This window comes from Shinella daejeonensis (assembly GCF_024281235.1).
GTDB classification, from domain to species: domain Bacteria; phylum Pseudomonadota; class Alphaproteobacteria; order Rhizobiales; family Rhizobiaceae; genus Shinella; species Shinella daejeonensis.
In genome coordinates this window covers 226,383-278,276 of sequence record NZ_JAHWXY010000004.1, presented here as the reverse complement: position 1 = coordinate 278,276, position 51,894 = coordinate 226,383, and the positions used below count along the sequence as shown (strand labels likewise).

General features: G+C 64.4%; 50 protein-coding genes, 1 tRNA gene and 1 pseudogene (1 of these 52 cut by a window edge). 39 read left to right on the top strand and 13 right to left on the bottom strand.

All coding sequences use genetic code 11. The features are described 5' to 3' along the window. Together KYK29_RS14055 and KYK29_RS14050 are read left to right on the top strand one after the other, a co-directional pair. A partial coding sequence (locus tag KYK29_RS14055) for a type IV secretory system conjugative DNA transfer family protein (protein ID WP_254691531.1) occupies window positions 1–1,029 on the top strand: 1,029 nt, incomplete at its 5' end. A gap of 10 nt (window positions 1,030–1,039) precedes the next feature. Further along, a complete protein-coding gene (locus KYK29_RS14050; protein ID WP_254691530.1) occupies window positions 1,040–1,507 on the top strand; it encodes a CopG family transcriptional regulator in 468 nt (155 codons plus the stop codon). 17 nt (window positions 1,508–1,524) lie between these two features. Here the strand turns inward: KYK29_RS14050 and KYK29_RS14045 are convergent, their stop codons facing one another. Then, complete coding sequence (locus KYK29_RS14045) at window positions 1,525–2,307, bottom strand: aminoglycoside adenylyltransferase domain-containing protein (RefSeq protein WP_254691529.1); 783 nt, start codon at window positions 2,305–2,307, stop codon at window positions 1,525–1,527. Between the two features lie 204 nt (window positions 2,308–2,511). Here KYK29_RS14045 and trbB point away from each other — a divergent pair, with 204 nt between their 5' ends. Genes trbB through KYK29_RS13990 form a run of 11 tightly spaced genes read left to right on the top strand, consistent with a single transcriptional unit; the run spans window position 2,512 to window position 12,078 of the window. Further along, a complete protein-coding gene (trbB, locus tag KYK29_RS14040; RefSeq protein ID WP_254691528.1) occupies window positions 2,512–3,495 on the top strand; it encodes a P-type conjugative transfer ATPase TrbB in 984 nt (327 codons plus the stop codon). Further along, on the top strand, window positions 3,492–3,824 hold the full coding sequence (locus KYK29_RS14035) for a TrbC/VirB2 family type IV secretion system protein (protein WP_254691527.1): 333 nt from the start codon (window positions 3,492–3,494) through the stop codon (window positions 3,822–3,824). Before trbB ends, KYK29_RS14035 begins: the two co-directional genes overlap by 4 nt. After that, window positions 3,824–4,105 carry a VirB3 family type IV secretion system protein gene (locus tag KYK29_RS14030; RefSeq protein ID WP_018426317.1) on the top strand — a complete coding sequence of 94 codons (282 nt, stop codon included), beginning with the start codon at window positions 3,824–3,826 and terminating at the stop codon, window positions 4,103–4,105. The genes KYK29_RS14035 and KYK29_RS14030 overlap by 1 nt, the downstream gene beginning before the upstream one ends. Before the next feature lie 10 nt (window positions 4,106–4,115). After that, window positions 4,116–6,608 (top strand): conjugal transfer protein TrbE, encoded by a 2,493-nt coding sequence (trbE, locus tag KYK29_RS14025; protein ID WP_254691526.1) that lies wholly within the window; start codon window positions 4,116–4,118, stop codon window positions 6,606–6,608. After that, entirely contained in the window at window positions 6,605–7,381 is a 777-nt protein-coding gene (gene trbJ, locus KYK29_RS14020) for a P-type conjugative transfer protein TrbJ (protein WP_254691525.1), read from the top strand. The genes trbE and trbJ overlap by 4 nt, the downstream gene beginning before the upstream one ends. Before the next feature lie 13 nt (window positions 7,382–7,394). Continuing rightward, complete coding sequence (gene trbK-alt / locus KYK29_RS14015) at window positions 7,395–7,661, top strand: putative entry exclusion protein TrbK-alt (RefSeq protein ID WP_254691524.1); 267 nt, start codon at window positions 7,395–7,397, stop codon at window positions 7,659–7,661. 2 nt (window positions 7,662–7,663) lie between these two features. Next, a complete protein-coding gene (trbL, locus tag KYK29_RS14010; protein WP_254691523.1) occupies window positions 7,664–9,049 on the top strand; it encodes a P-type conjugative transfer protein TrbL in 1,386 nt (461 codons plus the stop codon). Beyond that, window positions 9,046–9,735 carry a conjugal transfer protein TrbF gene (trbF, locus tag KYK29_RS14005; protein WP_254691522.1) on the top strand — a complete coding sequence of 230 codons (690 nt, stop codon included), beginning with the start codon at window positions 9,046–9,048 and terminating at the stop codon, window positions 9,733–9,735. The genes trbL and trbF overlap by 4 nt, the downstream gene beginning before the upstream one ends. Next, the gene (gene trbG, locus KYK29_RS14000; RefSeq protein WP_254691521.1) at window positions 9,732–10,730 is read left to right on the top strand and encodes a P-type conjugative transfer protein TrbG; all 999 of its coding nucleotides are present in this window, start codon (window positions 9,732–9,734) and stop codon (window positions 10,728–10,730) included. Before trbF ends, trbG begins: the two co-directional genes overlap by 4 nt. Then, window positions 10,727–11,854, top strand: coding sequence for a TraB/TrbI/VirB10 family type IV secretion system protein (locus tag KYK29_RS13995; protein WP_254691520.1), 1,128 nt, complete (start codon window positions 10,727–10,729; stop codon window positions 11,852–11,854). Before trbG ends, KYK29_RS13995 begins: the two co-directional genes overlap by 4 nt. A gap of 2 nt (window positions 11,855–11,856) precedes the next feature. Then, the gene (locus KYK29_RS13990) at window positions 11,857–12,078 is read left to right on the top strand and encodes a DUF2274 domain-containing protein (protein WP_254691519.1); all 222 of its coding nucleotides are present in this window, start codon (window positions 11,857–11,859) and stop codon (window positions 12,076–12,078) included. A gap of 559 nt (window positions 12,079–12,637) precedes the next feature. Here the strand turns inward: KYK29_RS13990 and KYK29_RS13985 are convergent. Together KYK29_RS13985 and KYK29_RS13980 are read right to left on the bottom strand one after the other, a co-directional pair. After that, on the bottom strand, window positions 12,638–14,473 hold the full coding sequence (locus KYK29_RS13985) for a UvrD-helicase domain-containing protein (protein ID WP_254691518.1): 1,836 nt from the start codon (window positions 14,471–14,473) through the stop codon (window positions 12,638–12,640). 1 nt (window position 14,474) lies between these two features. Continuing rightward, window positions 14,475–16,622, bottom strand: a complete 2,148-nt coding sequence (locus KYK29_RS13980; protein WP_254691517.1) for an ATP-dependent nuclease — start codon at window positions 16,620–16,622, stop codon at window positions 14,475–14,477. 460 nt (window positions 16,623–17,082) lie between these two features. On the opposite strand from KYK29_RS13980, the gene KYK29_RS13975 reads away from it, so the two are divergent. The 3 genes and pseudogenes from KYK29_RS13975 to KYK29_RS13965 form a co-directional block, all read left to right on the top strand. Beyond that, a complete protein-coding gene (locus tag KYK29_RS13975; protein ID WP_254691516.1) occupies window positions 17,083–17,397 on the top strand; it encodes a hypothetical protein in 315 nt (104 codons plus the stop codon). 20 nt (window positions 17,398–17,417) lie between these two features. Next, entirely contained in the window at window positions 17,418–17,807 is a 390-nt protein-coding gene (locus KYK29_RS13970; RefSeq protein ID WP_254691515.1) for an HVO_A0114 family putative DNA-binding protein, read from the top strand. Beyond that, window positions 17,804–19,453: pseudogene (locus KYK29_RS13965) on the top strand (recombinase family protein); the annotation flags it as partial. The gene KYK29_RS13970 and the pseudogene KYK29_RS13965, both read left to right, overlap by 4 nt. Here KYK29_RS13965 and KYK29_RS13955 read toward each other — a convergent pair. Then, window positions 19,424–19,513 (bottom strand) — tRNA-Ser (locus KYK29_RS13955). The pseudogene KYK29_RS13965 and the gene KYK29_RS13955 sit on opposite strands and share 30 nt — an antisense overlap. Window positions 19,514–19,831: 318 nt before the next feature. On the opposite strand from KYK29_RS13955, the gene rplU reads away from it, so the two are divergent. The 10 genes from rplU (at window position 19,832) to purU (ending at window position 29,432) form a co-directional block, all read left to right on the top strand. Then, complete coding sequence (rplU, locus tag KYK29_RS13950) at window positions 19,832–20,203, top strand: 50S ribosomal protein L21 (protein ID WP_254691513.1); 372 nt, start codon at window positions 19,832–19,834, stop codon at window positions 20,201–20,203. Window positions 20,204–20,230: 27 nt separating this feature from the next. Next, window positions 20,231–20,500 (top strand): 50S ribosomal protein L27, encoded by a 270-nt coding sequence (gene rpmA, locus KYK29_RS13945; RefSeq protein WP_254691512.1) that lies wholly within the window; start codon window positions 20,231–20,233, stop codon window positions 20,498–20,500. A 128-nt stretch (window positions 20,501–20,628) separates the two neighbouring features. Further along, window positions 20,629–21,261 carry a GNAT family N-acetyltransferase gene (locus tag KYK29_RS13940; RefSeq protein ID WP_254691511.1) on the top strand — a complete coding sequence of 211 codons (633 nt, stop codon included), beginning with the start codon at window positions 20,629–20,631 and terminating at the stop codon, window positions 21,259–21,261. A 384-nt stretch (window positions 21,262–21,645) separates the two neighbouring features. Next, window positions 21,646–22,671 carry a sulfate ABC transporter substrate-binding protein gene (locus KYK29_RS13935; RefSeq protein WP_254691510.1) on the top strand — a complete coding sequence of 342 codons (1,026 nt, stop codon included), beginning with the start codon at window positions 21,646–21,648 and terminating at the stop codon, window positions 22,669–22,671. Window positions 22,672–22,675: 4 nt separating this feature from the next. Further along, window positions 22,676–23,539 carry a sulfate ABC transporter permease subunit CysT gene (gene cysT / locus KYK29_RS13930; protein ID WP_254691509.1) on the top strand — a complete coding sequence of 288 codons (864 nt, stop codon included), beginning with the start codon at window positions 22,676–22,678 and terminating at the stop codon, window positions 23,537–23,539. After that, window positions 23,529–24,395 (top strand): sulfate ABC transporter permease subunit CysW, encoded by an 867-nt coding sequence (cysW, locus tag KYK29_RS13925; RefSeq protein WP_254691508.1) that lies wholly within the window; start codon window positions 23,529–23,531, stop codon window positions 24,393–24,395. The genes cysT and cysW overlap by 11 nt, the downstream gene beginning before the upstream one ends. A 10-nt stretch (window positions 24,396–24,405) precedes the next feature. Continuing rightward, window positions 24,406–25,455, top strand: coding sequence for a sulfate/molybdate ABC transporter ATP-binding protein (locus tag KYK29_RS13920; RefSeq protein WP_254691507.1), 1,050 nt, complete (start codon window positions 24,406–24,408; stop codon window positions 25,453–25,455). A gap of 90 nt (window positions 25,456–25,545) precedes the next feature. Continuing rightward, window positions 25,546–26,772 carry a TIGR03862 family flavoprotein gene (locus KYK29_RS13915; RefSeq protein ID WP_254691506.1) on the top strand — a complete coding sequence of 409 codons (1,227 nt, stop codon included), beginning with the start codon at window positions 25,546–25,548 and terminating at the stop codon, window positions 26,770–26,772. 136 nt (window positions 26,773–26,908) lie between these two features. Beyond that, entirely contained in the window at window positions 26,909–28,219 is a 1,311-nt protein-coding gene (locus KYK29_RS13910; RefSeq protein ID WP_254691505.1) for an alanine racemase, read from the top strand. 328 nt (window positions 28,220–28,547) lie between these two features. Next, window positions 28,548–29,432, top strand: a complete 885-nt coding sequence (purU, locus tag KYK29_RS13905) for a formyltetrahydrofolate deformylase (RefSeq protein ID WP_254691504.1) — start codon at window positions 28,548–28,550, stop codon at window positions 29,430–29,432. A gap of 51 nt (window positions 29,433–29,483) precedes the next feature. On the opposite strand, the gene KYK29_RS13900 is transcribed toward purU, so the two are convergent. Then, window positions 29,484–30,791 (bottom strand): NAD(P)/FAD-dependent oxidoreductase, encoded by a 1,308-nt coding sequence (locus tag KYK29_RS13900; RefSeq protein ID WP_254691503.1) that lies wholly within the window; start codon window positions 30,789–30,791, stop codon window positions 29,484–29,486. Further along, the gene (locus KYK29_RS13895) at window positions 30,791–32,140 is read right to left on the bottom strand and encodes a glutamine synthetase family protein (protein WP_254691502.1); all 1,350 of its coding nucleotides are present in this window, start codon (window positions 32,138–32,140) and stop codon (window positions 30,791–30,793) included. The genes KYK29_RS13900 and KYK29_RS13895 overlap by 1 nt, the downstream gene beginning before the upstream one ends. 132 nt (window positions 32,141–32,272) lie before the next feature. Between KYK29_RS13895 and KYK29_RS13890 the strand changes: the two genes are divergently transcribed. Both KYK29_RS13890 and KYK29_RS13885 read left to right on the top strand, forming a co-directional pair. Beyond that, the gene (locus KYK29_RS13890; protein ID WP_254691501.1) at window positions 32,273–32,968 is read left to right on the top strand and encodes a GntR family transcriptional regulator; all 696 of its coding nucleotides are present in this window, start codon (window positions 32,273–32,275) and stop codon (window positions 32,966–32,968) included. Window positions 32,969–33,038: 70 nt separating this feature from the next. Beyond that, window positions 33,039–34,688, top strand: coding sequence for an AMP-binding protein (locus KYK29_RS13885; protein WP_254691500.1), 1,650 nt, complete (start codon window positions 33,039–33,041; stop codon window positions 34,686–34,688). A 14-nt stretch (window positions 34,689–34,702) separates the two neighbouring features. On the opposite strand, the gene KYK29_RS13880 is transcribed toward KYK29_RS13885, so the two are convergent. The 3 genes from KYK29_RS13880 to secA form a co-directional block, all read right to left on the bottom strand. Further along, window positions 34,703–35,977, bottom strand: a complete 1,275-nt coding sequence (locus KYK29_RS13880; RefSeq protein WP_254691499.1) for a GNAT family N-acetyltransferase — start codon at window positions 35,975–35,977, stop codon at window positions 34,703–34,705. Next, entirely contained in the window at window positions 35,974–37,368 is a 1,395-nt protein-coding gene (locus KYK29_RS13875) for a lipopolysaccharide biosynthesis protein (protein WP_254691498.1), read from the bottom strand. The genes KYK29_RS13880 and KYK29_RS13875 overlap by 4 nt, the downstream gene beginning before the upstream one ends. 169 nt (window positions 37,369–37,537) lie before the next feature. Further along, complete coding sequence (gene secA, locus KYK29_RS13870; protein WP_254691497.1) at window positions 37,538–40,228, bottom strand: preprotein translocase subunit SecA; 2,691 nt, start codon at window positions 40,226–40,228, stop codon at window positions 37,538–37,540. 235 nt (window positions 40,229–40,463) lie between these two features. Here secA and KYK29_RS13865 point away from each other — a divergent pair, with 235 nt between their 5' ends. The 6 genes from KYK29_RS13865 (at window position 40,464) to KYK29_RS13840 (ending at window position 44,537) form a co-directional block, all read left to right on the top strand. Continuing rightward, window positions 40,464–41,363, top strand: coding sequence for a peptidylprolyl isomerase (locus KYK29_RS13865; RefSeq protein ID WP_254691496.1), 900 nt, complete (start codon window positions 40,464–40,466; stop codon window positions 41,361–41,363). 88 nt (window positions 41,364–41,451) lie between these two features. Beyond that, the gene (argJ, locus tag KYK29_RS13860; RefSeq protein ID WP_254691495.1) at window positions 41,452–42,696 is read left to right on the top strand and encodes a bifunctional glutamate N-acetyltransferase/amino-acid acetyltransferase ArgJ; all 1,245 of its coding nucleotides are present in this window, start codon (window positions 41,452–41,454) and stop codon (window positions 42,694–42,696) included. 39 nt (window positions 42,697–42,735) lie between these two features. Further along, on the top strand, window positions 42,736–43,494 hold the full coding sequence (locus KYK29_RS13855) for a GNAT family N-acetyltransferase (protein ID WP_254691494.1): 759 nt from the start codon (window positions 42,736–42,738) through the stop codon (window positions 43,492–43,494). Next, a complete protein-coding gene (locus KYK29_RS13850; RefSeq protein ID WP_254691493.1) occupies window positions 43,491–43,913 on the top strand; it encodes a (deoxy)nucleoside triphosphate pyrophosphohydrolase in 423 nt (140 codons plus the stop codon). Before KYK29_RS13855 ends, KYK29_RS13850 begins: the two co-directional genes overlap by 4 nt. A 96-nt stretch (window positions 43,914–44,009) precedes the next feature. Further along, window positions 44,010–44,327, top strand: a complete 318-nt coding sequence (locus KYK29_RS13845) for a hypothetical protein (RefSeq protein WP_254691492.1) — start codon at window positions 44,010–44,012, stop codon at window positions 44,325–44,327. 42 nt (window positions 44,328–44,369) lie between these two features. After that, complete coding sequence (locus KYK29_RS13840) at window positions 44,370–44,537, top strand: Flp family type IVb pilin (protein WP_254691491.1); 168 nt, start codon at window positions 44,370–44,372, stop codon at window positions 44,535–44,537. Window positions 44,538–44,554: 17 nt separating this feature from the next. Here the strand turns inward: KYK29_RS13840 and KYK29_RS13835 are convergent, their stop codons facing one another. Further along, on the bottom strand, window positions 44,555–45,424 hold the full coding sequence (locus tag KYK29_RS13835) for a class I SAM-dependent methyltransferase (protein WP_254691490.1): 870 nt from the start codon (window positions 45,422–45,424) through the stop codon (window positions 44,555–44,557). Between the two features lie 75 nt (window positions 45,425–45,499). Between KYK29_RS13835 and KYK29_RS13830 the strand changes: the two genes are divergently transcribed. The 4 genes from KYK29_RS13830 to KYK29_RS13815 are packed head-to-tail and all read left to right on the top strand — an operon-like array spanning window position 45,500 to window position 47,872. Beyond that, a complete protein-coding gene (locus KYK29_RS13830; protein WP_254691489.1) occupies window positions 45,500–46,291 on the top strand; it encodes a ComF family protein in 792 nt (263 codons plus the stop codon). 37 nt (window positions 46,292–46,328) lie between these two features. Continuing rightward, window positions 46,329–46,586 carry a glutaredoxin 3 gene (gene grxC / locus KYK29_RS13825; protein WP_254691488.1) on the top strand — a complete coding sequence of 86 codons (258 nt, stop codon included), beginning with the start codon at window positions 46,329–46,331 and terminating at the stop codon, window positions 46,584–46,586. Window positions 46,587–46,601: 15 nt separating this feature from the next. Further along, entirely contained in the window at window positions 46,602–47,459 is an 858-nt protein-coding gene (locus KYK29_RS13820) for a carbon-nitrogen hydrolase family protein (RefSeq protein WP_254691487.1), read from the top strand. Beyond that, window positions 47,456–47,872: a DUF1178 family protein gene (locus tag KYK29_RS13815; RefSeq protein ID WP_254691486.1), complete on the top strand. Its 417-nt coding sequence runs from the start codon at window positions 47,456–47,458 to the stop codon at window positions 47,870–47,872. Before KYK29_RS13820 ends, KYK29_RS13815 begins: the two co-directional genes overlap by 4 nt. 61 nt (window positions 47,873–47,933) lie before the next feature. On the opposite strand, the gene KYK29_RS13810 is transcribed toward KYK29_RS13815, so the two are convergent. Continuing rightward, window positions 47,934–48,386, bottom strand: coding sequence for an Lrp/AsnC family transcriptional regulator (locus KYK29_RS13810; protein ID WP_254691541.1), 453 nt, complete (start codon window positions 48,384–48,386; stop codon window positions 47,934–47,936). A gap of 96 nt (window positions 48,387–48,482) precedes the next feature. Between KYK29_RS13810 and KYK29_RS13805 the strand changes: the two genes are divergently transcribed. Then, entirely contained in the window at window positions 48,483–49,583 is a 1,101-nt protein-coding gene (locus tag KYK29_RS13805) for a saccharopine dehydrogenase family protein (protein WP_254691485.1), read from the top strand. Between the two features lie 260 nt (window positions 49,584–49,843). Here KYK29_RS13805 and KYK29_RS13800 read toward each other — a convergent pair whose 3' ends face one another. Both KYK29_RS13800 and amaB read right to left on the bottom strand, forming a co-directional pair. After that, a complete protein-coding gene (locus KYK29_RS13800) occupies window positions 49,844–51,076 on the bottom strand; it encodes a pyridoxal phosphate-dependent aminotransferase (protein ID WP_254691484.1) in 1,233 nt (410 codons plus the stop codon). Window positions 51,077–51,082: 6 nt separating this feature from the next. Then, window positions 51,083–51,894, bottom strand: partial view of an L-piperidine-6-carboxylate dehydrogenase gene (gene amaB / locus KYK29_RS13795; RefSeq protein WP_254691483.1) — the 3' portion only. The gene runs 712 nt beyond the window's last position; the window shows 812 of its 1,524 coding nt (coding positions 713–1,524); its start codon lies off the right edge, out of view; the stop codon is at window positions 51,083–51,085.

The following is a 51,894-nucleotide window of genomic DNA, read 5'->3' as shown; positions in this document are numbered from 1 at the left end:
TCGGGCGTGCTCTCCACCGCCATGTCGTTTCTCGGCCTCTACCGCGATCCCGTGGTGGCGCGGGTGACGGCACGCTGCGATTGGCGCATTGCCGATCTGGTCGGCAGCCGCCAGCCCGTCACGCTCTATCTGGTCGTGCCGCCATCCGACATCAACCGCACCAAACCGCTCATCCGCCTGATCCTCAACCAGATCGGCAGGCGGTTGACCGAGGACTTGACCAACTCCGGCAAGCGCCATCGCTTGCTGTTGATGCTCGACGAGTTTCCGGCATTGGGCAGGTTGGATTTTTTCGAGTCCGCCTTGGCCTTCATGGCGGGCTACGGCCTCAAGAGCTTTTTGATCGCGCAGAGCCTCAACCAGATCGAGCGTGCCTATGGGCCAAACAACGCGATCCTCGACAACTGCCATGTGCGCGTCAGCTTCGCCACCAACGACGAGCGCACCGCCAAGCGGGTGAGCGATGCGCTCGGCACCGCAACCGAGCTGCGCGATTCCACCAACTATGCCGGGCACAGACTGGCTCCATGGCTCGGGCATTTGATGGTTTCCCGGCAGGAGACGGCCCGGCCACTGCTCACGCCGGGCGAAATCATGCAGCTTCCGCCTACCGAGGAAATCGTGATGGTTGCGGGCACGCCGCCGATCCGCGCGACCAAGGCGCGCTATTTCGAAGATGCTCGGTTTCAGGAGCGCATCCTGACCCCGCCCGATCTGGTCGCCGCTCCGCTGGCGCCCAGCCCATCCGCCGATGATTGGTCCGGCCGCGTGGTCGCGGCGGAAAGCCGTTCCGCGACCGACGCGGCAGACGGGACCGAGGGCGATCCGGCCAATGCCGGCATCCGCCGCGAGCCGGAATTGCCAAGCCAAGAGGAAATCGTCGCCTCGCCGCCGTCGCCCGAACAGGAGTTCGAGTTTCTGGATGACGAGCCAGACGTTGACGCAGCCAAAGCCCGTGCCATGCGCCAGCGCATGAGGATGGTGGCGCGGCAGGTGGCGATGAACCCCGATGATGGAATCGAGCTTTGAGGATACGCCCATGGCAACCAGAACCCGCCTGAATCTCTATTTCGACCCCGCGCTCATTCCGCAGATCGAGGCGATAGCGCTGCGTCGCTCGGTGGCGTTGCGCCGCAATGTCTCGAAATCCGCCATCGTGGAGGCGGCGGTCATGTCCTACCTGTCCGGCGATGCCGACGACCAGCTCGAAGCTGCCATGTCGCGCCGCTTGGATAAGCTCGGCCGCCAGATCGACACGCTCGACCTGGACCTCGCCGTCCTCGGCGAGACGGTCGCGCAGTTCATCCATTTCTGGATGACCATCACGCCGCCGCTTACGGGAGCCGCACAATCCGCTGCCCGCGCCAAAGGCGCGGAGCGCTTCGAGGGTTTCATGCAAACCCTCGGCCGGCGTCTGGCGACAGGCGACAGGTTTCTCAAGGAGCTGTCGCGGGACATACCTGGCGAGCCAACACAGGATGGACCGATTGAACAGAATACGGCCTGAATTATCGGCGTTTAGTCCTAGGTTGCCATAGCCTCGGTAACATTCAGCGCCAGTTGTTCGGCTAGCCGCTTGGCTGCATCTCGGCGGTTCTGCCAGTCATTGTCTTGGACTTCGCCAAGGTATGCTTGTCTCGCATAATCCAGTGTCGAAGCGTCCTGCTCGTTGAGTTTAGGGAGCGCCCAGATCGCGGCCTCATTCTTACTAACGAATGCTCCGCTGCTAGCGGTGCGCCACATCCTTGCAAGCGTCAGCAAGACATTCCGGGTGTCCTCATTCAAGGCAGCCAGCAACGTTGGGAGCAAGTCGCGAATAGCCTCGCGGACGAGCTGTTCTGGAACGTCGGGCAAAAATTCATTCGCGTGCGGCCCGAACAGGGGACTGGCTTCTTGCCTAGCTTGTGCAAGGACCAACGTAAACTCGGGGTCATGTTGAGGCATCGGTGTTTCACCTGCTTCGAATGCGTCACGCAGCCACTCGCCGAAAACGAACTCGGCCCGAGCCGGGTACAGGCGGCGGGCAAGATCGAACCGGGAAAACACCATCACCTCTAGACAACGTGGTCCGTTCGGAACCGCCGGATGGCGACCTGAAAGTGGAAGCAACGATGCGAGAAGCACGGCCCGCTCATCCTCAGTCATGCCACGATCCACGACTGCAAGGAGGTCGATATCGCTTTGCGGTCGGAGTTCGCCTGAAACCCCTGAGCCATGAAGATAAACAGCGATCAGGCTATTTCCAAAAATGTTGCGTAGCGCTGCTACCACTGTTGATATCTGTTCTTGGTTCTTCTCTGCTTGCATATCATCACACTTCAGGATTCGCAGTTACCATCGACATGGTAGCGTGTAGCGCAATCCAGTTGCGCGCACCCATCCTATTTACCGCCGATAGCCGCCGATCACCGCACACAGTTAGATACTTGTTGAACCGGCCGCATTTCGGTCTCTCTTAATCGACCCCGTCCGGGGACCGCCTGTTGCGCCCCGCCAGAAGCCGGGGCCGACATGACCACCAACCACCAAAGACCGGAAGCCATTGCGCGCGGCGCGCGCATGTTGCGCACCGCGCTCGGCCCCGCAATCGCCCGGCTGCTCGAAGACTCGGCCGTGGTCGAGGTGATGTTGAACCCGGACGGCCGCCTTTGGGTGGATCGGCTGTCTGAAGGGCTTTCCGACACGGGCGAACGGCTGTCGGCCGCCGATGGTGAACGCATCGTGCGGCTGGTCGCGCATCATGTCGGCGCAGAGGTTCATGCCCGCAGCCCGCGCGTTTCGGCCGAGCTGCCCGAGAGCGGAGAACGGTTCGAGGGCCTTTTGCCGCCCGTGGTCGCCGCGCCCACCTTCGCCATCCGCAAACCCGCCGTCGCGGTGTTCACGCTCGACGACTATGTGGCAGCCGGCATCATGTCCGCCGATCAGGCGGAAACGCTGCGTGAAGCCGTCGCAACCCGCGCCAACATCCTCGTGGCGGGCGGCACCTCGACCGGCAAAACCACCCTGACCAACGCGCTGCTCGCCGAGGTGGCGAAGACGGCGGATCGCGTCGTCATCATCGAGGACACGCGCGAACTGCAATGCGCCGCGCCCAACCTTGTCGCCATGCGGACGAAAGACGGCGTGGCGACGCTTTCCGATCTGGTGCGGTCCTCGCTTCGCCTGCGCCCCGACCGCGTCCCCATCGGCGAGGTGCGCGGCGCGGAAGCTCTCGACCTTCTGAAAGCGTGGGGCACGGGGCACCCCGGCGGCATCGGCACCATCCATGCCGGCACCGGCATCGGCTCGCTGCGCCGTCTCGAACAGCTCATTCAGGAGGCTGTCGTCACCGTCCCCCGCGCACTGATCGCGGAGACCATCGACCTTGTTGCTGTCCTTTCCGGGCGCGGTTCCGCGCGCCGGCTGGCCGAACTCGCCCGCGTCGAGGGGCTGGGGCCGGACGGCGACTACCGCATCACCCCCGCAATTCAAACCAGCACAGGAGAACCCCAATGATCCGCACGCCTTCGCGCGGCTATCGCCGCATGGCGACCGCCGCATCCGCCCTTGCCATCAGTCTCATGCTCGCCCCGGCCGCCCATGCGTCTGGTTCGTCGATGCCATGGGAACAGCCCTTGCAGCAAATCCTCCAGTCCATCGAGGGGCCGGTCGCCAAGATCATCGCCGTCATCATCATCATCGTGACCGGCCTCACCCTCGCGTTCGGCGACACCAGCGGCGGCTTCCGTCGCCTGATCCAGATCGTATTCGGCCTGTCCATCGCCTTCGCGGCCAGCTCGTTCTTCTTGAGCTTTTTCAGCTTCGGCGGCGGGGCGCTCGTTTGATGGCGGGCGGCCTCGAACAGCTCGACGCGGTGCCGGGCTTCACGATCCCCGTCCATCGGGCGCTGACCGAGCATATCCTGCTCGGCGGCGCTCCCCGCGCCATCGCCATCATGAACGGCACGCTGGCCGGGGCCGTGGGCCTCGGCCTGCGCCTCTGGCTTGTCGGCATCGCCATCTGGGCCATCGGGCATTTCGCGGCCGTGTGGGCGGCGAAACGCGATCCCCAATTCGTCGAGGTCGGGCGGCAGCATATCCGCATCCCGGCTTTTCTGTCGGTGTGAGGGCGCGGCCATGATGAACCTTGCAGAATACCGCCGCACCGCCACCCGGCTCGCCGATTATCTGCCATGGGCCGCATTGGTCGGCTCCGGCGTCGTCTTGAACAAGGATGGGAGTTTTCAGAGGACGGCGAAGTTTCGCGGTCCCGATCTGGATTCCGCCGTGGCGGCCGAACTGGTCGCCGTCGCCGGCCGCATCAACAACGCCGTGCGCCGCCTCGGCTCCGGCTGGAGCATCTTCGTGGAGGCGCAGCGCAGCGAGGCGGCGACCTATCCCGACAGCACCTTTCCCGATCCCGCGTCGGCGCTGGTCGATGCGGAGCGGAAAGCCGGTTTCGAGGAAGCGGGCGCGCATTTCGTGTCTGGCTACTTCCTGACCTTCCTTTATCTGCCTCCGTCCGAGGAAGCCGCCCGCGCGGAAACATGGCTCTACGAGGGCCGCGAGAAAACGGGCGTGGACCCGTGGGGGTTGCTGCGCGGCTTCATCGACCGCACCGACCGCGTGCTGGCCTTGCTCGACGGCTTCATGCCGGAGTGCCGTTGGTTGGATGACGGCGCGACGCTGACCTATCTCCATTCCACCATCTCGACCAACCGGCATCGTGTGCGCGTGCCCGAGGTGCCGATGCACCTCGACGCGCTGCTCGCCGACCAACCGTTGACCGGCGGGCTGGAGCCGCGCCTTGGCGACGCGCATCTGCGCGTGCTGACCATCGTGGGATTCCCGACCGCGACGACGCCGGGCCTGCTCGACGAAATGAACCGGCTGCCGTTCCCCTACAGGTGGAGCACGCGCGCGATCCTACTCGACAAGACCGATGCGACCCGGCTGCTGACCCGCATCCGTCGCCAATGGTTCGCCAAGCGCAAGAGCGTCGCCGCGATCTTGAAAGAGGTCATGACGAACGAGGCGTCCGCGCTTGTGGACACCGACGCCGCCAACAAGGCGCTCGACGCCGACATGGCGTTGCAGGAGCTTGGGGCGGACGTGGCGGGCATGGCCTACGTCACGGCGACCGTCACCGTTTGGGATGCCGACCCGCGCCTTGCCGACGAGAAGCTGCGCCTGGTCGAGAAGATCGTTCAGGGCCGTGACTTCACCGCCATGCCCGAGAGCGTCAACGCGGTGGACGCGTGGCTCGGCAGCCTGCCCGGACACGCCTACGCGAATGTCCGCCAGCCGCCCATCAGCACTTTGAATCTCGCCCACATGATCCCGCTTTCGGCGGTGTGGGCGGGGCCGGAACGGGACGAGCATTTCGGCGACGCTCCATTGCTATACGCTAGGACCGAAGGCTCAACCCCGTTCCGGCTAAGTCTCCATGTCGGCGACGTAGGCCACACTCTTGTCGTTGGCCCCACGGGCGCGGGTAAGAGCGTGTTGCTTGCCCTCATGGCCTTGCAGTTCCGGCGCTATACGGCCAGCCAAGTCTTCGCCTTCGACTTCGGCGGCAGCATCCGCGCCGCCGCGCTCGCCATGGGCGGCGACTGGCACGATTTGGGCGGTGGTCTCACGGAAGGGGACGAGGCGTCCGTTTCGCTCCAGCCACTTGCCCGCATCCACGACACCTATGAACGCGCATGGGCGGCGGACTGGATCGCCGCCATCCTCATGCGCGAAGGCATCGCCATCACGCCCGAGGTGAAGGAATATCTTTGGACGGCGCTGACTTCGCTGGCCTCGGCCCCGGTCGAGGAACGCACGATCACCGGCCTTGCGGTGCTGCTGCAATCCAACGATCTGAAACAGGCGCTCCGGCCGTTCTGCGTCGGCGGTGCTCATGGCAGGCTTCTCGACGCCGAAGCCGAACATCTCGGCTCGGCCGATGTGCAGGCGTTCGAGATTGAGGGGCTGGTCGGGACCGGCACGGCTCCCGCCGTGCTCGCCTATCTGTTCCATCGTATCGGCGACCGGCTCGACGGCCGCCCCACGCTGCTCATCATAGATGAAGGCTGGCTTGCGCTCGACGACGAGGGTTTCGCCAGCCAGCTCCGCGAATGGCTGAAAACGCTGCGCAAGAAGAACGCCAGCGTCATCTTCGCCACGCAAAGCCTGTCCGACATCGACGGCAGCAACATCGCGCCCGCGATTATCGAGAGCTGCCCGACGCGGCTCTTGCTGCCGAACGAGCGCGCCATCGAGCCGCAGATCACGGCCATCTATCGCCGCTTCGGCCTCAATGACAGGCAGATCGAAATCGTCGCACGGGCCACGCCCAAGCGGGATTATTACTGCCAAAGCCGCAGGGGCAATCGCCTGTTCGAGCTTGGCCTATCCGAAGTCGGCCTCGCGCTCTGCGCCGCATCCGCCAAATCCGACCAGACCGAAATCGCGCGCATCCATGCCGAGCACGGCCGCGCCGGTTTCCTCGCCGGCTGGCTGCGCCATCGCGGCGTCGAGTGGGCGGCCGACCTGATCCCGAACCTCACCAATCTTGCCGACCGGCCGGAGTCCGCCGCGCCGGCCCGGCTCGATACCCACCCCACACAGGAGATTCTTCCATGACCTATCCCAAGATCGTCGGGGCTTCGGCCCTCGCGCTGGCGCTCGCCGTGCCCGTCGCGCTTTCGCCCATGCTGGCAAGTCCGGCCCATGCGCAATTCGGCTTCGGCCGGATCGTCTTCGATCCCTCCAACTATGCCGAGAACGTGCTTACGGCCGCGCGCACGCTGGAGCAGATCAACAACCAGATTCAGAGCCTCCAGAACGAGGCGACGATGCTCATCAATCAGGCCCGCAATCTGGCGAGCCTGCCGTATAACTCGCTCCAGCAGCTCCAGCAGAACGTGAGCCGCACGCAGCAGCTTCTCGGGCAGGCCCAAAATCTCGCATTCGAGGTCGGCCAGATCGACCAAGCGTTCCAGAGCCAATACGGCAATGTCTCGCTATCGGCGACCGGCGCACAACTGGTCGCCGATGCGCGCGGCCGTTGGGAAAATACGGTTGGCGGCTTGCAGGACGCCATGCGCGTGCAGGCTGGCGCGGTCGGCAATATCGACAGCAATCGCGCCGAGATGGCCGCGCTTGTCGGCCAGAGCCAAGGCGCGACCGGCGCGCTGCAAGCCACGCAGGCCGGCAACCAGCTCCTTGCCCTCCAGTCGCAGCAGCTTTCCGACCTGATCGCGGTCATCTCGGCGAACGGGCGGGCCGATGCGCTCACCGAGGCCGAGCGCGCGACCGCCGCAGAGCAAGGCCGCATCCAGCGTGAGCGGTTCCTGACGCCGAGCACCGGCTACCAGCCGGGCAATGCGCAGATGTTCAACAACGGCAACAACTGACGGGAGGCTCGCCATGGACGGCAAGATGCTGGCGCGGCTCGGGGCCGTTGTATTCATCGCCATCGCCGTCACGGCGACCGCAATCGACATGGCGCGGAAGGACGAACCTTCCGCGTCACCACCCGCGCCGACCCTCCAGCCGCCGGCCGATCCCCTGCGCGAGAACCTGCGCCATTGCCAACAGCTCGGCGAGGCGGCGGCGAGTGACGCCGACTGCCTCGCCGCATGGGCTGAATCCCGCGACCGTTTCCTCGGCCGTGACCGCAGCGGGGCGCGCTGACCATGGGCAGCACGGGCGTCATCGACAATTTTCTCGGGGTCTTCACCTCCTACATCGACAGCGGGTTCGGGCTGCTCAGCGGCGAGGTCGCCTTCATAGCCACGACGCTCATCGTCATCGACATTACGCTCGCCGCACTGTTTTGGGCATGGGGCGCGGATGACGACATCATCGCCCGGTTGGTCAAAAAGACCCTGTTCGTCGGCGTCTTCGCCTACATCATTTCCAACTGGAACAATCTAGCGCGGATCGTCTTTGAGAGCTTCGCCGACCTCGGCCTCATGGCGTCGGGCACCGGCTTTTCTGTCACCGACCTGATGCGGCCGGGCCGCGTGGCGCAGACCGGCCTCGACGCCGGCCGCCCGCTGCTCGATTCCATTTCCGACCTGATGGGCTGGATCGCCTTCTTCGAGAACTTCATCCAGATCGCGTGCCTGCTGTTCGCATGGGCGCTGGTCGTGCTGGCTTTCTTCATCCTCGCCATCCAGCTTTTCGTGACGCTGATCGAGTTCAAGCTGACCACGCTAGCCGGCTTCGTCCTCATCCCCTTCGGCCTTTTCGGCAAGACCGCCTTCATGGCCGAAAAGGTGCTCGGCAACGTGGTGTCATCCGGCATTAAGGTCTTGGTGCTCGCCGTCATCATCGGCATCGGCAGCACCTTGTTTTCGCAATTCACGGCCGGTTTCGGCGGGGCAACCCCGACCATCGACGACGCCATGGCGATTGTGCTCGCCGCGCTGTCGCTGCTCGGCCTCGGCATCTTCGGCCCCGGCATCGCCAGCGGCATCGTCTCGGGCGGCCCGCAGCTCGGCGCGGGCGCAGCCGTGGGAACCGGCCTCGCTGCTGGCGGCATGGTGCTTGCGGGCGGCGCGGCGGCCGGTGGCGGGGCCATGCTTGCCGCGAAGGGTGGCGCTGCTGCCCTGTCCAGTGGAGCCGCGGCCGTTCGCGGAGGCGCAACGGCCGCGGGCGCGGCGACCGCTGCCTATAGCCTCGGCTCGCTCGGCCAGACCGGGGCGGCGGGCGTTGCCTCCGGCCTCGGCGGTGTCGCCCGAGCGGCAGGCTCGGCCGTCGTCTCGCCGCTCAAACGCGCAGCCTCCAGCGCAACATCCCAGGCAAGCGAAAGCGTTAAGTCCAGCTTCTCCGCTGGCGCAAAGGCCGGCTTCGGCTCGACCGGCGGCAGCTCGACCATGGGCACGGTCGGCGGCGCGAGCGCCGCCCCGGCCGCCGCGCCGCCGACTTCCCCCGATGGTCCTCCGGCTTGGGCGCAGCGGATGCAGCGCCGGCAAGCCCTCAACCACGGCACCACCATGACAGCCCATGCCGTCCGCTCCGGCGACAGCCACGGCTCCGGTTCCTCCGTCAACCTTTCCGAAAGTGACCGCTCATGAGCATCTTCAAACGACCAGCAACCCACTACGGCAAATCGCCGGAACCCGAGACGCCCTATCAGAAGGCCGCGCAGGCATGGGACGAGCGCATCGGATCGGCCCGCGTGCAGGCGAGAAACTGGCGGCTCATGGCCTTCGGCTCGCTGATCCTTTCGGCCGCCTTCGCCTCGGCGCTGGTCTGGCAATCCGCACGCGGGACCGTGGTGCCGTGGGTGGTGCAGGTCGATAATCTCGGGCAGGCGCAGACCGTCGCACCGGCCGCCGCCGACTATCGCCCGACCGACCCGCAGATTGCTTTCCATCTCGGCCGCTTCATCGAGCAGGTGCGCGCGATCCCGGCCGACGCGATCATTGTCCGCCAGAACTGGCTTCGCGCCTATGAGTGGACCACGGATCGCGGCGCGGCGGCGCTCAACGACTACGCCCGCGCCAATGATCCTTTCGCCAAGGTCGGCCGTCAGCAGGTCGCCGTCGAAGTCTCGAGCGTCATCCGCGCATCGCCGAACAGTTTCCGCGTGGCGTGGACCGAACGCCATTTCGAGAACGGCCAGCTCGCCACGACCGAGCGATGGACAGCCATCCTCACCATCGTCATCCAGCCACCGCGCGACGCCGAGCGCCTGCGCGCCAACCCGTTGGGAATCTATGTCAATGCAATTTCGTGGTCGCGGGAGATGAGCCAATGAGGACGATCACCCGCACCCCGACAATCGCGGCCGTGCTGCTTTTGGCCACCATGCTCGCAGGCTGCGCCACCAACCGGACGCCGCAATTCAGCTACGATGCCAGCGTGCCGCCGCTGCCGACCGTGCAGGCGGCAGCAGCCGACAACACGCCCCGGCCGTTGCATGTGCCCCCGGCATGGACCGTCGCACGCGGCGGCACGGCTGCCGGCACGCCGACCGGCCGCGTCGAGAACGCCAATGCCGCCGCCCGCGTCGAGCCGCGCCGCGCCGGTTACTACAACGCCATCCAGATATATCCGTGGTCGGAAGGCGCGCTCTATCAGGTCTATGCCGCAGTCGGGCAGATCACGACGATAGCGCTGGAGCCGGGCGAGAGCCTGACAGGCGCGGGGCCGATTGCGGCGGGCGACACCGCCCGCTGGATCATCGGCGACACCGAGAGCGGCAGCGGTGCAAACCGCCGTGTCCATATCCTCGTGAAGCCGACACGCCCGGACATTTCCACCAACCTTGTCGTCACCACCGACCGGCGCACCTACATGATCGAGCTGCGCGCGCGGGAATCACTCTACATGCCTTCCGTCGCATGGTCCTATCCCGCAACGCCCGGCCAGCGCCGAGCCGTTCTGGCCGCGCCGATCATTCCGGCCGAAGCGGCGCGGAATTATCGCTACGCCTTGCAGGTGCAGGGCGACAGCCCGCCATGGCGGCCGGTTTCCGTTTTCGACGATGGACGGCGCGTCTATGTCGTCTTCCCGGCCGGGATCGTGCAGGGCGAGATGCCGCCCATCTTCGTGCTTGGCGCGAACGGCGAGCCGCAAATCGTCAATTCCCGCATCCACCAGAACGTCCTGATCGTGGACCGCCTGTTCGGCGCGGCCGAGCTGCGCCTTGGCAGCGGCAACCGCCAGCAGGTCGTCAGGATCGTCCGCACCAACCCCACGCAGGCCGCAGCAGAGCCAGCCAGCACGACCTCGGGAGGATCGTCCTCATGAGCGATACCGATACCGCCGCCCCCATGCGCCTGCGCGCTGAATCGCCCCGCGTCACCCGCCTGTCCCGCAAGATACTGGCAGGCGTCGGTGCCGTCGCCTTGCTCGGCATCGGCGGGGCGCTCATCTACGCTCTCCAGACCCGCGATGTAGGACCGGGCGGCGAGGAACTCTATTCTACCGAGAACCGGCCCACGGCGGACGGCCTGTCCGGCTTGCCACGCGACTATACCGGCCCGGTTCTCGGCCCCGCGCTGCCCGGAGATTTGGGCCGCCCCATCCTCGATGCTCAGAACAGGGGCCAGCCGGTTGCACCGCCCGTCATGGCGACGCCCGCCGTCGATCCAGAGGAAGAACGCCGCAGGGCCGAGGAAGAAGCCGCGCGCTTGAGCAACGTCTTTTTCCAGTTCGGTCCGCGCACGGGAGCGCCAGCCGGCACCGCCATGCCCGACCTTGCAGGGCTTGGCTTCGGCGGGCAGTCGGACGACCAGAACGGCCATGCAGCTTTCCTCAACAGGCCGGTGGACCGGCAGACCGTCGCCCCGGATCGCGTTGCGCCGCCGGCATCGCCCTATATTCTTCAGGCCGGAGCCGTGATCCCGGCCGCGCTCATCACCGGCATCCGTTCCGACCTTCCGGGGCAGATCACGGCGCAAGTCACCGAGAACGTCTATGACAGTCCCACCGGCTCGATGCTGCTGATCCCGCAGGGCACCCGCATCATCGGCCAATACGATGACGGCGTGACCTTCGGCCAGCGCCGCGTGTTGCTGGTGTGGAATCGCCTGATCCTGCCCGGTGGTCGTTCCATCGTCCTTGAGCGCCTCCCGGGCGCGGACGCCAGCGGCTATGCCGGGCTTGAGGATAGCGTCGATTATCATTGGTGGGCCCTGATGAAGGCCGCAGGGTTGTCCACGCTGCTCGCAGTCGGCACGGAGCTGGCGACGAGCGACGAGGACCGGCTTGTTCGAGCTATCCGAGACGGGGCGCAGGATACGGTCAATCAGGCAGGCCAGCAGATCGTGCAGCGTCAGTTGCAGGTTGCGCCGACGCTCACCATCCGGCCCGGTTTCCCGGTCAGGATCATCGTCACCCGCGACCTTGTGTTCGAGCCGACTGGAGGTTGACCATGACGAAACTGAAACTCGGCCCGCTGCCCGACGACAAGCCCGTCAAGGTGACGGTGGAACTGCCCGCGCCGCTTAACCGCGATCTGGTCGCCTATGCCGAGGTGCTGGCCCGCGAGAGCGGCCAGCCCGCCGCCGATCCCGTCAGGCTTATCGTGCCCATGCTGGAGCGCTTCATCGCCACGGATCGCGGGTTCGCCAAGGCACGACGGGAACTTTCATAAAGCGGTGATCGGCTGCCTCCGACGCCTTTTCGGTCATTCGCTATGGGATCTTGAACGCCCGAAAGCTGCCATAGGCTAACGTGGCATGTCTGACTACGCATGCGAGTATATCCGGTATTGCCAGTTCAAAAGTCGACGGAGAGGGCCTACTTGTACGGGACGCGCGGTCTCCGCGGGAAATTTTTAAAGTATCCCTCGAGAAGCCCGTGGTTTTCCAAGATTCTGAATGGATTGTTAGTGGCGGCATTCATTCGATCGGCATCCCTGATCGAGCACCATGCGCAACGCTTCCCATTCGACTTGAGCGGCTCGGAGCATTCTTCACACGCTCCTTCAAACACGCGAGTTTTTCAAGATGAGGTAACCGACCTACATTATCGGCAGAGCCGAGATCGTCAGTTGCCGGTCCGGTTGCCAACATAAAGGTTGCCAAATTGCACATCCTATACAGCACTCTCCGCTTGGGGCACTTCAGCCGATAGCAGACAGAGTACTTTCCCGCGTCGCGAACAAGCTCCGGCTCGTACCGACGGCTGGGGCAAGACGACGTGCCGCAAACTCAGGAGATGAGTTCGATCTGGTCTGCGGTGAGCAAGCCTTTCGCGATCAGTTCAGCGCGGGCAGCCGTAGGATCGGTCGTGAAGAACAGGACCCGTAGATCCTCAAGCGCCCGCGAAAACGACACATAAGCGAGCTTGCGGCCACGGGCCTCTTGCTTATCCGTTCCGGCCCCTGAAATCCCAGGCGTCAGAAGCTTCCCAAAATTGTAGTTGTGCCAAGCGGCTTCGACGTCGTCATAAACCACGAGTACCTTGGGATATTCCTCGCCCTTTACACCATGCTGGGTACTGAATGCGGTGTTCTTGCCAACAAAGGATGTGTAGGCAGCGACCTCGCTCGTCGTCATCCCGAACAAAGTATCGGCGAGCCAGTCGCCCTTCTCCAGTCCGTGCTGCTCGGCATCATAGATTTCGGCGCGGGGATCGCGGACCAGGTTAGCCTGTAGCCGCTCGCCGACCCGGATAATCTGTTTGTCAGCAGCGCAGCGCAGAATATCGCCGATCGTCGCCGCCTCCCAGAGCGTCGCCAACTCGGCGACGATATCGATTGACGTGTCGACCATGGATCGCAGGCTCTTGGACGCATTGATGCCATCCACCGCAAACGCGGGGCTTTGCTGCCTGAGGATATCGATCACTCGCCGACTGTTGTCAGCGCGGTGCGCCTCGACGAGCGGCCAGATGGTGGACGTCAGCGGCAGAAGTAGGAAGTGTTCGCCTCGCTCGAAGGCATCCTGCGCACGCGTGGACGCGAATTGCCCGGAGAACAGCCGATTGAGCGTGGCAAAGCCCATCCGCCGGGCAATCATCTGGCGAACGAGAAAAAGCTTCACGACGTCGTCGCGATCGGTCCAACCCCAGTCCGCCATTGCCTGATCCATCTGCGCGAGTGCGCGTTCGGTCTGAGCGTCTGAATACCGGTTCCGCGGTTCTTCCGGAGCCTCCGCTTTCACCAGGCGGAAGACGACACTGCCCTCCACATCCTGGTTCTTGCCCGCCGGCACCTGCGCGACATCCGTGCGGAAGCCGTTGAGCAAGCGGATCACGCTCCTCGAACAGCGAAAATTCTCAACCTTGGTGATCGTCTTGCCCGCCAGAGGCGGCGCAAAGTCCTCACTGGTCTCATCGTAGATCTGCTGCCAGGGATCGCCGAAATAACCCACGATCGGCAGACCCTCGTCTTCGCACGCGAGGTTAAGGCCACGAACGATTGTTTCGGCGGTATCTTGGGCCTCGTCCACGAAGATGTACGGGAAGCGCAGTCCCAGGATACGGCGGAAGGTTGCATTTTCCTCAAGGAGGTAGGACGCGATGATTATGATATCGTCATGCCCGAGGACGCCATTGGGATAGTCTCCATAGACGGCATCGCCATAATCGAATTGCTCGACAGCCGCGAGCGCCGCAAGGTCCAATTCGTAACGTTCGGCCTTTGCCCGGGCCTCGCGCGCTGCTTTGCTCTGGCCGCCGTTATCCTTCGTGCGCTCCTTCGCGATCAGATCCGGCAGGCGGCGCTTTTCTAGGGCCTGGCGGATGTCCAGATGGAAACGTCCGAACTGCGCCCATAGAAAGCTGTGCAAGGTCGATACGGCGTAGAGGTCGTCGAAGCCGAGCCTCTCGCTGATTACCGCCACTGCCCGCTTGGTATAGGTGATGCAGGCGACGCGTTGGCCGTTCTGTCGCAAGGCCTTTCCCTTGTGCTCCCGCACCCATTCCAGGGCATCGATCAGAGAGGACGTCTTGCCGGACCCGGCACCGGCGACGAGCGCAAAGCTTACCGCGCCCTCCAGGCATGCCTGAACATCCTTGTCGGCTTGGGTTTCAACTTTCGCCATGTCAGCCATGCCCAAGCGGAGCGGCGGGCGCGTCGCCAGGCGGAACGGGCGCTGGCTCCTCTACACCGAGAGGCCCGTTGGGCTGTGCGATCGGCGGGTAAAGCTTCGCCTCCAGCCAGACCAAGCCTTCGGCGATGTAGGCTGGAGTCTGCCAGAGCTCATCGCCAGCAAGCAGGCTCATGGCGAAATCAGTCTTCTTGAAGGTGCTGGAACGGATTCGGTCGTAAATCGTCTGGTATGCGGCATCGAGGTCGTGCGGGATCGCCTTGCCGATCGTGATTTTCCCTTCGCGTAGCAACGAGAAATTATCGTACGCGAACGCCTCTTCAAGCGTGCGCGGCCGCATCACGCGCTGGCTGCCCTGATCGGTGACGGTGATATCGCACTGGAAGGCGATGCAGCAGTCTTTCTCGTCGCTGATTTTTTCGTCTGCTCCCAAGGCCATGAGCTCGTCGACGGTCGATTTGCCCAGAATATTCTTGAGACTCGCATTCGAGGTTCGGGCGTCCTGCGTATCACCGCGACAGGCGCTGGCGGCAGCGTCCGGCGTCACCGAATCAAGGTCGGTGATTACGAGATAGGGAATGCGCAGGAACGAGAGTAGACCCTCGAACCGGTAGGCATAGGCACCGCCTACTTCGAGCACAGTCAGATAGGAGCTGCGCAGTTTGTTGGCCGACTTCTCGATCATTATAGGGAGAAGCAACTTTTCGACCGCACCTTCAACGAGGATCGCGGCGTCAGCGAAGAAGAGATCGCAATGAGTCAGGCGCAAATAGCGCTTTAGAAAATCGAGAGCTTCCTGGGACGACACGACGACCCCATCGACGATGTCCCCTTCCGGCTGGAACGCGCGAAGGCTGCGAACGTCCGATACGTTACGGATGCCGCCCGGCGCATCGTCGTTCGCCGAGTGGCAGCGCTGGAAATAGCGCACCTTCGCGAAATCGACGGCGTCGAGGATATGGGATGAGTGAGTGGTCACGACAATCTGGGGGACTGCGTCGGAAAGCCCAGCAGCCTCGGCGGAATCTTTGATCACTTTCCAGATATTGGTGATGAAGGCTTGCTGCACCTGAGCGTGCAGATGGACCTCGGGCTCTTCAATGAAAATCAGGAGGCACAGCGGCCGATTTTCAGGCGTCGCGAGCCATTGCGAGTGAAAATGGCGGACTTGGATCGCCATATAGATGAGATTCTTGAACCCTAGGCCGTTGTAGAGTTCAGGCAACTCGTGCTTGCGGGCCGGGTCTACGTACAGAAGCTCGGTATTGCCCTTGAGGGCCGTTTCCGGACTGAGTGACGAAATGATCCTGAGGTCCCGGTCATTGACGGAGGGAACGCCCAGGCCCTTTATCAGGTCGATAAGGGGCGCAAACTGGATCTCGTAATGATCGGTCAAGCGCGAGTTGTTCTCGTCGATGACCTTGTGAGCATCGGCCGCGGGACCTGCGTCCTGAAGGTTCTTCCGGTAGAAGGCAGCAAAGGCCGACGATAGCCGGTTGCTCCGGCTGCTTTCATCGTCGTTAATGTTGCGCTGCGCGTCGACAAACTCGACCCGGACTAGGTGCTTCAGGAGCCGCTTGCCTTCTTCCGGCTCAATCGCGGCAGCATGGATCGACTCATTATTTTCCTCGTCCGTTTGCCGCACCAAGGATGCGAAGCGGACGATGCTGTGCCGAGCGAGGTTGGTATCCATCGCCAGATACTGGAAAAGGGTCTTGCCCTGGCTGCCATCTTCCTCGGGAGGATAGGCGGCATTGTAGGCCGTCCGGAGCTTCGCCGGGTCCGCGAAGCCGAAAGACAGCCTAAGGCCGACGCTCTCGAAGTCTTCAAGATTGGGTAGAAGCGAAAAGACGCGGCCGTAAGCGACCGAGTCGGGGTCGATCGCAAACCAAAGATCCAGTTGGATCTCGGGCAGGTTCGATGGGTCCCCGCTGGCCGAAAATGCCTCAAAGTCGGACATACGCGACACCGAGAAATCGTGGATCCTGAACTCTCGCCCTCCGAGGAAGCAGCGAAATATCGCCGTCGCGGAGGTCTTCCCGCTGTTGTTGGGACCAACGAAGAGCGTGTCCTGATCCTCAATGTCGATCAGCACATTCTCGAGGCGTCGGAAATTGCGGATCGCGACCGAATTGAGCCTCATAGATCCCCCTTGGAATGTGGTCTGTTCCGCCCAACACAGTATTTTTGGCGCAGCGGCGTAATATTAAATTAATAATGCAAAAATGCGTAAGCACAAGTGTCGGCAAGAGTAGGTGCTGGCTACGGATTTCCGATCGATCTCGTTGATCCGCTCTTTCCTGGGGAGGCTTGCGAACATAACACTAGATTATAGTCAGACGAGCAGTCCGTTTTCAGAGCGTCCATCCACTAAGTGCACCCTACTGCCGAAGTGCGGCCACCTGAATGGTTGCTTTCCTAACTCCGTGGCCCAGAAGCGGACAGTCAGGAATCCACCCCACACTTGCCATAGAAGTGAGTCCAAGGGTGCCGCCAGCGCATAGGCACAAATGCGGCACGCTACAGCCCGCCGACTTCCCTCCATGGTTCGACTGATGGCGGGGCCGCGATGCTCCGGAGCCACCAGAACCAAGGAGGTTTCCGTGTACGAAAAACACCATAGGGCCCAGAGACGATGTCCGAGACGACCGATCCACAAACCAATTCCCGACGATCTGTTCGACTACGCCGACGATCCTGCGCCTCGTATGAGTCCGTCGCGAGGACGCCCGTCGCACGTTTTCGATGTCGAAAGGCTCCCCGTCATCGACGACTGGCCGGAGTATGTGCCGATCACCGAGGCCGAGATCCAGGTCTTCGAGCGTTGGTTCGGCGATGTGTTCGACGATATGTTCGGCCCGGTCGATCTGCCCGATGACTTAAGGAGGTTATCGTATTATGATAACGAAAAGCCTTAACCGGATGATCGGGCGATACCATGTCAACATTGAAGGTCGGTATTGCCGATCCAGAGGAAATGAAAGCGCGAACCATGCGGATCGCCAAGGGTGAGGAAAAGCCCACGCCCGGCGAGCCAACAGTGTGGTTTTCTTCGACCATGTCATTCGCGAAGCTCCTCTCACCAGCCAATTGCGAGTTGCTTCGCCTAATTCGTGAACAGGAGCCGGATTCGCTAGAGGAACTGGCACAGATCACGGGGCGCGCGAAGTCCAACCTGTCCCGAACACTCAAAACCATGGCGGCCTATGGCCTTGTCCGCATGGAGAAGGGCAAGGGTCTCAGGCTGGTGCCCAGGCTCATCCATGACCGGGTAGAGCTGGTCCTACCATTGGTCGAACGCCGCAAGACGAAAGGAACCCGCAAATGAATGCTAAATCGCCAACCATTGCCGTGCGGGCCGCTCTCTATCTGCGCGTCTCGACCACGCGGCAGGCCGAACACGATGTTTCCATTCCTGACCAGAAGCGGCAGGGCGAAGCCTGGTGCGAAGCGCGCGGCTTTCAGCTTGTCGAAACCTTCGTCGAGCCCGGTGCCTCGGCGACCAATGACCGGCGGCCTGAGTTCCAGCGCATGATCGAAGCGGGTACGTCCAAGCCTGCGCCCTTTGACATTGTCGTGGTCCATTCGTTCAGCCGGTTCTTCCGCGATCACTTCGAGCTGGAGTTTTACGTCAGGAAACTCGCCAAGAATGGCATCAAGCTGGTGTCCATCACCCAGGAAATGGGCGATGATCCCATGCACGTCATGATGCGGCAGATCATGGCGCTGTTCGATGAATATCAATCCAAGGAAAACGCCAAGCACGTCACCCGTGCCTTGAAGGAAAATGCCCGTCAGGGCTTCTGGAATGGTTCGCTGCCACCGATTGGTTATCGGGTCGTGGGTGCCGAGCAACGCGGTGCCAAGACCAAGAAAAAGCTGGAGATCGACCCATTGCATGCCGACACGATCCGCTTGATCTACCGGCTCGCGCTGGAAGGCGATGGCGATAGCGGCCAGATGGGTGTGAAGGCCATCGTCAAATATCTCAATGCGAGAGGCATCTTCACGCGCGACGGGGGCCGTTGGGGTATCGGTCAGGTCCATCGCGTTCTGACGCGCCGCACCTATATCGGTGAACACGAGTGGGGCAAGCGCAGCAAGCATAATGATGCGCGCTCACCGGGTGAAATCGTCATCGTGCCTGTCCCGGCGATCATAGAGCGCGAAACGTTCGATCAGGTTCAGGCACTACTACAGGCGCGCAACCCTAAGACCGAACTGCCAGCTCGCGTGGTCGTCGGGCCGACCTTACTGACCGGCATCTGCTATTGCGGCAACTGCGGAGGTGCGATGACCATCCGCACCGGTAAAAGCGGCCGCTACCGCTACTATGCCTGTTCCATAAAGGCCCGGCAGGGCGAAACGGGTTGTAAGGGGCGAGCGATCCCGATGGACAAGCTCGACACCATGGTCGTCAACCACATCGAAGATCGACTACTCGATCCTGAACGGCTTGAGGAGCTCCTTGGCAGCGTTCTCGGCCGCCGCTCTGAACAGGCTGAGCGGCGCAAGCAACACATTGATGAGCTGGAACGACGGGCCACAGAATCGGAACTGCGCCTGAAGAGGCTCTACGACGCTATCGAGGCAGGTGTAGCCGATCTGGACGATCCGGCGCTGAAGGAGCGGATCGTTGGTCTCAAGGTTATCCGCGACCAGGCCCGTGTGGATGCTGATCGCGCTCAAGCCATGCTCGATAGTCCCGGTCACTCTGCAATCAGCCCCGAGATGATACGTCGCTTTTCGAAAATTGCGCGCGATCGTATCCGCAACCGTGAGGGCGGCTATCGGCGGGATCACCTGCGCGCGCTGGCGCAACGAGTCGAGGTCGCGGACGATGCCGTTCGTATCATGGGATCGAAGACGGAACTGCTGAGAACGCTTTTTACTGAGAACGTGCGGCCATCGGCGGCGATTGGCGTGCCCAGAAGCGGACCGAAATGGCGGAGAGGGTGGGATTCGAACCCACGATACCCTTGCAGGTATGCCGCATTTCGAGTGCGGTGCATTCGACCTCTCTGCCACCTCTCCGCATCGTCGGTCGGCGCTTCGAAAGCGCGGGCGGTACATAGCGGGTGCCGGGTCGGCTGGCAAGGGGTGGGGAACGGAAAATGCATTGCCTGGCGGCAGCTTTCCGGCAGCAGACTTGACAGGGATGCGCGTCTCGCCTATTGCGCGCGGCATGGTGGCGTGGGCCTGTTCCATCCGCCCGGCTTTGCGACGTGCCTTCCGCCCGGTGCAAACGCCTTCGAACCGGCGGCGCCCTTGCGCATCGCTCCCGTAACGACTGGTAAAAAGACGGCCTTGCCTGCGCGCAAAGAGCCGAACCGAACATGAAAGGAATAAAGAATGTTCGCAGTCATCAAGACCGGCGGTAAGCAGTACCGCGTGGCCGCCAACGATGTCCTGACGGTTGAGAAACTGTCCGGCGAAGCTGGCGACAAGATCGAATTCACCGAAGTGCTGATGGTCGGCGTCGGCGCCGACGCCACGATCGGCGCGCCCTTCGTCGAGGGCGCCGTCGTAAGCGCGGAAGTCGTCGAACACGGCCGCGGCAAGAAGGTCATCGCCTTCAAGAAGCGCCGTCGCCAGAATTCCAAGCGTTCGCGCGGCCATCGCCAGCATCACACGATCGTCCGCATCGTCGACATCGCAGCCGCCGGCGGCAAGGCCAAGAAGGCTTCGAAGAAGCCGGAAGCCGCTGCCGAAGCAGCCGAATAAGATCAGGACAGGTAAAGGAGAACTCCCATGGCACACAAAAAAGCTGGCGGCTCCTCGCGCAACGGTCGCGATTCCGAGTCCAAGCGCCTCGGCGTGAAGAAGTTCGGCGGCGAAGCCGTCATCGCGGGCAACATCATCGTGCGTCAGCGCGGTACGCAGTGGCACCCCGGCACCAATGTCGGCCTTGGCAAGGATCATACGATTTTTGCCCTGACAGCCGGCAATGTGAATTTCCGTACGAAGGCCAACGGTCGCGTCTACGTGTCCGTGATGCCGAAAGCGGAAGCAGCGGAATAAGCCGGCAGCGCTCTAAAACAGCCGGTGTCTCATCGACCCGGCTGGCGTTGCAGGTTCCGACCTGACGGAAAAATGGGGAGATGAGGCCAGTCCTTGTCTCCCCATTTCCATTTCCGGAGGAACGAACCATGCAACGTGACATCACCAGGGAGGACCGGCCGCGGTCTTTCCGGCAAAGGCCGGGCGCCGTCCGGTCGAGAACCGACTGCCCGATACTATTGTCCCGGCGGCTTGTCCTGCGCCCGCCGCACGAAGACGACATCGACGCCCTTGCCCATCTCGCCAACAACGCCGGAATCGCCAATATGGTGGCCCGCATGCCGCATCCCTATACGGCCGCGGATGCCGCCGACTTCGTGCGACGGAGCAACGCCGGCGAGATGGGCAAGTGCGTCTATGCGATCACGAAAGCCGACAATGGCGCTTTTCTCGGCTGCTGCGGGATCGAGACGCAGGAAGACGCCCGCACGGTCGAACTGGGCTATTGGCTGGGCGAGCCGTTCTGGAATGAGGGCTATGCCACCGAAGCGGCCCATGTGCTGATCGACATGGTGTTCCGCACACGCGACGTCGATCAGATCGACGCCTGCTGCCGGGTCACCAACCTTCCCTCGCGCCGTGTCATCCAGAAATGCGGTTTCCAGTTCCAGGCGACCGGCATGATGCAGAGCCGGGCCGTCGGCAGCACCGTTCCGGTGGAATGGTACCGTCTCGACCGCAAGACATGGGTCTCGCTGAAGAACTGGGGCGAGATGCGCTGAGCCGCGCCAGCCGCCCGGCGGAAACCGGCGGCCAGAGCGATCCCGGTGAAATCCGGCTCACCGGGATCGCTCCCATATAGTGTCCTACCGCGTTATCCGACGCGGAAGCGATCCCGCTTCGGCTGGAAATGCTCCCGAACGCTCCGGATCCCGCCTATCCGGGGCCTTTTCCGCTTTCCGGCATCAAAAGGCCCCGGTCCGGCCGGAAGAATTTGTCTCCATGACGCGACGGCGCAGACACGGCTTTTCTTGCCATATGGATTTTCCGGCGGAAGCTTTGCGTTCCCGCCAGCCGCGGGGGAACAAGTTTTTCAAACGATCGCTTATTGTTGACATAGTCTATTAAATTGATAGCTTTTCCTCCTCGAAACGAGGGAGGCCGACATGGCAGGGATTTCGAAATATCTCGGAACGTTCGTTCTTGGGGCGGGGCTGGCGCTGGGCGGGCTTGCCCCCGCCTTCGCCCGGACGACGCTCCTCAACGTTTCCTACGACCCGACGCGCGAACTCTACAAGGACTATAACGAAGCCTTTGCGCGGCACTGGAAGGCTGAGACCGGAGAGGACGTGGCCATCCAGCAATCGCACGGTGGCTCCGGCAAGCAGGCCCGCGCGGTGATCGACGGGCTGGAGGCGGACGTGGTGACGCTGGCGCTCGAAAGCGATATCAACGCCATCGCCGAGAAGTCCGGCAAGATCGCCGCCGACTGGCGCGGCCGGCTACCGAACAATTCCGCGCCCTATACTTCGACCATCGTCTTTCTGGTGCGCAAGGGCAATCCCAAGGGCATTCACGACTGGGGCGATCTGGTGAAGGGCGACGTGCAGATCGTGACGCCCAATCCGAAGACCTCGGGCGGCGCACGCTGGAACTATCTGGCCGCCTGGGCCTGGGCCAATGAGGAATTCGGCGGCGATCAGGAGAAGATCCGGATCTATATCGCCGAACTCTTCAAGCGGGCGCCGGTGCTCGACACGGGTGCGCGCGGCGCGCTCACCACATTCGCGCAGCGCGAGATCGGCGACGTTCTGCTCGCCTGGGAAAACGAGGCCTATCTGGCCGGCGCGGAGTTCGGCGCGGATGCTTTCGACATCGTTGCACCACCGATCTCCATCCTTGCCGAACCGCCGGTCGCCGTGGTCGACGGCAATGTTGACGCCAAGGGCACGCGCAAGCAGGCGGAAGCCTATCTGGAGTATCTCTATTCCGCAGAAGGCCAGACCATCGCCGCGCGGCATTTCTACCGGCCGTCGAAACCGGAACTGGTTGAACCCGACCTGCTGACCACGCTTCCCGACATCAAACTGGTGACGATCGACGATCCGATCTTCGGCGGCTGGGCCAAAGCGCAGCCCGAACACTTCGGCGACGGCGGGGTCTTCGACCAGATCTACCGGCCGGGGAACTGACCACTTGAACGGGTTTTCCGCCTCTTCGCCGCGATGGCGGCTGAAGACGCCAAGCGTCCTTCCGGGCTTCGGGCTGACGCTTGGCTTTTCACTCGCCTATCTGACGCTGATCATCCTGATCCCGCTGTCGGGTCTCGTCTGGCGCACGGCCTCGCTGAGTGCGCCCGAATTCCTCGCCATCCTTGCCGATCCCCGGACGCTCAACGCGCTGAAGATCAGCTTCGGAACGGCGCTGGCCGCCGCCCTCATCAATGTCGTCTTCGGCTGCGTCGTCACCTGGGTCATCGTGCGTTACGATTTTCCCGGCCGACGCATCGTCGATGCGCTCGTGGATCTTCCCTTCGCGCTGCCGACGGCGGTCGCCGGCATATCGCTGGCCGCGCTCTACGCGCCAAACGGCTGGATCGGCCACATCCTCGGTCTTGCCGGCATCAAGGCCGCCTTCAACCCGACGGGCATCGTGATCGCGCTGGTCTTCATCGGCCTGCCCTTCGTGGTGCGCACCGTGCAGCCGGTGATGGAGGAACTCGACCGGGAGGTCGAGGAGGCCGCCGCGACGCTGGGGGCGAACCGCCTCCAGACGATAGGGCGGATCCTGCTGCCCGGCCTCGCACCGGCGATCCTGACGGGCTTTGCGCTTTCCTTCGCCCGCGGCGTCGGCGAATACGGCTCCGTCATCTTCATCGCAGGCAATATTCCCTATGTGTCGGAGATCGCGCCGCTGCTCATCGTCATCCGGCTGGAGGAATTCAACTATGCCGCTGCGACGGCGATCGCCACGATCATGTTGTGCATCTCCTTCGCCATGCTGCTCGTCATCAATCTGATCCAGACCTGGAGCCGCAGGAGGTACGGTCATGGCGCATGATCCTGCAACAAGACGCCTGCGCCCGCCGACCACGGAAGCGCCTTTCGCCCGCTACGCGCTGATGGCGATCGCCTTCCTGTTTCTGGCGCTTTTCCTGCTGCTGCCGCTTGCCGCGGTCTTCATCGAGGCCTTCCGCAAGGGGGCTGGAGAGTTCCTCGCCGCCTTCGGCGATCCGGACACCATCGCGGCGATCCGGCTGACGCTTCTCGTCGCGGCCATCGCGGTGCCGCTCAATCTGGTGTTCGGCGTGGCGGCGGCCTGGGCCATCGCAAAGTTCGAATTCAAGGGCAAGGCGTTCCTGACGACGCTGATCGACCTTCCCTTCTCGGTCTCGCCGGTCATTTCCGGCCTCGTCTACGTGCTGCTGTTCGGCTCCGGCAGCCTGCTCGGCCCCTGGCTCAGGAGCTACGGGATCGAGATCCTCTTCGCGGTGCCCGGCATCGTGCTCGCCACTGTCTTCGTCACCTTCCCCTTCGTCGCGCGCGAACTGATCCCGCTGATGCAGGAACAGGGAAACGGCGACGAGGAGGCCGCGCTTTCGCTCGGTGCAAGCGGCTGGCAGACATTCCGCCATGTCACGCTCCCCAATATCAAATGGGGGCTGCTCTACGGCGTCCTGCTCTGCAATGCGCGTGCGATGGGCGAATTCGGCGCGGTCTCGGTGGTTTCCGGCCATATCCGCGGCCTCACCAACACGATGCCGCTCCATGTGGAGATCCTCTACAACGAATATAATTTCGTCGCAGCTTTCGCCGTCGCCTCGCTGCTGGCGGCGCTGGCGCTGGTGACTCTTCTCGTCAAGACGCTTCTGGAATTTCACTACGGCGCAGAGATCGCCGCCGGTCGCAAACATTGAAAGGTCCCCCATGGACGTCAGGGTTTCCAGCCTCCGCAAGGAATTCGATCGCTATCCGGCGCTCAACGACGTTTCGCTTTCCATCCGCTCGGGCGAACTGATCGCCCTGCTCGGGCCGTCCGGTTCCGGCAAGACGACGCTGTTGCGACTGATCGCCGGTCTCGAGCAGCCGACGGCCGGCAACATCTTCTTCGGCGCCGACGACGCCTCGCTGAAGACGGTGCAGGAGCGGAATATCGGTTTCGTATTCCAGCATTACGCCCTGTTCCGCCACATGACAGTGGCGGAAAACATCGCCTTCGGCCTGACGGTGCGGCCACGCGGGCTGCGGCCGCAGAAGGCCGAAATCCGCCGCCGGGTCGCCGATCTGCTCGAAATGGTGCACCTGTCGGGGCTGGAAAAGCGCTATCCGAACCAATTGTCCGGCGGCCAGCGCCAGCGCGTGGCGCTGGCCCGGGCCATGGCGATCGAACCCAAAGTGCTGCTGCTCGACGAGCCGTTCGGCGCGCTCGACGCCAAGGTCCGCAAGGAACTGCGGCGCTGGCTGCGCGATTTCCACGACCGCACCGGGCACACCACCGTCTTCGTGACCCACGACCAGGAGGAAGCGCTGGAGCTTGCCGACCGGGTGGTGGTCATGAGTCAGGGACAGATCGAACAGGTGGGATCCTCGGACGACGTCTACGACCGGCCGAATTCCCCCTTCGTCTTTTCCTTCATCGGCGACAGCGCCAGCCTGCCGGTGACGGTCGAAGGCGAGACGATCCGCTTCCGGGGCGAGGCGATCGGCATTACGCCGTCGACCGGCGACATCGACGCGGGAACGCTGTTCTTCCGGCCGCAGGACGTGGTGCTTCCCCCGCCCGGCGAGCCGGCGCTGGAGGGACGGCTTTCCGCCTGCCGCCGCCTTGCCGGAACCCGTATCGCAGATCTCGATATCGGCCCGCCCGGCGCGCCCCACCATGTCGAAATCGAGATTCCGCTCGCAACGACGGTGCGCACCGGCGCTTCCCTCCGGTTCCGGCCGACCCGCTGGAAGATCTTTCCCCACGCCGCCTGAGCCGCCCCCTCCCCTTGCCGCTTGACAGACCGACGGGAAAACGGGAGGGGAACCGTTCGATCGGCCTTGGCCGACAGCACGGGAAAGCGGATGAACGGACGACGGATCGGAATTGTCGGCGGCGGACCTGCCGGCCTGATGGCGGCGGAGGTTCTCTCGGCGCATGGCCATGCGGTGACGCTGCTGGAGGCCATGCCGACGGTCGGCCGGAAATTCCTTCTGGCCGGCAAGTCCGGCCTGAACCTCACCCATTCCGAGCCCTATGCGCGCTTCGTCACCCGGTTCGAAACGGCGGATCCGCGTCTCCTGCGTGCGCTCGACGCCTTCACCCCCGACGATCTGCGCGCCTGGGCGGATGGACTTGGCAGCGAAACATTCGTCGGCAGTTCCGGCCGTGTCTTTCCGACCGCCATGAAGGCCTCGCCGCTGCTGCGCGCCTGGCGCGCGCGCCTTGCCGCGCAGGGCGTCGATATCCGCACCCGCCATCGCTGGACCGGGTTCACCGGCGAGGGGATCGCCGTCGAGACACCCGAGGGTACCCGCGCCTTCGCCTTCGACGCCGTGCTTCTGGCGCTCGGCGGGGCCAGTTGGCCGAAACTCGGCTCAGATGCCCGATGGACCGGCCTGCTTGCGGACAAGGGCGTCGACATCGCGCCCTTTCGCCCCGCCAACTGCGGCTTCGATGTCGACTGGAGCCCGCTCTTTCGCGAACGCTTCGCCGGCGCACCGCTCAAGGGGGTGACGGCGCGATCGACGGGCGTGTCGGTGCCGGGCGAATTCGTCATTTCGGCGCACGGTGTCGAAGGCAGCCTGATCTACGCCCATTCGGCTTCGCTGCGCGACAGGCTGGACCGGGAGCAAGCGGCGACGCTTGTCCTCGATCTTGCCCCGGGACGATCGGCCACCCGGCTTGCCCGCGATCTCGCCCGCCAGAACGCCAGGGCGAGCTTCTCCAACCGGATGCGCAAGGGCGCGGGGCTCGACCCGGTCAAGACCGCGCTCCTGCGCGAAAGCCGCCCCGACACGCCGGGCCTTGGACCGGAGGCATTGGCCGCACTGGTCAAGGCGCTGCCGCTGGCGCTTCGCCGGCCGCGCCCCATCGCCGAAGCCATCTCCACGGCGGGCGGCATAGGTTTTGCAGCCATCGACGAGCACTACATGCTCAAGGCTCTGCCCGGTGTCTTCGTCGCCGGCGAAATGATCGACTGGGAAGCGCCGACCGGCGGCTATCTGCTGACCGCCTGCCTGGCGACCGGACGGGCGGCCGCCCGCGGCATCGACGGGTGGCTAGAACGGCGCGGGACAAGAAAGGCATGACGTTCAGAAAGGTCCGTGCCACCTTCCGGGCCGCCTCACCGGCTCACCCGACGGCGATGCCGCGCGTTTCCCGCCACCGCCAACCCTGCCTGTCGCCTCGATCTCGACGATCCGACGCAAACCACTGGAGAACACCATGTCCGACCTGCATATCGACGCTGAAGAGAGGGTGATCGACGATCGGATCCGTGGCTTTCCGCCGGGTCACGCGCCGCTGCCGCTTCGGGCAATCGGCCGGCAGGGCTGGAAACCCTATGACGGCCGCATGGCGCTGCCCCTGATCTCGCTCGACCGGCAGGCCTTCGCCGGCAATATCGCCGCGATGATGACCTATGTGAAAAGCCATGGCATCGAGATCGCGCCCCATGCCAAGACCCCGATGGCGACCGATCTTGCCGATGAACTCGTGGCGGCCGGCGCCTGGGGCACGACCGTCGCCGACATCCGGCAGGCCAGCGTGCTGCTGAAGGCCGGCCAGCGGCGACTGATCCTTGGCAACGAGATCGGCGGGCTCGCCGCCGCGCGCCGGCTGGCCGGCCTGATGTCCGGCCATGGCGATGCGGAGCTTTTCATCTTCGTCGATTCCGTCGCTCTCGTCGAAGCTCTCGGCCGGGCCTGGAGCGAGCGGTCCGACCTGCCGCCGCTCAAGCTTCTGGTGGAACTCGGCGCGGGCCGCTCGGGCGCACGCTCGCCGCAGGCAGCCGGTGCGGTGCTCGACGCGGTGCTGGCCGCCGAGACGGCGACCTTCCGGCTGGCCGGCCTGGCCGCCTATGAGGGCGCCGCCGCCACGGCCGATCCGGTGGAGACGATGCGCCGCATCGACGATCTGATGGCGATGACGGCGGATTTTCTGCCGGTGGCGCGCGCCCGCGTCGGGGCGGATCGCCCGCTTGTCGTCACGGCGGGCGGCTCGGTGTTTTTCGATGCGGTCGTGCGCGGGCTTGCCGCCGCCGTCGCTGCCGATCCCGCCTGCCGGCTGGTCTTGCGCAGCGGCGCGATCTTCTTCCACGATCACGGTATCTACGAGCGGGGGCTTGCCGGTCTCGACGCACGCGACGGCTTCGTGGTGGACGGCCGCACAGTTTCGGCAGCGGCCGCCTTCCGGCCGGCTTTGCGCGTCTGGGCGGAAGTGCTGTCGCGCCCCGAGCCGGGGCTGGCGATCTGCGGCATGGGCATGCGCGATGTGGCGATGGATCAGGATCTGCCCCGCCCGCTCGCGCTTTATCGCGATGGGACGCGCCTGGACGATCTGATCGGTGCCCGCGTTCTGCGCCTCAACGACCAGCACGCCTTCGTCGCGGTGGTGGCCGGCCATGAGCCGGATATCGGCGACGTGGTCGAGTTCGGCATCTCGCATCCCTGCACCTGCCTCGACCGCCACGCCATTCTCTACGGGCTCGATCCCGACCATACGGTCACGACGGCCCACCTTACCAGCTTCGGCTGAAAACGAGCCTCCCGCACCACCGTCTCCGCCACGACACGCCTCGCATCCGTGCAAGATTCGGCCCGGCGGGCTTTCAGGAAGAGACGGGCGTGGCGGCCGGCTGGCCGGCGCAATCGACCAGAACTTCAGGGGCTTGGCATTTTCCATGCATTCCATGTCGCGAACCGGAATGTCTGCTTGAATACGGCATCGTAGCTTCTGACCATTGCAGGGGCTTGCGCGAAGGCAAGCGGCCTGAGATATGCGCCATGTCGCAGTCCTGCGGCGGCAAGAACAAGGGGATCGCCGGCGTGTGAACACGCACCGGCCGAACGCGAGACAAAGATCGATGACGAGCTATGTGCTGACCGTATCCTGCAAATCGACCCGCGGCATCGTCGCCGCAATCACCGGCTTCCTCGCCGAAAAGGGTTGCAACATCCATGACAGTTCCCAGTTCGACGATCTGGAGACCGGCCTGTTCTTCATGCGCCTGACCTTCGTCAGCCAGGAGGGCGCGACGGAGGAGGATCTGACGGCGGGCTTTGCACCGGTCGCCAAGACGTTCGGGATGACCTGGCAGTTCCACAACAGCAGCGAGCGCATGAAGGTGCTGCTCATGGTCTCGCGCTTCGGCCACTGCCTCAACGACCTGCTCTACCGCTGGAAGATCGGGGCGCTGCCGATCGATATCGTCGGCGTCGTCTCCAACCATTTCGATTACCAGAAGGTCATCGTCAACCACGACATCCCCTTCCACCACATCAAGGTGACGAAAGAAAACAAGCCGCAGGCCGAGGCCCGGCTGATGGACGTCGTGGAGCAGTCCGGCGCGGACCTCATCGTGCTCGCCCGCTACATGCAGGTGCTGTCGGATGCGGTCTGCAAGAAGATGTCGGGGCGGATCATCAACATCCACCACTCCTTCCTGCCGTCGTTCAAGGGCGCGAACCCCTACAAGCAGGCCTTCGAGCGCGGCGTGAAGCTGATCGGCGCGACGGCGCATTATGTGACGGAGGACCTCGACGAGGGTCCGATCATCGAGCAGGACGTCGCGCGCATCACCCATGCGCAATCGGCGGATGACTATGTCTCGATCGGCCGCGACGTGGAGAGCCAGGTGCTGGCCCGCGCGGTGCACGCCCATATCCACCACCGCGTCTTCATGAACGGCAACAAGACCATCGTCTTCCCGCCGAGCCCGGGAACCTACAAGTCCGAACGCATGGGCTGAAACGACGAAGGCCGGCGATCATGCCGGCCTTCCTGTATCGGGGATGCGGCCTTAAAGGCCGAAGGCGTCCTTGAACTGATACCACCAGGAACCGATGGTGGAATATTGCGCGCGGAACATCCGCCCGCCCGGGAAGGGGATCCAGGGCAGTTTCTCGAACTGGCTGAAACGGGAAAGATCGCCATCGATCGCCTCGCTCAGGATTTTGCCGAAGAGATGCGAGCCGGTGACGCCGTGGCCGCTGTAGCCATGGGCGAAATAGGTGTTCTTGCCGATCTTGCCCATCTGCGGCACGCGCGAGAAGGAGAGCGCGAAATTGCCGCTCCAGGCATAATCGATCTTCACGCCCTTCAGCGACGGAAAGACCTTTTCGAGGTTCGGGCGAAGCTTGGCGCGCACGTCTGCCGGATCGGTGCCGCCATAGACGGTGCCGCCCCCGAAGATCATGCGCTTGTCGGCCGAAAGCCGGAAATAATCGAGAATGTAGCGCACGTCCTCGACGCACATGTCGGAGGGGATCAATGCGTCGGCGCGTTCGGCCCCGAGCGGTTCCGTGGCGATCATCTGGGTCGACACCGGCATGACGCGCGAGACGAGTTTCGGCACCACATGGCCGAGATAGGCATTCCCGCAGAGCACGGCGACATTGGCCGTCACGCTGCCCCGGGCGGTATGGATGACGGGTTTTTCCGCCTCGTGCTCGACGCGGATGACCGGCGACTGTTCGTAGATGACGCCACCGAGCGTTTCCAGCGCCCGGGCCTCGCCGAGCGTGAGATTGAGCGGATGCATGTGGCCGCCGGTGGTGTCCAGCATGCCGCCGAGATAGGCGTCGGTGTCGACGAGCTTGCGGATGGCCGCCTTGTCGAGCATCTGGTGGTCGTCCATGCCGTAGCTCTTCCACAGCGCCTTCTTGTGCTCCAGCTCCTTCATATGGGCGGGCGTATAGGCGGCATAGATATTGCCGTCCTTGAGATCGCAGTCGATGGCATATTGCGAGACGAGGCGGCGGATGATCTTGCCGCCTTCCTGCACCAGACCGCCGACGAAGGCGCCCGCCGCGTCGCCGTAGCGACGCCGGATGGTGTCGAGGCTGGCGTTGAGGCCGTTGACGATCTGGCCGCCGTTGCGCCCCGATGCGCCCCAGCCGATGCCGGCGCCCTCGATCAGGGCGACCTTGTAGCCCTTCTCGGCCAGATGGATGGCCGTGGAAAGACCGGAATAGCCGGCGCCCAGCACCGCGATATCCGCCGTCGTCGCGCCTTCCAGCACTTTCGGAGTGCGGACGATGTTGCGCGAGGCGGCATAATAGCTGTCGGGATAGGCGCCGTTTCCGGCATAGGATGCGTTACGAGCCATTAGACGATTTCCAGATAGGCGCTGAATTCGAAATCCGTGACCTGTTCGGCGAAGCCCGCGATCTCCTGCCGCTTGCAGGCGATCAGCATCGACCGCAGGTCGGGGTGGAAGATCTCCGAGATGATCGGGCCGTTTTCGAACAGGGTGACGGCGGAGCCCCATTCGCTCGGGATGCGCGGCAGCTCCGAGAGATAGGCGCGGCCCGAGACGGGCGCGGGCGGCTCCCAGGCATTGCGGATGCCGACCAGCGCTGCGCCGAGCATGGCGGCCATCGCCAGATAGGGGTTGGAATCGGCGCCGGGGACACGATGCTCGATGCGGCGGGCCTTGTGGCTGCCGCCCGGAATGCGGATAGCCGCCGTGCGATTCTCATACCCCCAGGAAATCGAGGTCGGAGCGTGCGTGTCGGGCCGCAGCCGCCGGTAGGAATTGTAGTGCGGGGCGAAAAGCAGGGTGGATTCCGCCATGCCGCGCATCATGCCGGCCACGGCGTGGCGCATGATGTCGGATCCTTCCGCCGTACCGTCGTCGAAGACGTTGCGGCCGTCTTCGTCGATCAGGCTGAAATGCATGTGCATGCCGCTACCCGAGCGCAGGCCGTAGGGCTTGGCCATGAAGGTGGCGGCGAAGCCGTGCTTGCGGGCGACGCCCTTGATGATGCGCTTGAAATAGAGCGCATCGTCGGCCGCCTTCAGCGGATCGTCGCAATGCATCAGGTTGATTTCGAACTGGCCGATGCCGTTTTCCGCGACGGCGGAATCGGCCGGGACGTCCTGCCGTTCGCATTCGGCGTAAACGTCGGAAAAGAATTCGCCGAAGTCGTCGAGTTCGTCGATCGAGAGAATGGCGTCGGAATCGAGCCGTTTTCCCGTGTAGGGCGAGATCGGCGGCTCCGCATGATCCGGCTCGGCGTCGATGAGGTAGAATTCCATTTCGGACGCGACGACCGGGCGCAGCCCGAGTTCGCGATACTGGCGCACGATCTCGGCAAGCGCCTGACGCGGATCGGCAAGGAACGGCTCGCCGTTTTCCTTGAACAGCCAGAGCGGCACGACGGCCGATGGCTTCAGCGTCCAGTTGATCGGCAGGATGCCGCGCCCCGTCGGGCTACAGACGCCGTCGATATCGCCGCTGGCGAAGACATGGCTCGAACCGATGATATCCTCTCCCCAGACATCGACGCCGGCGATGGAAAGCGGCATGCGGATCCCGCCCTTCAGGACCTTTTCGACCTGTCCGACCGGAACGCGCTTGCCGCGCAGGATGCCGTTCAGGTCGCAGACGACCGCCTGGATGCTTTCCACGCCTTCCGCGTTGGCCAGCCAGCTGGAAACTTCGTTCAAAACCATTGTTTTTCCATATCACATAAGTATTTTTGTGATCACATTTCTAGGATATGCACACTTTCTTGTCGACGGTCAAGCTGCTAAAAGCCGAAGATTGGCACATGAATTGGCCGGCAGGGCCGCAGGAGGATTGGATTGGGCACCTTGGCGCTGGAGCCGCTGGACCGGCCGGAAGGCATGACGACCCATGAGTATGCGCATCGGCGGCTGCGCCAGGCGATCATGGTCGGCTCGATCCGGCCGGGTGAATCCCTGACGATCCGCGGCATCGCGGAGGCGATGGAATCGAGCCCGACCCCGGTTCGCGAGGCGCTGCGACGGCTGAGTTCCGAAGGGGCGCTGCGCGTGCTCGACAATCGCCGCATCATGGTGCCGCGCATGACGGCCGACCGTTTCAGCGAGCTGATTTCGCTGCGCGGCCTTCTGGAACAGCATGCGGCGCGGCGCGCCGTGCCCTTCATCACCGAGCGCCGGATCGACAAGCTGGTGGAAATCGACCGGGCCCAGGACGAGGCGATCGCCCGCAAGGACAATACGACGGCCCTGCTTCTGAACCAGGAATTCCATCGCATGCTTTATACCGCCAACCCCGAGCAGGTCGTCATGCCGATGGTGGAGAGCGCATGGCTGCAACTCGGCCCGGTCCTCGGCATCGCCATGGAACATGTGGCGCAGCTTTATTTCGTCGACCGCCACCAGGAAGCCATCGCCGCCCTGCGCAAGCGGGACGAGGATGCGGTGGCCGCGGCGATCAACGCCGATATCTGCGAAGGCATCGGCGGCCTCGAACGCTCGGCGATCGAAAACCTGCTGCGGCTGGCGGGACAATAGCGCATCCGGCTTGGCGCACGGCGGCGTAAAATGCTATGTGCGGCGCAGCAAAACCGGAGCGATGGGACGGATGCTCGTCGAGACCAGCAGCTATGAGGCGCTTTACCGGGACTTCCGCTGGCAGATCCCGGCACGCTTCAATATCGGCACGGCGGTTTCGAACGCCTGGGCGGCGCAGGAGCCGGACCGGGCCTGCCTCCAGCATTTCCTGCCGGAGGCCCCCGCGCTTTCGCTGACCTATGGCGCACTTGCCGCCCGCTCCGATGCTTTCGCGCGGGCGCTTGCCGCAACCGGCGTCAAGCCCGGCGACCGGGTGGCGATCCTGCTGCCGCAGGGCTTCGAGACCGTTATCGCCCATGTCGCCATCTACAAGCTCGGAGCCATCGCGCTGCCGCTGGCGCTCCTCTTCGGCGCGGACGCACTGCGCTTCAGGCTTCTCGACTCCGGCGCACGCGCCATCGTGACGAACACATTCGGCCTGGAGCGACTGCGTTCCATCCGCACGGACCTGCCGGGTCTCGATCTCGTCATCTCCACCGATCCCGTCGACGATCCGGCGGTCTCCTCCTTCGCCGCACTGGAGGCGGCGCATGCGGGGTCGTTCGAAGCCATCGACAGCGGGCCGGACGATCCGGCGATGATGATCTATACCTCCGGCACGACCGGGCCGCCCAAGGGCGCCCTGCACGGCCACCGCGTGCTGCTCGGCCATGTTCCGGGCTTCCAGATGTACAACGAATTCCTGCCGCAGCCCGGAGACCGCATCTGGACGCCTTCGGACTGGGCCTGGGCCGGCGGCCTGCTCAACGTGCTGCTGCCGGCTCTTCTTCTCGGCGTGCCGGTGGTTTCCTCCCCCGCGCAGAAGTTCGATCCCGAAATGGCCTATCGGATCATGCAGGCGATGCAGGTGCGCAACGCCTTCATTCCGCCGACGGCGCTGCGGCTGATGAAGACGGTGGAAAACCCGCGCGGGAAATACCGTCTGAACCTGCGCACCATCGGCTCGGCCGGCGAATCGCTCGGCCGCGAGACCTGGGAATGGGTGCGCGACGCGCTCGGCGTCACCGTCAACGAATTCTACGGCCAGACCGAATGCAACATGGTCCTCGGCTCCATCGGCAGGCTCGGGGTTTCCCGGCCGGGGCCGATCGGCCGGCCGGTGCCGGGCCATGAGGTGGCGATCATCGACGGCGCGGGACGCGCGTTGCCGCCCGGAACGGTGGGGCAACTGGCCGTCCGGCGGCCCGATCCGGTAATGTTCCTCGGCTACTGGAACGCCGAAAGGGCGACGGCGGAGAAATTCGTCGGCGACTGGATGACGACCGGCGATCTCGCCCGCATGGACGAGGAAGGCTACGTCACCTTCTTCGGCCGCAACGACGATGTCATCACCTCCTCCGGCTATCGTATCGGGCCGGGCGAGATCGAGGATTGCCTGGCCGCGCATCCCGCCGTTGAGCTTGCCGCCGCCGTCGGCAAGCCGGATCCGCTGCGCACCGAGATCGTCAAGGCCTATATCGTTCTGCGGCCGGGCTTTTCCGCATCGGAGGAACTGGCCGCCGATATCCGCGAATGGGTGAAATCACGCCTTTCGATGCACGAATATCCGCGCGAGGTGGCCTTTATCGACGCCTTGCCGCTGACGACCTCCGGCAAGGTCATCCGTCACCTGCTGCGCAGCGAGGCGGCGCGGGAGGCGACGCTCGCCGCCTCCGCGTAGGACGCCCGTCCTGCTCAGCGCCGCGCCAGCGAGCGGATACGCTCGCGCAGCCGCCGCGCGACATTGCGGGTGTTGCGATAAAGGTGAAGCTGGGCTCCCACCTGCCGCACCTCGCGGTCGCGGTTTTGCTGGAGCCCGATGACCAGCGTGCCCATGTCCTCGCGCTCCTCCCAGAAGCGGCTCATGATCGGGTGGTCCGGCACGGCGCAGGAATCGGAACGGGAGATATTCGCGTCGTCGAGGTGCCATTCCGTCAGTTCCGCGACCAGAAGCTTGCCCGGCGAATAGGCGGCGTAGGCCTCATCATAGGCCGTCTTCCAGGTGTAGGCCTCGCCGCCCATCATGAAGACAATCATCGAGGCGATGGCGCGGCCGTCGAGGTCGAGCGTGTGAATCCGCACCCCGTCCATCTCGGCGAGATTGGTCACCGCCTCACGGGCGAAGGCGGCGCGATAGCGATCGTTGATCATCGCCGAGCGCGCGCGCCCCTTCCAGCCGGCGGCCTCCAGCAGCAGGAACTCCTCCATGCGCAGCCGGATTTCCGAGGGCTGGCGGGAGACGTTGTAACGCAGCGCGCCGAGCCGGTCGAGCTTGCGCCACTGACGGCGCAGCTCGCGGAAGTGAGCCGGCGAGATCGCCCGGCGCAGATAGGTTTCTCCGTCGAGCAGGCTTTCCAGCATCGGCCGGCGATAGGTGTCCGTCACGGTGAGCGGCAGGTTGCGTCCGATCGCCACCGCGCGCATCAGCCGTGCGAACGGGCCGTCGAGCCGGAGATCCGGCAGCACCAGCACCTGCGGCAGCCGCAAGGCCGGGGCGGCGACCGCATCCAGCACGTTGTCCAGCGTTTCGGCGGCGTCCTCCACGTCGACCAGCGGCGTGCCGAGCGGCCCGAACGGATTGGACCAGCCGCGCAGGATGCTGGAGCCGATGGAAAAGCCCGGCTTTTCGACCGAGAACGGCATGAGGAAGCGGATGCGGCTGCGCCCCCCGCCCTCGTCGCGCAGCACCGAAAGACGCACGGTCCTGTCTTCGAGGCGCGGCATGGCGGGAGCCAGGAAACGGCCGGTGAAGAAGACGTTCGGCTCCATCGCACGGTTGGACAGGAAATCCAGTTCCTGTTGCAGGTCGTAGCCGGCCGCCGCCGGATAGAGGGCGAGCGAGCGCCCCGGCCGACCGACGGAGATCTGCGCATCGGCCGGCGCCAGCGGCGGCGGCTGCGGCGCGACCGGGATGGCGGAATGGGCGCGTCCCCCGGCGAAAGCGTGGTCGAGGCCGTGGCTGTCGGTCATGGTATCGCGTTCCGTTGCTGCGCGTGCCCCTGTCGCGGGTTGGCGAAGGCGAAGAGCACGATCGAGAGTTTGCGCCGCACGGCGATGTGCAGCAGGATGGCTTCGACCACCATTGCGCCGGCGGTGGCGGCGGCCGCGCCCGTCAGGCCGAAAATCGGGATGAGCGTGACGTTGAAGCCGATATTGACGGCAAGCGCTGCGGCATAGACGACCACGCACAGCCTCTGTTGACCGACCATGATGAGCAGCGTCTCTCCCGGCCCCACCAGCGCCTTGGCGATGATGCCGGCAAACAGGATGGCCATGAGGCTGTAGCCGGCGGTGAAGGCGGGGCCGAACAGCGACAGCAGCATATGGCCGGCGGCAAGGACGGCAAGGCCCAGCGCCAGCGACGGCCAGAAGCTCCAGCGCGCCGTCTCGCCGGCAAAACGCGCCAGCGCCGGCCGGTCGCCCTCGGAAAACAGGGCGGCAAAACGCGGGGCGGCGGCCGCCTTGACCGAGAAGGTCACGAAATGCACCAGCGCCATCGTCTTGGCCGCCGCGAAATAGACCGCCACGCTTTCCGGGTCGAGGAAGAAGCCGACGACGATGACGTCGGAATTGGTCAGAAGGAAGCCGAAGCCTTCGACCAGGAAGATCGGCAGCGCCGCCTTCAGCCAGAGAGAGAATTCCAGCCGGCTGGGACCGGCCAGATAGCGCCGGCCGAGCCGCCGCACGACATTGAGGAACTGGCCGACCGTCGTGACATAGGTCGCCGCGAGGGCCGCGACCATGGCGGTCAGGGCGGTATGCGGCGCGCCCCAGGCGATGGCGGCCAGCATGAAGGCGAGAATGAGCAGCGGCCGCACGATATAGGTCGGGCTCAGCGCCACGACGGCCCAGCCATGGGCGCGTGCGGTGCCTTCCAGAACGTCGCCAAGCGCGATCATCGGCATGCAGAAAAAACCGAGGAAGAGCGGGATCACGTAGTAGGAGGCGATCGAATCGGCAAGGAACCAGAGCCAGAGCCCGCCGGTCAGCGCCAGCAGGGTGGACGACAGGATGGCGAAGACCCGCGCGGTCGCGGTGAGGCCGCGGATTTCCGGATAGGCCGCACGGCCTGCATAATCAGGCAGGAAGCGGATCACCGTGGTCTGGAAGCCGAGACAGGACAGATCGCCGAAGATCACCACCAGCGCCCAGACGAAGACGAAGATGCCGTATTCGAATTCGCCCATGGTGCGGGCGAGCACGATCTGCGAGACGAAGGCGATCGCGGCGCTGGCGACACGGATGGCGAAGGCGATGAGCGCCATGCGCTGCACGAGGGCCTGCGGATCGTCCCCGCCGATGGCAGCCGCGACCCGGCCCAACGCACCCTGCGCTTTCGCACGCAGAGCGGATGGCAGCAATTTCTCCGCCGACTGAAGGACCGCAATCAACACTGATACCCGTACGCAACGCAGAACTCGAGGAGCCCACTCTTGTCAGGTCACGGTTAACAAAGCGTGAGACCGGCCCCCAGGAAGACCACGCGAAAATGCCGCCCGAAGGCGGCATTGCCGGGAGGTTTGAGAAAAGTCAGGCCTGCTCGAAGGCGCCGTGGCAATGCTTGTATTTTTTGCCCGAGCCGCAGGGGCAGGGCTCGTTGCGGGCGACGCGGCCCCAGGTGGAGGGCGTATCGGGATCGCGCGTCTGCGGCGCGCCGAAATCGTCCTCGCCGGTGGTACCATCGACGTGATGACCCTCCATGGCCGGCAGATCGGGCGAGGAGCTTTCCGCAGCCTGCCGCACGAGCTCGACGCGCATGAGCTGGGCCGTGACGGTCTGGCGCATGTTGGCGAGCAGCGCCTGGAACAGCTCGAAGGCCTCGGACTTGTATTCCTGAAGCGGGTCGCGCTGGGCGTAGCCGCGGAAGCCGATGACCGAGCGCAGATGGTCGAGATTGACGATATGCTCGCGCCACAGGTGATCGAGCGTCTGAAGCAGCACGGAACGCTCGACATAGGTCATGATCTCGGGACCGAAACGCTCGGCGCGGGCAGCAGCCGCCTCGTCCGTCGCCTTTTGGAGGCGTTCGAGGATATCCTTTTCGTCAAGCCCCTCTTCCGCCGCCCATTCGTCGATGGGCAGGTCGAGGTTGAGTTGCTCCAGCACGCCTTTCTTGAGGCCGTCGACGTCCCACTGCTCGGCATAGGCGTGTTCCGGGATATGGAGCCGGACCAGGTTTTCGACCACGTCCTGGCGCATGTCCTCCACGACGTCGGTCAGGTTTTCGGCGTCCATCAGTTCGATGCGCTGCTCGAAGATCACCTTGCGCTGGTCGTTCAGCACATCGTCATATTTGAGCAGGTTCTTGCGGATGTCGAAGTTGCGGGCCTCGACCTTCTTCTGCGCGCGCTCCACCGCCTTGTTGATCCAGGGATGGACGATCGCCTCGCCTTCCTTCAGGCCGAGCTTCTGCAACATCGACTCCATCCGGTCGGAGCCGAAGATCCGCATCAGGTCGTCCTGCAGCGACAGGAAGAACTTGGAGCGGCCCGGGTCGCCCTGGCGGCCGGAGCGGCCGCGAAGCTGGTTGTCGATACGCCGGCTTTCATGGCGTTCGGTGGCCAGAACGTAAAGACCCCCGGCGGCGAGCGCCTGTTCCTTGAGCGTCTTCACCTCGGCGACGATCGCCTCGCGCCTTGCGTCGCGCTCCGGCCCCGGCTCCATCTCGGCCAGTTCGCGGTCGAGGCGCATATCGAGGTTGCCGCCAAGCTGGATGTCGGTGCCGCGGCCGGCCATATTGGTGGCGATGGTGACGGCGCCGGGAACGCCGGCCTGCGAGACGATATAGGCTTCCTGCTCGTGATAGCGGGCGTTCAGCACCTGAAAGCCCTTGAAGCCCGACATCTTCAGCCGCTCGGCGAGATATTCGGATTTCTCGATCGACGTCGTGCCGACCAGAACCGGCTGACCCTTGGCCTTGGCTTCCTTGATCTCGGCGATGATCGCCGTGAATTTCTCCTCGACCGTCCGGTAGACCTCGTCGTCTTCATCGAGGCGCTGGATCGGCAGATTGGTCGGGACCTCCACGACGTCGAGGCCGTAGATATTGCCGAACTCCTCCGCTTCCGTCGCCGCCGTGCCGGTCATGCCGCCGAGCTTTTCGTACATGCGGAAATAATTCTGGAAGGTGATCGAGGCCAGCGTCTGGTTTTCCGGCTGGATCGTGACCTTCTCCTTGGCCTCGAGCGCCTGGTGCTGGCCTTCGGAATAGCGCCGGCCCGGCATCATGCGGCCGGTGAATTCGTCGATGATGACGATCTCGTCGTCACGGACGATATAATCCTTGTCCCGGGAGAACAGCTTGTGCGCCTTCAGCGCGTTGTTGATGTGGTGGACGATCGCGACGTTCTCCACGTCATAAAGCGATTCCCCCTTGAGCAGGCCCGCCTCGCGCAAGAGGTTTTCCAGTTTTTCCGTACCCACTTCCGAGAAGTTGGCGGAACGCTGCTTCTCGTCGATCTCGTAATCGGCCTCGTCCAGCATCGGGATGAAGGCGTCGACCCGGGTGTACAGGTCGGAGCGGTCGTCGAGCGGGCCGGAAATGATGAGGGGCGTGCGCGCCTCATCCACCAGGATCGAGTCGACCTCGTCGACGATGGCGAAGAAATGACCGCGCTGGACCATCTGGCCGCGCTCGTATTTCATATTGTCGCGCAGATAGTCGAAACCGAGTTCGTTGTTGGTGGCATAAGTGATGTCGCAGTTATAGGCCGCGCGGCGCTCCTCGTCGTCGAGCCCGTGCATGATGACCCCGGTCGTCATGCCGAGGAAGCCGTAGATCTTGCCCATCAGATCGCTGTCGCGCGTGGCGAGATAGTCGTTGACGGTGACGACATGCGCGCCCTTGCCGGCGAGCGCGTTGAGATAGACGGGAAGCGTGGCGACCAGCGTCTTGCCTTCGCCGGTCTTCATCTCGGCGATCGCCCGCTCGTGCAGGATCATGCCGCCGATGAGCTGCACGTCGAAGGGACGCAGGCCGAGCACGCGCAGCGCCGCCTCGCGCACCACCGCAAACGCCGGCACCAGCAGGTCGTCAAGCGTCTTGCCGGCGGCAAGCTGCTCGCGGAACTCTATGGTCTTGGCGGCGAGCGCGTCGTCGGACAGGGCTTTCATCTGCGGCTCGAGCGCGTTGATGGCCTCGACACGGGATCGATAGGAACGGACACGGCGTTCGTTGGAGGAGCCGAACAATTTGCGGGCGAGACCGCCAAGGCTGACCATCGCGATGGTCCTTTCTTTCGTGGGGCTCCAGGCGCGTGTCAGGGCGCACGATTGCGCGCAAACCCGTGAAACGCCCCGAAACTGTTCTGGACGCAGGATTGCGTGACAGATAAGAGGGGGGTCGAATGATGTCAACGGCTGACGCAGCTCTAGAACCGCCACATTCCCGTGGTGTTGAGCCGGTCGACACCGGATATCGGCCCGATTCCGGCGAGGATTTGAAAGGTCTTTCAGTATGCGCAAATACAGCAGATTCGCCGCCGCCGCGTTGATCGCACTGGCTGCCGCCACCGGCGCGGTGCAGGCCGAGGACGCCGCCGATCCGGTCGTCGCCACGATCGGACCGGCGGAAATTCGCGAATCCGAGATGCAGCTGGCCATCGCCGGCCTCGACCCGCAGCTTGCCAACCTGCCGGACGAACAGAAGCGCGTGGCGGCGCTGTCCTCGCTCATCGACATCAAGCTTCTGGCGGCCGACGCCACGAAAGAAGGCCTGAACGAGACGGACGAATTCAAGCAGCGCATCGGCTATCTGACCGAGCGCGAGCTGCACAATGCCTTCTTCAAGAAGCATGTCATCGATTCGATCACGCCCGAGGAGGTCAAGGCGCGCTACGACAAGGAAATCGCGACGATCGTCCCCGAGGACGAGGTGCACGCCCGCCATATTCTCGTGAAAACCGAGGAAGAGGCCAAGGTCATCATCGCCGATCTCGACGCCGGCAAGGATTTCATCGAAATCGCCAAGGAGAAATCCACCGATCCGAACAAGTCGGAAGGCGGCGATCTCGGCTATTTCTCCAAGGGTCGCATGGTGCCGGAATTCGAAGCCGCTGCCTTTGCGCTGGAAAAAGGCGCCTATTCGAAGGAGCCGGTGAAGACCCAGTTCGGCTATCACGTCATCCGCATCGAGGACAAGCGCAAGCAGCAGCCCCCGGCGCTGGATCAGGTCGAAAGACAGGTCCGCCAGCTCGTCATGCGCGACAAGTATCTGGATTTCCTCGAAAAGGCGAAGGCTGCATCGTCGGTCGAGATCGCCGATCCGGCCCTCAAGACCGCCTATGAGGCGGTGAGCAATCCGCAAGCGGAAGGCGAAGGCGAGCCGGAAGCCCCGGCAGCCCAGGAACAGGAATAAGACGGCCGGGACCGCCGCCGATCCGGCGGCGGTTCTTGCAATTTCATTCATTCTTCCAAACGATGTTCCCGTAAAGCAGGTCACGACCATGTCCGGTTCCATCTCCCCGCTCGCTCCCGAACGCCCCGTAGAGATGCCAGCACTTCGCGGAGTGCGCATGGCGACGGCCGCCGCCGGCATCAAGTACCGGGACCGGACGGACGTGCTGATGATGGTCTTCGACCGGCCCGCCGCCGTCGCCGGTGTCTTCACCCGCTCGAAATGCCCCTCCGCTCCCGTCGATTTCTGCCGCGCCAATCTTCCCGGCGGCATTGCCCGGGCCGTGGTGGTCAATTCCGGCAACGCCAACGCGTTTACCGGCCGCAAGGGCCGCAAAGCGACGGCGATGACGGCCGCAGCCGCCGCAAAGGCCGTCGGCTGCGATGAAGGCGAGGTCTTCCTCGCCTCGACCGGCGTTATCGGCGAGCCGCTCGACGCCGCGAAATTTTCCGGCGTGCTCGACGGCCTCGCCGTTTCGGGCAGCGAGGATTTCTGGGTCGAGGCCGCCAGGGCGATCATGACCACCGATACCTATCCGAAGGTCGCCACCCGCCGCGCCGACCTCGGCGGCGTCACCGTCACCTTGAACGGCATCGCCAAGGGCGCGGGCATGATCGCGCCCGACATGGCGACCATGCTTTCCTTCGTCGTCACCGATGCCGATATTCCCGCACCGGTGCTCCAGTCGCTGCTTTCGGCCGGCGTCGGCCCGACCTTCAATTCCATCACCGTCGACAGCGATACCTCGACGTCGGACACGCTGATGCTTTTCGCCACCGGGGCCGCGGCCGCCGACGGCCAGGAGCCGGTGACCGGCAGCCCGGACGACGCCGCGCTCGATGGCTTCCGCGCCGCGCTCGACGATCTGCTGCGCGATCTGGCGCTTCAGGTCGTGCGCGATGGGGAAGGGGCGCGCAAGATGGTGGAAATCACCGTCGAGGGCGCTGAAAACGACGCGGCCGCCAGGCGCATCGCGTTTTCCATCGCCAACTCGCCGCTGGTCAAGACCGCCGTCGCCGGCGAAGACGCCAACTGGGGCCGCGTCGTCATGGCGGTCGGAAAATCCGGCGAGGCGGCCGACCGCGACCGGCTGGCCATCTGGTTCGGCGATATACGCGTTGCCGTCGACGGCGAGCGCGACCCCGTCTATAGCGAAGAAGCGGCCAGCGCCGTGATGAAAAAGCAGGACATTCCGATCCGGGTCGATATCGGCCTCGGCGATGGACGGGCGACCGTCTGGACCTGCGACCTGACGAAGGAATATGTCGAGATCAATGGCGATTACCGCAGTTGAGCCGCAGCACAGGCCATTCGCCCGCACGGAGCCGTCCTCATGAGCGATCTTCCGAAAGTCCGCCGGCTGGAGGCCGTCGGTTTCCGCGCCTGGCCGGCGGCGGTCGTCCAATATGACGGAAGCTGGCTCTGCCGGCTGACGGCCGGGCATCCGTCCCGCCGGCTGAATTCGATCAATCCTCTCGATCCCTCGGATATCCGCGATATCGCCATCCGCCTCGAAAAGGCCGCCAAGCGCTTTTCCGATTACGGACGCCCGCTTCTGGTACGCCAGACGCCGCTGACGCCGCCGAAGCTCGTCGCCTTCATGGACGAGGCCGGCTGGGACCACATCGGCGAGACCGCCGTGATGATGGCCGATCTCGCGACGTTGCCGCGCGACGAGGTCGTCGAGCACCTTCCGACACGCGACGTCGGCCGTTTCGTGGATGCGCGCCTTGCCGTGACCGGCGACGATGCGGGACTGAAGCCCGGCCTCACCGAGATCATCAACGCCATCAGGCCGGAGACGGGCCTTTTCATCTTCGAGGAACCGGGCCACGGCCCGACCGCCGTCGCGCTCGTCGTCCAGGACAACGATCTTGCCGGCATCCTGCAAATGGGCGTCGCTCCCTCGCATCGCCGCAAAGGCATCGGCGCGGCCATCCTCAATGCGGCGCTGCGCTGGGCGCGGCTGCGCGGCGCGCGGCATGCATGGTTGCAGGTAGAGGCCTGCAATACGGCGGCGCTGGCGCTTTATCGCCGTGCCGGCTTCCACGAGATCTATCGTTACAGCTACCGGGGGCCGGACGCCCGATGAGCGAACCACGGCTGAAAACTCATCCGATCCTGCTCGTCGCCGCCTGCGCGCTGGTCGATGCCGACGGCCGCGTCCTGCTGGCGCAGCGGCCCGAAGGCAAGGCGCTTGCCGGCCTCTGGGAGTTTCCCGGCGGCAAGATCGAGCCGGGCGAGACGCCGGAGGAAACCCTCATCCGCGAACTGGAGGAGGAGCTCGGCATCCACACCCGCATCCCGTGCCTGGCTCCGCTGACCTTCGCCAGCCACACCTACGAGACCTTCCATCTGCTGATGCCGCTCTATATCTGCCGCCGCTTCGAGGGAACGGCCGTGGGCCGCGAGGGACAGGCGATCAAATGGGTGCGGCCGAAGGCGCTGCGCGACTATCCCATGCCGCCCGCCGACGAACCGCTCATTCCCTTTCTGATGGACCTGCTGTGAACTGCTGCGGCAGTAAATTCCACATCCCGTTAAGCAAAAGTTTATCACCATCGGTCAAATATCGGCATGGAACACTGTTGCCTGCGAGACCTTGCGATGCGTGACGAAGACTTCTGGGAAACCGTACAGGAGAAAGACCTCGGATCCGGCGGGACGACCCGCACGGGCGCGCTGAATCTCGCGCTGCTTTTCGGAACCGCCGTCATCGCGCTCGCGCTCATCATGACGCCGCTCTTGTCATCGGGAACCGACCGGCGGATCATGGCGAACATGCCGGATGAATTCGATATGATCTCGACCGGCTCCATCCCCGCCGGGCAGGGCAAGCGCTACACCGTGCGCCGTTCCGTGCTTCAGGAAATGCCGGGCTCCGTCTGCATCGTCGATGGCAGCGGACGCGACAACGGCTGCTGAGCCTCGGCTGGCCCGCGGCCGGCAAAAGAGAAGAGGAATGGCATGGACAGGCTGAAAGCATTCCTCTTCGATGACAGCGGCGCGACCGCCATCGAATACGGGCTGATCGTCTCCCTGATCGCCATCGGCCTGATCGGCGGGCTTACGATCTTCAGCGATTCCCTGAGTCTGATATTCACCACCGTCAGCGAGCGGATCACCGTCCCCTAGGGCGGGAGACAGAGCGCCTATTCGCCGCCGGTGGATTTCAGCGCATCGGCAAGGCGCATCCGCGCGGAACCGGGCTTCAGCGGTTTCTGCTGGCTTTCGTGCGGCGCCCAGCCGGAAACATAGATGATCGAGAATGTCGCACGCACGCGCCCGTCCGGATCGCTGAAGCGTTCGGCATAAAGCTCCGCCGCCCGCATCAGCACGCTTCGGGAAAGCGGACGCCGGCTGCGGCCGCGCAACGGATTGGCCATGCCCATCGCCCGCAGGTCGCGCATCAGCGCAAACAGCGTGTCATAGCGAACGGTGTAGGTCTCCCGGTCGGTGACCGGCAGGGCGAAGCCACCGCGCTGGAGAAGCGCGCCGACGTCGCGCACGTCGGGAAAGGGGATGACGCGCGGACTGGCCCCGCCTGTCAGCTCGCTTTCGGCGGCAAGCAGCACCTCGCGCAATTCCTGCAATGTGCCGCCGCCGGGGATGGCGGCCAGAAACAGGCCATCGGGCTGGAGCGCCCGGCGGATCTGGACGAAGACGCCCGGCGTGTCGTTGGTGAGATGGAGGGAGAGCGGCGACACGATCAGATTGACCGATTGCGGCTCCAGCGGCACCGTTTCAAGCGGCGACACGGTCAGCGTCTCGCCCGGCGCTGCAAAGCGCGGATCGCTCTCGATCCGCTCCAGAGCGCCGATCTTGCCTGTTTCCCGCAGCGCGCGGGCGACGGCGCCGGTATGCCCATGCAGTTCGACCGCCCGCTCGAAGCGGCGCTCGATGGCGGCGAGCCGTTCGGAAAGTTCGTCTGCGACGATCTCCAGCAGGAAATCGGCCGGGGCGCCGGCGAGCGCCCGCCGCCGGTTGGCGTCGATCAGACCGTGGTCGAAGAGCGTTTCCATCTGTCGGGACTCCGTCGCCGCTTTTGAATGCGGCCAGCATCGCTTTGGCCGCCTGGACGGGCTATTGTCAACCGCATGCGTGAAACGAGAAAGCGGATCCGGGCGTCTACGGCAGGATTTCGGAGGGCGGCGGGGCTGTTTTCCCGTTTCGCCGGCAGGCTGCTTGACCTTGCCTATCCGCCGGCCTGCCCCGGTTGCAGCGTGCTGCTCGGCGGCCGGGTGGGACTATGCGCCGGCTGCTGGTCGCATATGTCGCTCATCGAGCGTCCCTTCTGCGAGATACTGGGCACGCCCTTTTCGCAGGATCTCGGCCCCGGCATCCTCAGCGCCGGCGCGATCGCCGATCCGCCGCCTTTCGAGCGGCTGCGCTCCGTCGCCCTTTATGACGAGACCGCGCGGGCGCTGGTGCAGGCGCTGAAATATCGCGACCGGACGGACCTCGCGCCGATGATGGCGGGCTGGATGCTGCGGGCGGCGGAGGGCGCGGTGGGCGAGGCCGACGCGATCGTGCCGGTGCCGCTGCATCCTTTCCGTCTCGTTCGGCGCAAGTTCAACCAGTCGGCCGAACTGGCCCGCGCGCTCGGCATGCTCGCCGGCCGTCCCGTGCTGTTCGACGCCGTGCGGCGCGTCCGTCATACCCGCAGCCAGGTCGGATTGCGCCAGCGGGCGCGCGAGGAAAACGTGCGCGGCGCCTTCGCGGTGACGCCGGCGGGTCGGGAGGCGTTGTTCGGCCGCCGCGTCATACTGGTCGACGATGTCTATACGACGGGGGCGACCGTCGCCGCCGTCACGCGCGCGATACGGCGGGCAGGTGCCGTCGACGTGACTGTTTTGACCTTTGCAAGGGCCTTGGCGGCCCCTATATGAGGGGAACGGTTTTAACGGTTGGAGCAGGTGTCTCTTCATGGCTTCGGTTGTCATCTATACGCGCCAGTTCTGCGGCTATTGCAGCGCCGCCAAGCGGCTTCTCGATTCCAAGGGTGTGGCCTATGAGGAACACGACGCCACCCATGCGCCGGCGCTGCGCGAGGAGATGACCCAGCGCACCAACGGACGGCGCACCTTCCCGCAGATCTTCATCGGCGACCGCCACGTCGGCGGCTGTGACGACCTGCATGCGCTGGACCGCTCGGGCGAGCTTGACGCCCTGCTGGCCGCCTGAAGGGGAGACCGGATCATGCCCATCAAGATCGCCGCCCTCCAGATGTGCTCCGGCATCGATCCCCATCGCAACGTCGCGACGATGCAGCGGCTCGTCCGCGACGCCGCCGCACGCGGCGCGATCTACGTCCAGACGCCGGAAATGACCGGCGCGGTGCAGCGGGATCGCGAGGGCCTGCGTTCCGTACTGGCTACCGAGGACGACGATCCCGTCGTGCGCGCCGCCGCCGCCCTTGCCGGCGAACTCGGCATCCATGTTCATGTCGGCTCCACCGCCATCGCGCTTGCCGATGGCCGGGTGGCCAATCGCGGTTTCCTGTTCGGGCCGGATGGCGAACGCGTCTGCCGCTACGACAAGATCCACATGTTCGACGTCGATCTGGACAATGGCGAGAGCTGGCGTGAAAGCGCGGTCTATTCGCCGGGCGCGGTCGCGCGCATGGCGACGCTGCCCTTCGCGCGTCTGGGCTTCACCATCTGCTACGATCTGCGTTTTCCCGAACTCTTCAAGACACAGGCACAGGCCGGCGCGGAGATGATCTCCGTTCCCGCCGCCTTCACCCGCCAGACCGGCGAAGCGCATTGGGAAACGCTGTTGCGCGCCCGCGCCATCGAAAACGGCGTCTATATCGTCGCCGCCGCCCAGGCGGGCCGTCATGAAGACGGTCGTGAAACCTTCGGTCACTCCATGATCGTCGACCCCTGGGGCCGCGTGCTGGCGGCGGCCGGCGGCACCGGCGAGGCGGTCGTGCTGGCGGAAATCGACATCGCCGCGGTCAAGGCCGCACGCGACAGGATCCCCAATCTGCGCAACGGACGGTCGTTTACGCTCGAAACGGTGGAAGCCGGCACGAGAGGAGGCGTAGGCCTTTGATCCGCTACGGTCTTTCCTGCGATAACGGCCATGTCTTCGAGGGCTGGTTCAGTTCCGGCGAGGATTTCGACCGGCAGCAGGCGATGGCGCTCGTCACCTGTCCGACCTGCGGCTCGCCGCATGTCGTCAAGCAATTGATGGCGCCCTCCGTATCGACGGCTCGCCGCCGGGAGGAGAGGTCGCAGAGCGGACGCCGGGAGGCGGTCGCGCAGTTGCGCGAGACCGTCGCGAAGATCCGCGCCAATTCGGAGGATGTCGGCGACCGCTTCCCCGAGGAAGCCCGCAAGATCCATTACGGCGAGGCGGAGCAGCGCGGCCTGATCGGCCGGGCGACGCTGGATGAGGCGCGCGAACTGCTGGAGGAAGGCGTCGAGGTCACTCCCCTTCCGATCCTGCCGGAAGACGTGAACTGATCCACGCCGGATAACTCCGGGTGCAAGACCGGTTCCCCGCTTTTGCGTCCGGAAGACCGCGCTAACGGCGGATCCGGGTGGACAGGATGATCGAGGAGAGCGTTCGCTCCACGCCCTCGATCTCGCCGATCCGGTCGATCAGATGGTCGAGTTCGGCAATCGAGGCGGCGGCGACCACCGCGATGAGATCGAAGCTGCCGCTGACGGAGTGCAATGTGCGCACGGCCGAAATGCCGTGCAGTTCCGCCGTTACCCGGGCAAGCGTCTTCGGCGCGATGGTGATCAGCACATGCGCCTTCACCATACCGCTCTCGTAAGCCGCCGACAGCTTGACGCCATAGCCCTCGATGATGCCTTCCCGTTCCAGCCGTTCGATCTTCGCCTGCACGGTGGTTCGCGACAGACCGAGCCGGCGCGCAATGGCCGCCGTCTGCTCGCGGGCGTTTTCGCTGAGGATGGCCAGCAGTTCGCGATCCTTGGGATTTATCGTCTTAATGTCCATGACAACCGTCATTATGCCGATATCGATCATTCATTATGCCTGAAACGGCGCTTTAAATCGACGGCCTTTATCATCAGACTCCATGCGAACTGCATTCTGGAGGAAAGCATGAAGGATATCGTCGTCATCGGCGCCGGCAAGATCGGTTCCACCATCGCCAGGATTCTGGCCCATAGCGGCGACTATCGGGTTACGATCGCCGACCGGGCGGAAGAACAGCTCGCCGCCATCGAGCAGCACGACGCCATATCGACGGCAGTCGTCGACATCGCGGACGGGGCGGCCATGCGCAAGCTGCTTGCCGGCAGGTTCGCCGTCCTTTCCGCCGCGCCCTATCACCTGACCGTCGCCATCGCCGAGGCGGCCGCCGACGCCGGCGTGCACTATCTCGACCTCACCGAAGACGTCGAATCCACCCGTCAGGTCAAGCGCATCGCCGCAGAGGCGAAGACCGCCTTCATTCCCCAGTGCGGCCTTGCGCCGGGCTTCATCTCCATCGTCGCCAACGATCTCGCCAGCCGCTTCGATACGCTCGACAGCGTGCGCATGCGCGTCGGCGCGCTGCCGCAGTATCCGTCCAACGCGCTGAACTACAATCTCACCTGGAGCACGGACGGCGTCATCAACGAATATATCGAACCCTGCGAGGCGATCGTCGAAGGCGCGCTGATCGAGGTGCCGGCGCTGGAGGAACGCGAGGAGTTCTCGCTCGACGGCGTGACCTATGAGGCGTTCAACACATCGGGCGGCCTCGGCACGCTCTGCGACACGCTGAAGGACAAGGTCCGCACGCTGAACTACAAGACCATTCGCTATCCGGGCCATGTCGCCATCATGAAGGCGCTCCTGAACGATCTCGGGCTTCGCCATCGCCGCGACGTGCTGAAGGATATCTTCGAGAACGCCCTGCCCACCACCACGCAGGACGTCGTCATCATCTTCGTGACCGTCTCCGGCCGCAAGGCCGGCCGCCTCGTGCAGGAAACCTACGCAAACAAGGTCTATAGCGCGCCGGTCGCCGGCCGCCTGCACTCGGCGATCCAGATCACCACCGCAGGCTCGATCTGCGCCGTGCTCGACATGCTGGCCGACGGAACGCTCGGCGCCAGGGGCTTCGTCCGCCAGGAGGAAATCGCGCTGTCCGCCTTCCTCGCCAACCGCTTCGGCCGTTACTACGCGCAGGAGCATCACGGCGCGCGCGCCGCCTGATTGCCAGAATCTTCCGACACGCCCCGGTTTCAGCCGGGGCGTTCGCCTGTCTGCGGCTCACTCCGCGGGGAAGAGAGAACGCCCGCCAAGGGCGCGGACCAATAAAAATGGGGGGCCAGCGCCCCCCTTTTCTTGTTTGCCCGTCGTCTGGCCATCGGCTGAGAGCGATTCCGCTTTTCACAGGTTCGGTAGAGCCGCTCTCTCTTTCTCGTAGCCGTATTTCCGGACGCAAAACCGCTACGCACTTTTGCTGGAAATGCTCAGGAGAGCCGGGCGCAGGCCTCGCCGATCCGCTTCAGCGCCTCCTTGAGATCCGCTTCCGACGTTGCGTAGGAGATGCGGAAATAGGGCGATAGGCCGAAGGCCGAGCCGGGGACGACGGCGACATGTGCGTCTTCCAGGAGATAATCCGTGAAGTCGCTGTCGGCCTCGATACGCCTGCCCCCGGGCGTCACCTTGCCGAGCATCCCGCCGCAGCCGGCAAAGGTGTAGAAAGCCCCTTCGGGCGTGCGGCAGGAGAGGCCGGGAATGGCGTTCAGTCCCGAGACGACGAGGTCGCGGCGCTGCCGGAAACTTGCCTGACGCTCCTTCAGGAAATCCTGCGGGCCGTTGAGCGCCTCGACGGAGGCGGCCTGGCTGACGGAGGAAGGGCAGGACGTCGCCTGGCTCTGGATCACCGCCATGGCCTTGATCAGCGCCTTCGGGCCACCGGCATAGCCGATGCGCCAGCCGGTCATCGCATAGGCCTTGGAAACGCCGTTGATCGTCAGCGTCCGGTCCTTCAGCCGGGGCTCGATGGCGACGGGCGTGACGAAGCGGAAGTCGTCATAGACGATATGCTCATACATGTCGTCGACCATCAGCCAGACATGCGGATGGCGCAGCAGCACGTCGAGGAGCGGCCGGTAATCGGCCTCGCCATAGGCCGCGCCCGACGGATTGGACGGGGAATTGAAAAGCACCCAGCGGGTCTTCGGCGTGATCGCCTTTTCCAGCTGTTCGGCCTTCAGGCGAAAGCCGGCTTCCGCATCGCAGGGGATCAGCACCGGCACCCCGCCGCAGATCTCCACGATATCGAAATAGGAGGTCCAGTAGGGCGTCGGTATGATCACCTCGTCGCCGGCGTCGATGGTCGCCATGAAGGCGTTGAACAGGATCTGCTTCGCCCCTGTCGCGACCGTCACCTCGTCGGGCGCGTAGTCGACGCCGTTCTCGCGGCGGAATTTCTCCGCCACGGCCTTCTTCAGTTCCGGCGTCCCGTCGAGCGCCGTATATTTGGTCTCGCCGCGATCGATCGCCGCCTTGGCGGCCTCCTTGACGTTGGCCGGCGTGTCGAAATCCGGCTCGCCCGCGCCAAGGATGATCACGGGCAGGCCGTCCCGCTTCATGGCGGCGGCGCGCGCGCCGATTTGCAGGATCTTCGAGACCCCGACGGAGGCGATGCGCGAGGCGGGCCGGAAGCCCGCCTCCTCAATCCTGGGTGTGATCGTCATGACCGCTTACTCGATATCGAAGGAGACGCCCTGGGCGAGCGGCAGCGCCTTCGAATAGTTCACGGTGTTGGTCGCGCGGCGCATATAGGCCTTCCAGGCGTCGGACCCGCTCTCGCGGCCGCCGCCGGTTTCCTTCTCGCCGCCGAACGCCCCGCCGATTTCCGCGCCCGATGTGCCGATATTGACATTGGCGATGCCGCAATCGGAGCCGTCGGCCGACAGGAAGCGCTCGGCCTCCTGCATGTTCAGCGTGAAGATCGACGAGGAGAGGCCCGCCGCCACCGCGTTATGGTCTTCCAGCGCCTTGTCGAAGTCGGAATACTTCATGACGTAGAGGATCGGCGCGAAGGTCTCTTCGAGAACCGGTCCGGCCTGCTTCGGCATTTCGACGATCGCCGGCTTCACATAGTAGGCCGTGTCCTTGCCGGCGTCCGTGACGCGCTCGCCGCCGGTGACGGAACCGCCCGCCGCCTTCGCCGCTTCCAGCGCCTTCTGCATGTTGTCATAGGCCTGCTTATCGACCAGCGGGCCGACCAGCGCCGAGGTCTCCAGCGGGTTGCCGACGGAAACGCTCGTATAGGCTTTCTTCAGGCGAGGCACGAGCTGGTCGTAGACGCTGTCATGCACGAACAGGCGACGCAGCGTCGTGCAGCGCTGGCCGGCGGTGCCCATGGCGCCGAAGGCGATGGCGCGCAGCGCCATGTCGAGATCGGCCGAAGGGCAGACGATGCCGGCGTTGTTGCCGCCGAGTTCGAGGATCGAACGGGCGAAACGCTTCGCCAGGCGCGGGCCGACCTCCCGGCCCATGCGGGTGGAGC

Bases quoted from the DNA above. Each gene is read 5' to 3' on its own strand.
- KYK29_RS14050 (WP_254691530.1), top strand. From the start codon at position 1,040: ATGGCAACCAGAACCCGCCTGAATCTCTATTTCGACCCCGCGCTCATT.
- KYK29_RS14045 (WP_254691529.1), bottom strand. From the start codon at position 2,307: ATGCAAGCAGAGAAGAACCAAGAACAGATATCAACAGTGGTAGCAGCG.
- trbB (WP_254691528.1), top strand. From the start codon at position 2,512: ATGACCACCAACCACCAAAGACCGGAAGCCATTGCGCGCGGCGCGCGC.
- KYK29_RS14035 (WP_254691527.1), top strand. From the start codon at position 3,492: ATGATCCGCACGCCTTCGCGCGGCTATCGCCGCATGGCGACCGCCGCA.
- KYK29_RS14030 (WP_018426317.1), top strand. From the start codon at position 3,824: ATGGCGGGCGGCCTCGAACAGCTCGACGCGGTGCCGGGCTTCACGATC.
- trbE (WP_254691526.1), top strand. From the start codon at position 4,116: ATGATGAACCTTGCAGAATACCGCCGCACCGCCACCCGGCTCGCCGAT.
- trbJ (WP_254691525.1), top strand. From the start codon at position 6,605: ATGACCTATCCCAAGATCGTCGGGGCTTCGGCCCTCGCGCTGGCGCTC.
- trbK-alt (WP_254691524.1), top strand. From the start codon at position 7,395: ATGGACGGCAAGATGCTGGCGCGGCTCGGGGCCGTTGTATTCATCGCC.
- trbL (WP_254691523.1), top strand. From the start codon at position 7,664: ATGGGCAGCACGGGCGTCATCGACAATTTTCTCGGGGTCTTCACCTCC.
- trbF (WP_254691522.1), top strand. From the start codon at position 9,046: ATGAGCATCTTCAAACGACCAGCAACCCACTACGGCAAATCGCCGGAA.
- trbG (WP_254691521.1), top strand. From the start codon at position 9,732: ATGAGGACGATCACCCGCACCCCGACAATCGCGGCCGTGCTGCTTTTG.
- KYK29_RS13995 (WP_254691520.1), top strand. From the start codon at position 10,727: ATGAGCGATACCGATACCGCCGCCCCCATGCGCCTGCGCGCTGAATCG.
- KYK29_RS13990 (WP_254691519.1), top strand. From the start codon at position 11,857: ATGACGAAACTGAAACTCGGCCCGCTGCCCGACGACAAGCCCGTCAAG.
- KYK29_RS13985 (WP_254691518.1), bottom strand. From the start codon at position 14,473: ATGGCGAAAGTTGAAACCCAAGCCGACAAGGATGTTCAGGCATGCCTG.
- KYK29_RS13980 (WP_254691517.1), bottom strand. From the start codon at position 16,622: ATGAGGCTCAATTCGGTCGCGATCCGCAATTTCCGACGCCTCGAGAAT.
- KYK29_RS13970 (WP_254691515.1), top strand. From the start codon at position 17,418: ATGTCAACATTGAAGGTCGGTATTGCCGATCCAGAGGAAATGAAAGCG.
- rplU (WP_254691513.1), top strand. From the start codon at position 19,832: ATGTTCGCAGTCATCAAGACCGGCGGTAAGCAGTACCGCGTGGCCGCC.
- rpmA (WP_254691512.1), top strand. From the start codon at position 20,231: ATGGCACACAAAAAAGCTGGCGGCTCCTCGCGCAACGGTCGCGATTCC.
- KYK29_RS13940 (WP_254691511.1), top strand. From the start codon at position 20,629: ATGCAACGTGACATCACCAGGGAGGACCGGCCGCGGTCTTTCCGGCAA.
- KYK29_RS13935 (WP_254691510.1), top strand. From the start codon at position 21,646: ATGGCAGGGATTTCGAAATATCTCGGAACGTTCGTTCTTGGGGCGGGG.
- cysW (WP_254691508.1), top strand. From the start codon at position 23,529: ATGGCGCATGATCCTGCAACAAGACGCCTGCGCCCGCCGACCACGGAA.
- KYK29_RS13920 (WP_254691507.1), top strand. From the start codon at position 24,406: ATGGACGTCAGGGTTTCCAGCCTCCGCAAGGAATTCGATCGCTATCCG.
- KYK29_RS13915 (WP_254691506.1), top strand. From the start codon at position 25,546: ATGAACGGACGACGGATCGGAATTGTCGGCGGCGGACCTGCCGGCCTG.
- KYK29_RS13910 (WP_254691505.1), top strand. From the start codon at position 26,909: ATGTCCGACCTGCATATCGACGCTGAAGAGAGGGTGATCGACGATCGG.
- purU (WP_254691504.1), top strand. From the start codon at position 28,548: ATGACGAGCTATGTGCTGACCGTATCCTGCAAATCGACCCGCGGCATC.
- KYK29_RS13900 (WP_254691503.1), bottom strand. From the start codon at position 30,791: ATGGCTCGTAACGCATCCTATGCCGGAAACGGCGCCTATCCCGACAGC.
- KYK29_RS13895 (WP_254691502.1), bottom strand. From the start codon at position 32,140: ATGGTTTTGAACGAAGTTTCCAGCTGGCTGGCCAACGCGGAAGGCGTG.
- KYK29_RS13885 (WP_254691500.1), top strand. From the start codon at position 33,039: ATGCTCGTCGAGACCAGCAGCTATGAGGCGCTTTACCGGGACTTCCGC.
- KYK29_RS13880 (WP_254691499.1), bottom strand. From the start codon at position 35,977: ATGACCGACAGCCACGGCCTCGACCACGCTTTCGCCGGGGGACGCGCC.
- secA (WP_254691497.1), bottom strand. From the start codon at position 40,228: ATGGTCAGCCTTGGCGGTCTCGCCCGCAAATTGTTCGGCTCCTCCAAC.
- KYK29_RS13865 (WP_254691496.1), top strand. From the start codon at position 40,464: ATGCGCAAATACAGCAGATTCGCCGCCGCCGCGTTGATCGCACTGGCT.
- argJ (WP_254691495.1), top strand. From the start codon at position 41,452: ATGTCCGGTTCCATCTCCCCGCTCGCTCCCGAACGCCCCGTAGAGATG.
- KYK29_RS13855 (WP_254691494.1), top strand. From the start codon at position 42,736: ATGAGCGATCTTCCGAAAGTCCGCCGGCTGGAGGCCGTCGGTTTCCGC.
- KYK29_RS13850 (WP_254691493.1), top strand. From the start codon at position 43,491: ATGAGCGAACCACGGCTGAAAACTCATCCGATCCTGCTCGTCGCCGCC.
- KYK29_RS13845 (WP_254691492.1), top strand. From the start codon at position 44,010: ATGCGTGACGAAGACTTCTGGGAAACCGTACAGGAGAAAGACCTCGGA.
- KYK29_RS13840 (WP_254691491.1), top strand. From the start codon at position 44,370: ATGGACAGGCTGAAAGCATTCCTCTTCGATGACAGCGGCGCGACCGCC.
- KYK29_RS13835 (WP_254691490.1), bottom strand. From the start codon at position 45,424: ATGGAAACGCTCTTCGACCACGGTCTGATCGACGCCAACCGGCGGCGG.
- KYK29_RS13830 (WP_254691489.1), top strand. From the start codon at position 45,500: ATGCGTGAAACGAGAAAGCGGATCCGGGCGTCTACGGCAGGATTTCGG.
- grxC (WP_254691488.1), top strand. From the start codon at position 46,329: ATGGCTTCGGTTGTCATCTATACGCGCCAGTTCTGCGGCTATTGCAGC.
- KYK29_RS13820 (WP_254691487.1), top strand. From the start codon at position 46,602: ATGCCCATCAAGATCGCCGCCCTCCAGATGTGCTCCGGCATCGATCCC.
- KYK29_RS13810 (WP_254691541.1), bottom strand. From the start codon at position 48,386: ATGACGGTTGTCATGGACATTAAGACGATAAATCCCAAGGATCGCGAA.
- KYK29_RS13805 (WP_254691485.1), top strand. From the start codon at position 48,483: ATGAAGGATATCGTCGTCATCGGCGCCGGCAAGATCGGTTCCACCATC.
- KYK29_RS13800 (WP_254691484.1), bottom strand. From the start codon at position 51,076: ATGACGATCACACCCAGGATTGAGGAGGCGGGCTTCCGGCCCGCCTCG.